At 69.4% G+C, this 55,631-nt stretch carries 55 protein-coding genes and 1 pseudogene (2 of these 56 running past the window's edge); 40 read left to right on the top strand and 16 right to left on the bottom strand.

From position 1 onward, the window contains the following. Nucleotides 1-434, top strand: the 3' portion of a protein-coding gene (locus tag ABT061_RS18155; protein WP_350918576.1) for a lysophospholipid acyltransferase family protein. It extends 538 nt beyond the left edge of the window; only the last 434 of its 972 coding nucleotides appear in the window; its start codon lies off the left edge, out of view; it ends in the stop codon at nucleotides 432-434. 160 nt (nucleotides 435-594) lie between these two features. After that, nucleotides 595-1,620, top strand: coding sequence for an alpha/beta fold hydrolase (locus tag ABT061_RS18150; protein ID WP_350918574.1), 1,026 nt, complete (start codon nucleotides 595-597; stop codon nucleotides 1,618-1,620). Between the two features lie 47 nt (nucleotides 1,621-1,667). On the opposite strand, the gene ABT061_RS18145 is transcribed toward ABT061_RS18150, so the two are convergent. From ABT061_RS18145 to ABT061_RS18135, 3 genes are all read right to left on the bottom strand, one after another. Further along, nucleotides 1,668-2,552, bottom strand: a complete 885-nt coding sequence (locus ABT061_RS18145; protein WP_350918571.1) for an HAD family hydrolase — start codon at nucleotides 2,550-2,552, stop codon at nucleotides 1,668-1,670. Nucleotides 2,553-2,658: 106 nt separating this feature from the next. After that, nucleotides 2,659-3,246: a DUF5667 domain-containing protein gene (locus tag ABT061_RS18140; protein WP_350918568.1), complete on the bottom strand. Its 588-nt coding sequence runs from the start codon at nucleotides 3,244-3,246 to the stop codon at nucleotides 2,659-2,661. 273 nt (nucleotides 3,247-3,519) lie between these two features. Then, nucleotides 3,520-4,164 carry a sigma-70 family RNA polymerase sigma factor gene (locus ABT061_RS18135; RefSeq protein WP_051752836.1) on the bottom strand — a complete coding sequence of 215 codons (645 nt, stop codon included), beginning with the start codon at nucleotides 4,162-4,164 and terminating at the stop codon, nucleotides 3,520-3,522. Nucleotides 4,165-4,368: 204 nt separating this feature from the next. On the opposite strand from ABT061_RS18135, the gene ABT061_RS18130 reads away from it, so the two are divergent. Then, on the top strand, nucleotides 4,369-6,099 hold the full coding sequence (locus ABT061_RS18130) for an antibiotic biosynthesis monooxygenase (protein WP_350918564.1): 1,731 nt from the start codon (nucleotides 4,369-4,371) through the stop codon (nucleotides 6,097-6,099). A gap of 50 nt (nucleotides 6,100-6,149) precedes the next feature. Here the strand turns inward: ABT061_RS18130 and ABT061_RS18125 are convergent, their stop codons facing one another. Beyond that, nucleotides 6,150-6,398 carry a glutaredoxin family protein gene (locus ABT061_RS18125; protein WP_350918561.1) on the bottom strand — a complete coding sequence of 83 codons (249 nt, stop codon included), beginning with the start codon at nucleotides 6,396-6,398 and terminating at the stop codon, nucleotides 6,150-6,152. 284 nt (nucleotides 6,399-6,682) lie between these two features. Between ABT061_RS18125 and ABT061_RS18120 the strand changes: the two genes are divergently transcribed. The 6 genes from ABT061_RS18120 (at nucleotide 6,683) to ABT061_RS18095 (ending at nucleotide 13,442) form a co-directional block, all read left to right on the top strand. Then, entirely contained in the window at nucleotides 6,683-7,390 is a 708-nt protein-coding gene (locus ABT061_RS18120) for a redox-sensing transcriptional repressor Rex (protein ID WP_350918558.1), read from the top strand. Nucleotides 7,391-7,505: 115 nt separating this feature from the next. Continuing rightward, nucleotides 7,506-8,846 carry a glutamyl-tRNA reductase gene (locus tag ABT061_RS18115; RefSeq protein WP_350918555.1) on the top strand — a complete coding sequence of 447 codons (1,341 nt, stop codon included), beginning with the start codon at nucleotides 7,506-7,508 and terminating at the stop codon, nucleotides 8,844-8,846. Between the two features lie 5 nt (nucleotides 8,847-8,851). Beyond that, the gene (gene hemC / locus ABT061_RS18110; protein ID WP_451934946.1) at nucleotides 8,852-9,763 is read left to right on the top strand and encodes a hydroxymethylbilane synthase; all 912 of its coding nucleotides are present in this window, start codon (nucleotides 8,852-8,854) and stop codon (nucleotides 9,761-9,763) included. After that, a complete protein-coding gene (locus tag ABT061_RS18105; protein ID WP_350918549.1) occupies nucleotides 9,760-11,340 on the top strand; it encodes a bifunctional uroporphyrinogen-III C-methyltransferase/uroporphyrinogen-III synthase in 1,581 nt (526 codons plus the stop codon). Before hemC ends, ABT061_RS18105 begins: the two co-directional genes overlap by 4 nt. A 281-nt stretch (nucleotides 11,341-11,621) precedes the next feature. Continuing rightward, the gene (gene hemB, locus ABT061_RS18100) at nucleotides 11,622-12,608 is read left to right on the top strand and encodes a porphobilinogen synthase (RefSeq protein ID WP_350918546.1); all 987 of its coding nucleotides are present in this window, start codon (nucleotides 11,622-11,624) and stop codon (nucleotides 12,606-12,608) included. A gap of 192 nt (nucleotides 12,609-12,800) precedes the next feature. Further along, entirely contained in the window at nucleotides 12,801-13,442 is a 642-nt protein-coding gene (locus ABT061_RS18095; RefSeq protein WP_350918543.1) for a bifunctional DNA primase/polymerase, read from the top strand. Between the two features lie 24 nt (nucleotides 13,443-13,466). Here ABT061_RS18095 and ABT061_RS18090 read toward each other — a convergent pair whose 3' ends face one another. From ABT061_RS18090 to ABT061_RS18080, 3 genes are all read right to left on the bottom strand, one after another. Beyond that, a complete protein-coding gene (locus ABT061_RS18090; RefSeq protein ID WP_350918540.1) occupies nucleotides 13,467-14,108 on the bottom strand; it encodes a response regulator transcription factor in 642 nt (213 codons plus the stop codon). Beyond that, on the bottom strand, nucleotides 14,105-16,096 hold the full coding sequence (locus ABT061_RS18085; RefSeq protein ID WP_350918537.1) for a sensor histidine kinase: 1,992 nt from the start codon (nucleotides 16,094-16,096) through the stop codon (nucleotides 14,105-14,107). The genes ABT061_RS18090 and ABT061_RS18085 overlap by 4 nt, the downstream gene beginning before the upstream one ends. Nucleotides 16,097-16,311: 215 nt before the next feature. Then, nucleotides 16,312-17,586 carry a sensor histidine kinase gene (locus ABT061_RS18080; protein WP_350918534.1) on the bottom strand — a complete coding sequence of 425 codons (1,275 nt, stop codon included), beginning with the start codon at nucleotides 17,584-17,586 and terminating at the stop codon, nucleotides 16,312-16,314. Between the two features lie 209 nt (nucleotides 17,587-17,795). Between ABT061_RS18080 and hemL the strand changes: the two genes are divergently transcribed. After that, a complete protein-coding gene (hemL, locus tag ABT061_RS18075; RefSeq protein ID WP_350918531.1) occupies nucleotides 17,796-19,094 on the top strand; it encodes a glutamate-1-semialdehyde 2,1-aminomutase in 1,299 nt (432 codons plus the stop codon). A 546-nt stretch (nucleotides 19,095-19,640) separates the two neighbouring features. Here the strand turns inward: hemL and ABT061_RS18070 are convergent. Then, the gene (locus ABT061_RS18070) at nucleotides 19,641-20,087 is read right to left on the bottom strand and encodes a Uma2 family endonuclease (RefSeq protein ID WP_350918528.1); all 447 of its coding nucleotides are present in this window, start codon (nucleotides 20,085-20,087) and stop codon (nucleotides 19,641-19,643) included. 519 nt (nucleotides 20,088-20,606) lie between these two features. Here ABT061_RS18070 and ABT061_RS18065 point away from each other — a divergent pair. Further along, a pseudogene (locus ABT061_RS18065) lies at nucleotides 20,607-20,876 on the top strand (hypothetical protein); the annotation flags it as partial. A gap of 20 nt (nucleotides 20,877-20,896) precedes the next feature. Here ABT061_RS18065 and ABT061_RS18060 read toward each other — a convergent pair. Further along, nucleotides 20,897-21,910, bottom strand: coding sequence for an EamA family transporter (locus ABT061_RS18060; protein ID WP_350918525.1), 1,014 nt, complete (start codon nucleotides 21,908-21,910; stop codon nucleotides 20,897-20,899). A 74-nt stretch (nucleotides 21,911-21,984) separates the two neighbouring features. On the opposite strand from ABT061_RS18060, the gene ABT061_RS18055 reads away from it, so the two are divergent. Beyond that, the gene (locus ABT061_RS18055) at nucleotides 21,985-22,953 is read left to right on the top strand and encodes a LysR family transcriptional regulator (RefSeq protein ID WP_350918522.1); all 969 of its coding nucleotides are present in this window, start codon (nucleotides 21,985-21,987) and stop codon (nucleotides 22,951-22,953) included. 258 nt (nucleotides 22,954-23,211) lie between these two features. Here the strand turns inward: ABT061_RS18055 and ABT061_RS18050 are convergent, their stop codons facing one another. Next, nucleotides 23,212-24,078 (bottom strand): EamA family transporter, encoded by an 867-nt coding sequence (locus ABT061_RS18050; protein WP_350918519.1) that lies wholly within the window; start codon nucleotides 24,076-24,078, stop codon nucleotides 23,212-23,214. A gap of 135 nt (nucleotides 24,079-24,213) precedes the next feature. Between ABT061_RS18050 and ABT061_RS18045 the strand changes: the two genes are divergently transcribed. Genes ABT061_RS18045 through ccsB form a run of 5 tightly spaced genes read left to right on the top strand, consistent with a single transcriptional unit; the run spans nucleotide 24,214 to nucleotide 28,859 of the window. Next, a complete protein-coding gene (locus tag ABT061_RS18045; protein WP_350918516.1) occupies nucleotides 24,214-24,852 on the top strand; it encodes a histidine phosphatase family protein in 639 nt (212 codons plus the stop codon). A 56-nt stretch (nucleotides 24,853-24,908) separates the two neighbouring features. Further along, entirely contained in the window at nucleotides 24,909-25,478 is a 570-nt protein-coding gene (locus tag ABT061_RS18040; RefSeq protein WP_350918513.1) for a TlpA family protein disulfide reductase, read from the top strand. A 27-nt stretch (nucleotides 25,479-25,505) separates the two neighbouring features. Continuing rightward, a complete protein-coding gene (locus ABT061_RS18035; protein WP_350918510.1) occupies nucleotides 25,506-26,240 on the top strand; it encodes a cytochrome c biogenesis CcdA family protein in 735 nt (244 codons plus the stop codon). Further along, on the top strand, nucleotides 26,240-27,889 hold the full coding sequence (gene resB / locus ABT061_RS18030; RefSeq protein WP_350918507.1) for a cytochrome c biogenesis protein ResB: 1,650 nt from the start codon (nucleotides 26,240-26,242) through the stop codon (nucleotides 27,887-27,889). The genes ABT061_RS18035 and resB overlap by 1 nt, the downstream gene beginning before the upstream one ends. Next, nucleotides 27,879-28,859: a c-type cytochrome biogenesis protein CcsB gene (gene ccsB / locus ABT061_RS18025; protein ID WP_350918504.1), complete on the top strand. Its 981-nt coding sequence runs from the start codon at nucleotides 27,879-27,881 to the stop codon at nucleotides 28,857-28,859. Before resB ends, ccsB begins: the two co-directional genes overlap by 11 nt. A 59-nt stretch (nucleotides 28,860-28,918) precedes the next feature. Here the strand turns inward: ccsB and ABT061_RS18020 are convergent, their stop codons facing one another. Next, nucleotides 28,919-29,218, bottom strand: coding sequence for a PLDc N-terminal domain-containing protein (locus ABT061_RS18020; RefSeq protein ID WP_350918501.1), 300 nt, complete (start codon nucleotides 29,216-29,218; stop codon nucleotides 28,919-28,921). Nucleotides 29,219-29,409: 191 nt separating this feature from the next. On the opposite strand from ABT061_RS18020, the gene ABT061_RS18015 reads away from it, so the two are divergent. Together ABT061_RS18015 and ABT061_RS18010 are read left to right on the top strand one after the other, a co-directional pair. Next, nucleotides 29,410-30,192, top strand: a complete 783-nt coding sequence (locus tag ABT061_RS18015; RefSeq protein ID WP_350918498.1) for a hypothetical protein — start codon at nucleotides 29,410-29,412, stop codon at nucleotides 30,190-30,192. Between the two features lie 10 nt (nucleotides 30,193-30,202). Further along, nucleotides 30,203-30,442, top strand: coding sequence for a hypothetical protein (locus ABT061_RS18010; protein WP_350918495.1), 240 nt, complete (start codon nucleotides 30,203-30,205; stop codon nucleotides 30,440-30,442). A gap of 122 nt (nucleotides 30,443-30,564) precedes the next feature. On the opposite strand, the gene ABT061_RS18005 is transcribed toward ABT061_RS18010, so the two are convergent. Next, nucleotides 30,565-30,804, bottom strand: coding sequence for a BldC family transcriptional regulator (locus tag ABT061_RS18005; RefSeq protein WP_012887349.1), 240 nt, complete (start codon nucleotides 30,802-30,804; stop codon nucleotides 30,565-30,567). 267 nt (nucleotides 30,805-31,071) lie between these two features. On the opposite strand from ABT061_RS18005, the gene ABT061_RS18000 reads away from it, so the two are divergent. Beyond that, entirely contained in the window at nucleotides 31,072-31,269 is a 198-nt protein-coding gene (locus ABT061_RS18000) for a DUF4229 domain-containing protein (protein WP_350918490.1), read from the top strand. Here the strand turns inward: ABT061_RS18000 and ABT061_RS17995 are convergent. After that, nucleotides 31,253-32,518, bottom strand: a complete 1,266-nt coding sequence (locus ABT061_RS17995; RefSeq protein ID WP_350918487.1) for a delta-60 repeat domain-containing protein — start codon at nucleotides 32,516-32,518, stop codon at nucleotides 31,253-31,255. The genes ABT061_RS18000 and ABT061_RS17995 overlap by 17 nt on opposite strands. Before the next feature lie 78 nt (nucleotides 32,519-32,596). Here ABT061_RS17995 and ABT061_RS17990 point away from each other — a divergent pair, with 78 nt between their 5' ends. From ABT061_RS17990 to ABT061_RS17900, 19 genes are all read left to right on the top strand, one after another. After that, entirely contained in the window at nucleotides 32,597-33,322 is a 726-nt protein-coding gene (locus ABT061_RS17990) for a demethylmenaquinone methyltransferase (protein WP_350918484.1), read from the top strand. 151 nt (nucleotides 33,323-33,473) lie between these two features. Then, a complete protein-coding gene (locus ABT061_RS17985; protein WP_350918481.1) occupies nucleotides 33,474-34,751 on the top strand; it encodes a geranylgeranyl reductase family protein in 1,278 nt (425 codons plus the stop codon). After that, nucleotides 34,748-34,870 (top strand): hypothetical protein, encoded by a 123-nt coding sequence (locus tag ABT061_RS17980; protein ID WP_350918478.1) that lies wholly within the window; start codon nucleotides 34,748-34,750, stop codon nucleotides 34,868-34,870. Before ABT061_RS17985 ends, ABT061_RS17980 begins: the two co-directional genes overlap by 4 nt. Before the next feature lie 2 nt (nucleotides 34,871-34,872). After that, nucleotides 34,873-35,232 carry an NADH-quinone oxidoreductase subunit A gene (locus tag ABT061_RS17975; protein WP_350918475.1) on the top strand — a complete coding sequence of 120 codons (360 nt, stop codon included), beginning with the start codon at nucleotides 34,873-34,875 and terminating at the stop codon, nucleotides 35,230-35,232. A 2-nt stretch (nucleotides 35,233-35,234) separates the two neighbouring features. Further along, complete coding sequence (locus ABT061_RS17970; RefSeq protein ID WP_030916695.1) at nucleotides 35,235-35,786, top strand: NuoB/complex I 20 kDa subunit family protein; 552 nt, start codon at nucleotides 35,235-35,237, stop codon at nucleotides 35,784-35,786. 79 nt (nucleotides 35,787-35,865) lie between these two features. After that, nucleotides 35,866-36,543: an NADH-quinone oxidoreductase subunit C gene (locus ABT061_RS17965; protein WP_350918471.1), complete on the top strand. Its 678-nt coding sequence runs from the start codon at nucleotides 35,866-35,868 to the stop codon at nucleotides 36,541-36,543. 65 nt (nucleotides 36,544-36,608) lie between these two features. After that, a complete protein-coding gene (locus ABT061_RS17960; RefSeq protein ID WP_350918691.1) occupies nucleotides 36,609-37,865 on the top strand; it encodes an NADH-quinone oxidoreductase subunit D in 1,257 nt (418 codons plus the stop codon). After that, nucleotides 37,862-38,614 (top strand): NADH-quinone oxidoreductase subunit NuoE, encoded by a 753-nt coding sequence (gene nuoE, locus ABT061_RS17955; RefSeq protein WP_350918468.1) that lies wholly within the window; start codon nucleotides 37,862-37,864, stop codon nucleotides 38,612-38,614. Before ABT061_RS17960 ends, nuoE begins: the two co-directional genes overlap by 4 nt. Nucleotides 38,615-38,729: 115 nt before the next feature. Beyond that, nucleotides 38,730-40,016, top strand: a complete 1,287-nt coding sequence (nuoF, locus tag ABT061_RS17950) for an NADH-quinone oxidoreductase subunit NuoF (protein ID WP_350918465.1) — start codon at nucleotides 38,730-38,732, stop codon at nucleotides 40,014-40,016. Nucleotides 40,017-40,083: 67 nt separating this feature from the next. Next, entirely contained in the window at nucleotides 40,084-42,567 is a 2,484-nt protein-coding gene (locus ABT061_RS17945; RefSeq protein WP_350918462.1) for an NADH-quinone oxidoreductase subunit G, read from the top strand. Then, entirely contained in the window at nucleotides 42,567-43,916 is a 1,350-nt protein-coding gene (gene nuoH, locus ABT061_RS17940) for an NADH-quinone oxidoreductase subunit NuoH (protein ID WP_350918459.1), read from the top strand. Before ABT061_RS17945 ends, nuoH begins: the two co-directional genes overlap by 1 nt. After that, nucleotides 43,903-44,418, top strand: coding sequence for an NADH-quinone oxidoreductase subunit NuoI (nuoI, locus tag ABT061_RS17935; protein WP_350918456.1), 516 nt, complete (start codon nucleotides 43,903-43,905; stop codon nucleotides 44,416-44,418). The genes nuoH and nuoI overlap by 14 nt, the downstream gene beginning before the upstream one ends. Then, nucleotides 44,411-45,247, top strand: a complete 837-nt coding sequence (locus tag ABT061_RS17930) for an NADH-quinone oxidoreductase subunit J (protein ID WP_350918453.1) — start codon at nucleotides 44,411-44,413, stop codon at nucleotides 45,245-45,247. Before nuoI ends, ABT061_RS17930 begins: the two co-directional genes overlap by 8 nt. Then, complete coding sequence (gene nuoK / locus ABT061_RS17925) at nucleotides 45,244-45,540, top strand: NADH-quinone oxidoreductase subunit NuoK (protein ID WP_350918451.1); 297 nt, start codon at nucleotides 45,244-45,246, stop codon at nucleotides 45,538-45,540. Before ABT061_RS17930 ends, nuoK begins: the two co-directional genes overlap by 4 nt. Nucleotides 45,541-45,606: 66 nt before the next feature. After that, complete coding sequence (gene nuoL / locus ABT061_RS17920) at nucleotides 45,607-47,469, top strand: NADH-quinone oxidoreductase subunit L (protein WP_350918688.1); 1,863 nt, start codon at nucleotides 45,607-45,609, stop codon at nucleotides 47,467-47,469. Next, complete coding sequence (locus tag ABT061_RS17915) at nucleotides 47,469-48,998, top strand: NADH-quinone oxidoreductase subunit M (protein WP_350918448.1); 1,530 nt, start codon at nucleotides 47,469-47,471, stop codon at nucleotides 48,996-48,998. The genes nuoL and ABT061_RS17915 overlap by 1 nt, the downstream gene beginning before the upstream one ends. Then, entirely contained in the window at nucleotides 48,995-50,545 is a 1,551-nt protein-coding gene (gene nuoN / locus ABT061_RS17910; protein ID WP_502991454.1) for an NADH-quinone oxidoreductase subunit NuoN, read from the top strand. Before ABT061_RS17915 ends, nuoN begins: the two co-directional genes overlap by 4 nt. Nucleotides 50,546-50,559: 14 nt before the next feature. Beyond that, on the top strand, nucleotides 50,560-51,555 hold the full coding sequence (locus tag ABT061_RS17905; protein ID WP_350918445.1) for a polyprenyl synthetase family protein: 996 nt from the start codon (nucleotides 50,560-50,562) through the stop codon (nucleotides 51,553-51,555). Nucleotides 51,556-51,705: 150 nt separating this feature from the next. After that, nucleotides 51,706-52,107 carry a MarR family winged helix-turn-helix transcriptional regulator gene (locus ABT061_RS17900; protein WP_350918442.1) on the top strand — a complete coding sequence of 134 codons (402 nt, stop codon included), beginning with the start codon at nucleotides 51,706-51,708 and terminating at the stop codon, nucleotides 52,105-52,107. 3 nt (nucleotides 52,108-52,110) lie between these two features. Here the strand turns inward: ABT061_RS17900 and rarD are convergent, their stop codons facing one another. Continuing rightward, on the bottom strand, nucleotides 52,111-53,028 hold the full coding sequence (gene rarD / locus ABT061_RS17895; RefSeq protein WP_350918439.1) for an EamA family transporter RarD: 918 nt from the start codon (nucleotides 53,026-53,028) through the stop codon (nucleotides 52,111-52,113). 136 nt (nucleotides 53,029-53,164) lie between these two features. On the opposite strand from rarD, the gene msrA reads away from it, so the two are divergent. Further along, the gene (gene msrA / locus ABT061_RS17890) at nucleotides 53,165-53,827 is read left to right on the top strand and encodes a peptide-methionine (S)-S-oxide reductase MsrA (RefSeq protein ID WP_350918436.1); all 663 of its coding nucleotides are present in this window, start codon (nucleotides 53,165-53,167) and stop codon (nucleotides 53,825-53,827) included. A gap of 271 nt (nucleotides 53,828-54,098) precedes the next feature. Here the strand turns inward: msrA and ABT061_RS17885 are convergent, their stop codons facing one another. After that, nucleotides 54,099-54,677 (bottom strand): maltokinase N-terminal cap-like domain-containing protein, encoded by a 579-nt coding sequence (locus ABT061_RS17885; RefSeq protein ID WP_350918433.1) that lies wholly within the window; start codon nucleotides 54,675-54,677, stop codon nucleotides 54,099-54,101. A 385-nt stretch (nucleotides 54,678-55,062) separates the two neighbouring features. Further along, a protein-coding gene (locus ABT061_RS17880) for an FAD-dependent oxidoreductase (protein WP_350918430.1) crosses the window boundary here: on the bottom strand, nucleotides 55,063-55,631 show its final stretch. Its footprint extends 754 nt past the window's final position; only the last 569 of its 1,323 coding nucleotides appear in the window; its start codon lies off the right edge, out of view; it ends in the stop codon at nucleotides 55,063-55,065.

The following is a 55,631-nucleotide window of genomic DNA, read 5'->3' as shown; positions in this document are numbered from 1 at the left end:
GTGTCTTTCCCGAGGGGTTCAAGGGGGTCGGCAAGCCGTTCTCCGATCGCTACCGGTTGCAGCGCTTCGGGCGGGGCGGCTTCGTCGCCTCCGCCATCCGCGCGGGCGTGCCGATCGTTCCCTGCGCCATCGTGGGCGCCGAGGAGATCTACCCCAAGATCGGTGACCTGCGTCTCCTGGCCAGGGTGTTCGGCCTTCCCTACCTGCCGGTCACGCCGCTGTTCCCCTGGTTCGGGCTCCTCGGGCTGGTCCCGCTCCCGTCCAAGTGGATGATCAGCTTCGGTGAGCCGATCCGTACCGACGAGTTCGCCCCGGCCGACGCCGACGACCCGATGCTGGTCCTCAACCTCACGGACCAGGTCCGGGAGACCATCCAGCAGCAGCTGGACGAGCTCCGGCTCCAGCGCGGCCACGCGTTCCCGCCCTTCTTCTGAGGCTCTCCGGCCTCCCGCCGATCCGGATGGAGACCTGTCGCGCGGGCGCGCGCCCGGCGGGCAAACGGGGGTGGTTTTTATTAGTCACGACGTCTAACAACGAGTGCTTTCCGTCGGTATGGTGTGCTCAACATCGGTCTTCCGGATCAAGGGAGTGGTCATGGGCGCAGGCCGTACCGCGACAGGGGCCGCCATCGCCGGGCTGGCCGTGGGGGCGGTACTGGGAGTCGCCGTACGGCGGCGCAGGGCGTACGCGGGCACGGTGCTCGGCGGGCACCGCGGCCGGTCGGCCACCGTCACCACCGATGACGGCGTGCGGCTCGCGGTCGACATCGAGGAGGCCGGGGCGCCCGAGCTGGCTGTGATCTTCACGCACGGCTGGGTGATGAACAGGCACTGCTGGCACTTCCAGCGCGAGGCGCTCGCCGGCCGGGCCACCCTGATCTTCTACGACCAGCGCGGGCACGGCGCCTCCTCGGCGGGTGCCCTCGACGCCTGCACCGTCGATCGGCTTGGTGACGACCTCGCCGCGGTGATCGAGGCCACCGTGCCCGAGGGGTTGCCGGTGCTCCTCGTCGGCCACTCCATGGGCGGTATGACGGTCATGGCGTTCGCCGGGCGGCATCCGGAGACGTTCGCCGCCAGGGTGGCGGGAGTGGCCCTGCTGAGCACGTCGTCCGGGCAGCTGAACGGCAGCACGTTCGGGCTCCCCGGGCCGATCGGGCGGCTCGCCCCGCGCGTCACGCCCCTCATGTTCGAACGCATGCTGGCCAGGGGCACGCTCATCGACCGCGGCGTGGCCCTCAAATCTCGCACCAACCTGCCGGTGACCCGGTACGTCGCCTTCGGGCCCCGCGCCCCGCGCGAGCACGTGCGCTTCGTCAACGACATGGCCGCGGCCACCCCGACGGAGGTCATGGTCGGCTTCTTTCGTGACTTCCTCATCCACGACAAGCTGGCCGCGCTGGCCGCGTTCGGCGGGGTCGAGACGCTTGTCATGGTCGGGGACCGTGACCGTCTCACTCCACCGGCGCACAGCAGGCGCATCGCCGAGGCCGTGCCGGGCGCCAGGCTGGTCGTGTTCCCCGAGGCCGGCCACATGATCGGCCTGGAACGCCCGGAGGCCGTCAACCGGGAACTGTCCGCGCTGCTGGACCGGATCACGGCCGCCGGTACGGCAGGCTGACCGGAGCCGCGCCAGGCCGTCCTGCGGGCGCCGGAGCGGCGGGCGGGTCAGCCGCCGGAACGGTAGTGGCGGCGCAGGGCGATGGCGGCGGCGATGCTCCCCGCGAGGGCCCCGGCGCCCGCCGCGATGGGCAGGCCGATCAAGGTCGCCTTACGCCCCGTGCGGAAGTCCCTTATCTCCCAGCCGTTCTCCCTGGCGAAGTCGCGCAACTCGGCGTCGGGGTTGATCGCGGTGGCGTGGCCGACCAGGGAGAGCAGCGGCAGGTCGTTCGCCGAGTCGCTGTAGGCGGAGCAGCGGGTCAGATCGAGCCCCTCCCTGCGGGCCAGAGCCCTGACGGCCTCCGCCTTGGCCGGGCCGTGGAGCAGGTCGCCGACCAGGCGGCCGGTGTAGACGCCGTTCTCGGTCTCGGCGACGGTGCCGAGGGCACCGGTCAGGCCGAGGCGCTGGGCGATCACGCGGGCCAGCTCCACCGGGGTCGCGGTGACCAGCCAGACTCGCTGGCCGGCGTCGAGGTGTGCCTGCGCGATGGCGCGGGTGCCCGCCCAGATGCGGTCGGCCATCACCTCGTCGTAGATCTCCTCACCGAGCCGGATGATCTCCTCGACCTTGCTGCCCGCCACGAACGCCAGCGCGGTCTCCCTGGCCTCTGCGATGTGGGCCGGGTTCTCGTCGCCGCGGACCCGGAAGACCGCCTGGCCGAGCGCGAACCTGAACAGGTCCTTGCTGGTGAACAGGCCCCGGGAGGCGAGGCCCCGGGCGAAGTGGTAGATGGACGCGCCGCGCATCATGGTGTTGTCGACGTCGAAGAAGGCGGCGGCCACCGGGTCGGGTTCGGCCATCGGCATCGCCACGGCGGCCGCGGCCGCGACCTCCCCGGCCGCCTGCTCCCCGACCGTCGCCGTTTCGCCCCGTCGTCGTAGTAGCCGCCTCATAGCACCTCAGCTTAACCGGGACACGGGGGGTAGATCGGTAGCCGCCGTGTTAGCCAAATGTGACGTCTCGATGTCATACGGCATGGCATGACCTGGACGGAACAGGCTAATCGGGTGGGGCCAGACCGTCGATGTAGTTGAGGTAGACGTGGGCCTTGATCTGATCCTCGGCATCCATCTTGGGGATCATCCCACTGATCTGGGTGCGCTGTTTCTGGACGAAGCGCTTGAGCTCCCTGGCGTTCGCGGCGTCACGGCGCCGGACCTGCCTGAGGGAGGTCACCGCGGAGCGAGTGGTGTCCTCCATCGCCTGGAGGGTCTCCCCGATCATGTCCTCGCGCTCGCCGGAGCCCAGGAGTTCCTCGACCTCGCGGGCGCGGGTCTCCGCGTAGCCGAAGGAGCGGTCGGCCCGCTCGGCCTCGTCGGTGCTCAGGTGGAACAGCGTCCTCTCGGCGGCGCGCTTGAGCGGGTAGAAGGTGTCACCGGGCATCGACCGGGAGGTCCATATACCGGAGGTGACCATCGCGGCCACCAGGACGACGCTCAGCAACTGCGTGAACAGCCCCGTACGAGGTCTGCGCCGGGAGTGGCGCGGGCCGGTCGGCGGCCGCTCCGCGAGGTCCGCTCCGGGAGGGGGCTGGGTGAGCTGCTCGCGGAGCCTGGCGTGGAACTCGGGACGGGGGGTGGCCGCCATGCGGTTACCGAGGCGCGACACGCGGTTTTGGATGTGAGCCTGCGATCTCCGTGAGATTCCGGGCAGCCACTTCCCCATGAACGCTCCCTGCCGCCCCCAGCTCATGATCCATCGGTGTCACTTGCCTAACGACGACTCCGCACGTCAGGTTACGCGCCGCACCGGCATCGGCATGGTGAACAATCCTCTTGCGCCCGGCCGGACGCGGGATTCTTCCCGCAGGCTCCCCCGGGCGGGGTCCTTTGGGGCGGGGTAAGGGGCACGGGCGCGGCGTCAGCCCAGGTCCGAGGGGAGCGCGCGGGCCAGGGAGCGGATCGCGCGGAACTGCAGCGCCTTGATCGCGCCGCTCTTCTTGCCCATGATGAGCGCGGTCTCCGCCAGCGACATGCCGTGCAGGAAGCGCAGCACCACGCACTCCTGCTGCTCGGGGCCCAGGTCGCGGACGGCGCTGAGCACCCGGTCGCTGATCATCGAGATGACGACGGCGTTCTCCGGGATGTGCGGGCCGTCGAGCGGGGTGTCGATCACCTCGGCCGTTGTGACCTCAAGACGGTACCTGCCGGACTTGAAGTGATCGGTGATCAGGTTCCTCGCGATGGTCACGAGCCAGGCCCCGAAATCACGCCCTTGCCACGTGAAGTCAGTGATCCGGCGGAGCGCGCGGAGAAAGGTCTCGCTCGTGAGATCCTCGGCCAGCGGGTGTGAGCCGACCCGGAAATAGACATAGCGGTAGACCAGGGTGAGGTAGCGATCATAGAGCGTGCCAAAAGCATCCGTGTCTCCGGTTTTGGCACGCAAAACGAGCCTCCGGAGTTCTTCGGAGGCGTCCTCACGCAGAGTGAGGTCGTTACTGCGGACGGGCTGGGCCATCCCGACGGTCGTGGGGAGGTGCCCGGCGAGCGGCCACGTTTCAGGCATCCGGTATCCCTGAGGGGAAGGGGGTACGGCGTGCCTGATCACTCTAGGAAACCAAGCGGTAATTCCACAATCCACTTCGAAGCGCCGTGACTGGGGGTAATCACCAGATACGGTGTTGGGTCGGTTGTTTCATGCCGACTCCGGGAGCCGACCGAGGGTTCGGCTACCGGTTAGGGGGTAATGTCCGGCAGCATTGGAGACACCATGGAAGTCCTCGTCGCTGTCATCGCCTTCGCCGGTGCATTGCTCGCCGTCATCGCCACCGGTGCTCTCATCAGCCGTCTTCGCAGTGAGCCCAAGGGCTGGCTGATCGCCTGGAGCATCACGACGGCGTCTCTCTCCGTCTCACTCGGAGTAATCGCCATCGGCTACATAACCGGGTTCGGGGCAGGAACATTTCGTGTTTATCAACTGACCGGATCCATGCTGGCGCCCCTGTGGCTGGCTGTCGGAGCCATCCAGTTGCTGGCCCGTAAGGGCACGGCCAGGTTCGCCTCATGGCTCCTGGGGATCGCACTCACCGTCATCGCGACGGTGATCCTGGCGGTCGACCCGGTCCTGCAGGACAAGGACTTCGCCAAGGTCCTCCCGCTGGGTAGCCACCACTGGGACCTGCCGTCGAAATACCTGCTGCTTGTCGTCCACGTGATCGTCGCGATCGTGCTGCTGGCCGGACTGCTGCTCGCGGTCATGCGCTGGCGCGGCGGCGACGACTACGACGCCGACAACATGCACGCGCTCCTGGTGCTCGGCCCCACCGGTCTCGCGCTGGTGGGAGCCGTCAGCTTCGCGGTGCCCGGAATGTTCACCGCGCTGCTGCTCCTCGTCACCGCCGCCGCCGTCTGGTACGCCTTGCTCCGTCCGCTCGCGCCCTACGAGGACGACGAGGAGGCCGAGGACGACGACTGGGAGAAGCGCCTCCCGACACTCCGGCCCCCCGAGTACCAGCCCCGCGACGTGCAGGTCGCCGGACGCAGGATGTCCCAGGAGGCCCCCGGCGGCCGGACCCTGGCCGAGGAGCCTCCCCGCCGCTCCGGGCTCGGCGACCTCGTCGCCGAGTACCGTGCGGGCGACCAGGAGGTCGACTACGCGGCGCGCATGGGGCAGCAGCCTCCGCCGAGCGACGACAGGTTCGGCGGACCCGCCACCGGGATGTTCATGGCGGGTGAGTACGGCATGCCCTCCCCCGACCAGCCGTTCGGCGGCGACCTCGGCAGACGGGGTGGCGCCCCCGGGGGACAGCCGCCGGTCACCGGTCAGTTCGGCATGCCGTCCGGGGGGCCGGCGACCGGCGAGTACGACATTCCGGCCCACGAGTTCGGCAGGCACGGGGCTCCCGGTCCCGGCAGGCAGTCCGGCCCGGGCACCGGTGAGTTCGGCAGGCCCACCGGGCCCGCCACCGGTGAGTTCGGCAGGCCGGGCAGTCTCCAGCCGATGCCCGCCGACCAGGCGTTCGGCGGCGCGCCCTCCCCGGGCATGGACCAGGGGCGAGGCGGTTTCCCTGGCTATGACCAGGCATTCGGCGCCGCCCCCGCAAGCGGCGCCAGGTACCCGGGTGGACCGGGCGGGGCGGGTGACCTGCCGGGCGGCTCGGGCCGTCCCTCACCGAGCATCTTCGGCATGCTGACCGTCTTCACCCTCCTCGACGGCACCGGCGAGAGGTTCGACCGGCTCGCCGAGGAGACCGTCGAGGCGGTACGCCGATCCGAGCCGGACACGCTCATCTACGCCTGCCACTCGGTGAAGTCGGCGCCGCTCCAGCGCATCGTCTACGAGATCTACCGTGACGAGGTCGCCTACAGCGACCATCAACGCCAGCCGCACACGGAGCGCTTCGTCACCGAGCGCCAGCCGATGGTGCTCGCCACCAACGTCATCGAGCTCACCATGAACGCCGCGAAGGTGATGCCGCTCCCGACGGCCTTCAGGCCGTGACCACGGCGCGCGGGCGGTGGTCGTCCGCGCGCCGGATCAGGTGAGACGTCTCAGGCGCCGAGGGCGGCGCGGAGGCGGTTCTCGTCGACGCGCCAGAAGTCGTGCTGCACGCCGTCGACGAAGGTGACCGGGATCATCTCCCAGTACCGTGCCTGATCCTCCGCTGAGGCCGTGATGTCGCGTTCCTCCCACGGGACGCCGAGTTCGGCGGCGACCCGTTCGATCACCGCCCGCGCGTCGTCGCACAGGTGGCAACCGGGCTTGCCGAGCAGGGTGATGCGGTGGTCTCGGGGTGACATGACCGCCACGGTAGCCGAGTCAGGGCGCCACGCCGGACTGCCCGCCGGCCTGCCCGGTGAGCGGTGGGCGGTCCGGTGACGGCCTCGGGGAACCTGCCGGAGGCGCAGGTCAGGGCCCTGATGAGGGGGGCGGACCGCGAACCGGCGGAGGGGGTGGCCAAGATTGTGAACACTCACTTTGTGCACCGGTTCACAAAAGGACTAACCTGAATGACAGTGGCCTCACCTCGTCATCCGTCGCGTCCGGGCCGCGCCGGTCGCCTGTCCCCCTGGAGCTCCGGCACGTGATCCGCCGTCTGTCCCAAGCCCGCGAACGCGGCATACCCGAGGCGACCGTCGCCCGGCTGCCGCTCTATCTGCGAGCGCTGAACGGCATGGCCGAGCGTGGCCTGGCGACCGTGAGCTCGGAGGACCTGGCCGTCGCGGCCGGCGTCAACTCCGCCAAGCTTCGCAAGGACCTCTCCCACCTCGGGTCGTACGGCACCCGAGGGGTCGGCTACGACGTCGAGTATCTGATCTACCAGATCTCCCGTGAGCTGGGCCTCACCCAGGACTGGGCCGTCGCCATCGTCGGAGTGGGTAACCTCGGTCGTGCGCTCGCCAATTACGGCGGGTTCGTCTCCCGAGGATTCAGGGTCGCGGCGCTGCTCGACGCGGACCCCGAAGTGGTGGGCGACCACATCGCGGGATTGAATGTGGAGCACATCGACGAGCTGGAAGCCGTGATACGACGGCGGGGAGTGTCGATCGTGGTGCTTGCGACACCGGCCGTGGCGGCCCAGCAGGTGGCCGACCGGGTCGTTGCCGCGGGGGTCACCAGCATCCTGAACTTTGCCCCCGTTGTACTTTCTGTTCCAGAAGGCGTTGATATCCGTAAAGTCGACCTATCGATTGAACTACAGATCCTTGCGTTCCACGAGCAACGTAAGACGGATCGGATGAGTGGGGGGCCCGCGATGGCCGAGGAGTGGCCCGAGGCGGTGGACTTGTGAGGAAGCACCGCACACGAACTGACGGGCACGCACTCTTCAGGCCTTCCCGGGCGACCACGAACATGGAGACGACGAGGGCGGACCGTGCCCTCTCGGGGAAGGCGGTGGAGGGTCGATGAGCGTTCTCGTCGTCGGCCTGAGCCACCGCACGGCCCCGGTGGCCCTGCTGGAACGGGTCTCCGTCTCCGGTGACTCGCTGGTGAAGCTGCTCCAGGACGTCCACCGGGATGTCCACGTCGTCGAGGCCATGGTCGTCTCGACCTGCAACCGGGTCGAGGTCTACGTCGAGGCCGACCGGTTCCATGCCGCGGTGACGTCGATCTCCTGGCTGCTCAGCACCCATTCCGGCGTCCCCATGGACGAGCTGGCCGCCCACCTCTACGTGCACTACGAGGATCGCGCGATCGAGCACCTGTTCTCGGTCGGTTCGGGCCTCGACTCGATGGTCCTGGGCGAGGGGCAGATCCTCGGCCAGGTGCGTTCGGCGCTCAGGCTGGCCCAGGAGGAGGGCACGCTCGGCCCGACGCTCAACGAGCTCGTCCAGCAGGCACTGCGGGTGGGCAAGCGCTCGCACACCGAGACCGGCATCGACCGGGCCGGCGCCTCCCTCGTCGGGGTCGGGCTCACGCTCGCCGAGCGGACCCTCGGTCCCCTTGAGGGAGCGCGGGCCCTGGTGGTCGGTGCGGGCTCGATGAGCGCCCTGGCGGCCGCGACCCTGCAGCGGGCGGGCCTCACCGACATCGTGGTGGTCAACCGGACCCACGAGCGCGCGGTGCGGCTGGCGCAGACGGTCGGCGGCCGGGCCGCCGAGTTCGGCGACCTGGAGAGGGAACTGGCCAGGGCCGACCTGGTCATCTCCTGCACCGGCGCCACCGACGTGGTCGTCACCGCCGACATGGTGACTCCGCACCGGATGTTCATACTGGACCTGGCCCTGCCGCACGACGTCGACCTCGCCGTACGGCGGTTGCCCGGCGTGACGCTGGTCGACCTGGAGTCCATGCAGGAGAGCGGGGCCGACGCCGGCACCGACGACGGTGGCCGGGCCGAGGCCGTGGCCTCCGTGCGCGGCATCGTCGCCGAGGAGGTCGCCGCCTACCTGTCGGCCGAGCGCGCCGCGCGCGTCACGCCGACCGTGGTGGCGCTGCGGAGCAAGGCGGCGCAGGTGGTCGAGACGGAGCTCGAACGCCTCGCCGCGCGGCTTCCCGAACTCGACGGACGCGTCAGGGCCGAGGTCACCCAGACCGTCAGGCGGGTGGTCGACAAGCTACTCCACGAGCCCACAGTGCGTGTCAAGCAGCTGGCGGAGTCTCCGGCGGGCGATCATTATGCGGAAGCACTCCGCGAACTGTTCAATCTTGACCCGAAGGTGCCCGAAGCGGTGCGGCGTATCGAGACGATCGACGTCGAGCAGGGTAGGAACACCGAGCCGAGCAAGAAGGAGGCAGGCTTGTGAGCAGCATTTCTCCTCCGCTCCGGCTGGGAACGAGGCGGAGCGTCATGGCGACCACGCAGTCGGGCCTGGTCGCCGACCGCCTCACCGAGCTGACCGGAAGGGCCGTCGAGCTCGTCGGTGTCGTCACCTTCGGCGACGTGACCAAGGGCGATCTCACGCAGCTCGGCGGTACGGGCGTCTTCGTCAGCGCGCTCCGTGACGAGCTGATCGAGGGCTCGATCGACTTCGCGGTGCACTCGCTGAAGGACCTGCCCACCACGCCCGACCCGCGCGTGGTCATCGCGGCGATCCCGCCGCGCGACGACCCCAGGGACGCCCTGGTGAGCGCCGCCAAGCTGGCCGACCTGCCGCCCGGAGCGAAGATCGGCACGGGCTCCCCGCGCAGGATCGCCCAGCTTCGGATGATCCGTCCTGATCTCGACTACGTGCCCATCCGGGGCAACGCCGACACCCGGATCGGCAAGGTGACCTCGGGTGAGCTGCAGGGGGTCGTGCTCGCCGCCGCCGGGCTCGGCAGACTGGGCCGCGAGGCCGAGATCTCCCAGATCTTCGAGGTCGAGGAGATACTCCCCGCCCCCGGTCAGGGAGCGCTGGCCGTGGAGTGCCGCTCCGACAGAGCCGACATGATCGAGCTGCTGAGCGTGCTCGACGACGCGCGTACCCGCGCCGAGGTCACCGCCGAGCGCGCGGTGCTCAACGCCCTGGAGGCGGGGTGCGCCGCCCCGCTGGGCACGTACGCGGCCTCCCGCGGGCACGATCTGGTTTTGACCGCCGCTGCCGTCGCCGTCGACGGCAGGCGGGCGGTGCGCAAGTCCGCCGCCGGGAGCTCTTCTGCGCCCATGGATCTCGGTCGCGACCTCGCGGCCGAGATGATCGCCGAAGGGGCCGGCACGTTGATAGGGGAGCAAGCACATTGAGCTCCGGAAGTACCACCTTCGAGCATCCGTCCGGGTTCGTCGCCTTTGTCGGCGCGGGGCCCGGCGATGAGGGGTTGCTCACGCTACGCGGTGCCGATCTGCTCTCCAGAGCGGACATCGTCATCCTCGACCAGGAGGCGTACGGCTCGTTGCTACGTCACTGCCGCGAGGGCGTCGAGATCGTCGGCACGGCAGAGGAGGGCGCCGTCTCGCTGAAGGCGGTCAAGGCAGCCAAGGGCGGCAGCTGCGTCGTGCGGCTGTGCGCGGGCGACCCGATGTTCTTCTCCTCGATCACCGAGGAGGTCGCGGCCTGCGCCAAGGCGGAGGTGGACTTCGAGATCGTGCCCGGTGTGCCCCCGGCCACGGCGGTGCTCACCTATGCCGGGATCCCGGCCGCGGTGTCGGTGCCCGAGTTCCGGGTGGTGGACGCGACCCAGATCAAGGACTGGTCCGCCTACGCCGCGGGAGCGGGCACTCTGGTGATCTACAACGGCGTCGCCGAGGCCGTTCCGATCGGCAAGGCGCTGATCGCGGCGGGCCGTCCCGACTCGACGCCGGTGGCGATCAGCAGCGCGGGTACCACGACCGAGCAGCACACCGTGGTGACCACGCTGGGCCGGATCGGGCCCGATCTCAAGCACGCCGGGATGGTCGAGCCCGCGCTGATCGTGGTCGGGGAGGCCGTCGGCATGCGCGACCGGCTGTCCTGGTTCGAGACCAAACCGCTGTTCGGCTGGCGGGTGCTGGTGCCCAGGACCAAGGAGCAGTCGGCCGGCCTGGTCGACCAGCTGCGTTCGTACGGCGCGGTGCCCGAGGAGGTCCCCACGATCTCCGTCGAGCCGCCGCGCACCCCGCAGCAGATGGATCGGGCGATCAAGGGCCTGGTCACCGGACGCTACGAGTGGGTGGCCTTCACCAGCGCGAACGCGGTCAAGGCGGTGCGCGAGAAGTTCGAGGAGTACGGCCTGGACGCCCGCGCGTTCGCCGGGCTCAAGGTCGCGGCCGTGGGCGAGAGCACCGCGCGGGCCCTGGTGGAGTTCGGCGTCAGGCCCGATCTGATGCCGTCCGGCGAGCAGTCGTCGGAGGGCCTGCTGGTCGAGTGGCCCCCGTACGACTCGATGCTCGACCCGATCAACCGGGTGCTGCTGCCGCGTGCCGACATCGCGACCGAGACGCTGGTGGCCGGGCTGATCGAGCTCGGCTGGGAATGCGACGACGTGACGGCCTACCGGACCGTCCGCGCCGCGCCGCCGCCCGCCCCCACCCGCGAGGCGATCAAGGGCGGTGGGTTCGACGCGGTGCTGTTCACCTCGTCGAGCACCGTCCGCAACCTGGTCGGCATCGCGGGCAAGCCGCACAACGTCACGGTCATCGCCGTGATCGGCCCGCAGACCGCCAAGACCGCGGAGGAATTCGGGCTCAGGGTCGACGTCATGGCAGACAAACCTTCGACTTCCGCCCTCGCGGCGGCGCTGGCGGAGTACGGTGCCAAGCAGCGGCAGGCCGCGGTCATGGCGGGGGACGCTCCCCGCAGGCCCTCGCAGACCCGAAGAGGGGCCCGGCGCCGCGCCAAGTAACCTTGAACAAGGCGGCTGCCCGCGCGAAAAGGGCGGGCAGGCCGTGCTCGACGGTCCCGCGCGAGCGCGCCGGGCCGTGACCGGCGGCGCCCCGGCAGGCGGTGCGTCGCCACAGGTGGTGGGGCGTGGCGACCGGAGTGCCGCGGAACGCGGTGCGTGATGTGCGGTGCCGGGCGGCGCGCCATGAGACAGCGGCGCGTCGCGGCGAGCGGTGAGCCGGCACACACATCGAGCTTCTCCGGCCCGCAGTCCCCTACCGGCCGGGGGGAGGGGGAGACACCATGACGGCCCAGTTCCCTGTCGCACGCCCGCGAAGGCTCCGCCGCACGGCACCGATGCGCCGGATGGTGGCCGGCACCCGGCTGCACCCGGCGGAACTGGTGCTGCCGATGTTCGTGAAGGAGGACATCGACCAGCCGAACCCGATCGGCTCGATGCCCGGGGTGTTCCAGCACACCCGCGACTCGCTGCGCAAGGCCGCCCACGAGGCGGCCGAGGCAGGGGTGGGCGGGCTGATCCTGTTCGGCATCCCCGCGGTGAAGGACGGCAGGGGGTCGGCGGCCGACGACCCGGAGGGGATCGTCCAGCGAGCCGTCGCCGATCTGGTCTCCGACGTGGGTGACACGATGGTCGTGATGACCGACACCTGCCTGGACGAGTTCACCGACCACGGGCACTGCGGCATCCTGACCGCTGAGGGGGAGGTCGACAACGACGCCACCCTGGAGCGCTACGCGGCCGCGGCGGTGGCCCAGGCACGGGCCGGATCGCAGGTGATCGCACCGAGCGGCATGATGGACGGCCAGGTGGCGGCGATCAGGGCGGCCCTGGACGGCGACGGCTTCGAGCAGGTCCCGATCCTCGCGTACTCGGCCAAGTACGCCTCGGCGTTCTACGGCCCGTTCCGCGAGGCGGCCGAGTGCGCTCCGCAGTTCGGCGACCGCAACGCCTACCAGCAGGACGCGGCGGGGCCGGTCGGGGAGGCGCTGCGCGAGGTGCGGCTGGACCTCGACGAGGGCGCCGACGCCGTCATGGTCAAGCCGGCCCTGGCCTACCTCGACATCCTGCGCCAGGTGCGCGACGCCGTGCACGTGCCGGTGGCGGCGTACCAGGTCAGCGGCGAGTACGCCATGGTCGAGGCCGCCGCCGCGAACGGCTGGATCGACCGGGATCGGGTGATCATGGAGTCGCTGGTCGCCATCCGCAGGGCGGGGGCCGACATGATCCTCACCTACTGGGCGACCGAGGTCGCCGCGAAGCTGAGATGAGATCGGCGGCACGTACCGAGAACTGGAGGTTCGTCGCTTGCTGGAGATACGTGTGCGTTAGAGTGCGATAACCGGTGCGGATGTGTCCCAGGTGGCGTAGACCCTGGGGGGTTTGACGTTCCCACTGACCAGAGTGTGGACAGGTCGTCGCATCCGGGTGGCACGCGGGATGCGCGGACGACGGAGGACACAATGGTCGGGGTACCGATGGTTCGTCGAAACAGACGACATGGCCATCCGAAGCAGATGATCAGTTCTGTGCTGGAGTACGCCGCGCTGGGCTGGGCGAGCTGTCTGGGCGCGCGGCCGCTGAGAGGCGGTTCGCGCTCCTGCTCCTGCGACCGCGTCGGCTGTCCCGACCCGGGATGCCACCCCCTCTCGGTGGCCTGGCAGATGCAGGCCACCACCGACCCCACCCTGCTGACCAACTGGTGGCGGTACGAACCCGAGGCGAATGTGATTCTCCCCACGGGGCGGGTGTTCGACGTGTTCGACGTACCGCTCGCCGCGGGGCGCACCGCCCTCGCGAACATGGACTCCGCCGGCGCAGCCCAGGGCCCGGTCGCCGTCAACGGCGACCGGGCCCTGTTCTATGTGGCCACCCGTAACGTCTCCGACGACGAGGACGAGTGGTGGTCCTGCGCCCTCGACTTCGGCCCGTCCACCATCGACGAGATGCCCGGCCTGCGCTGGCACTGCCGCGACAGCTACGTCCTCGCCCCGCCCTCGCTCCTGCCCGGTGGCCAGCACTGCTCGTGGCTGCGCCCGCCGGACGGCCGCCCGCTGCCCGATCCGCTCCGCGTCCTGGAGTTTCTCGCCGACGTCTGCGAGTGACTCTGGTACGGAGCAGCCGCCCGGTCAGGGAGAGCCCCCCAGGCCGGCCTCGCGGGCGCGGACGATCGCCTGGGCGCGGTCGGCCACCTGGAGCTTCATGAAGATGTTGGAGACGTGGTTGCGCACGGTCTTGCCGGACAGGAAGAGGAGCCCGGCGATCTCGTTGTTGCCCTTGCCCTGGGCGACCAGCCCGAGCACCTCCCGCTCCCGCTCGGTGAGCTCGGGGAAGGCGGTACGTGACGGATCGGGCATGCCGGTGAAGTAGGTCAGGACGCGGCGGGCGATCTCGGGCCCGTAGATGGCCTCGCCGGCGGCGACGGCGTGTACAGCGCGGGCGATCTCCTCGGCACCGGCCTCCTTGAGCAGGTAACCGCGCGCCCCGGCGCGCATCGCGGCGAACACCGAGTCGTCGTCGCGGAACATGGTCAGCACCAGTACCCCGATCCGCGGGCTGGTCCTGATGATCGTCCTGGTCGCCTCGATGCCGTTGCCGCCGGGCATCTGCAGGTCCATCACGACCACGTCGGGCTGGAGCTCGGCGGCCAGCGCCACGGCCTCCTGGCCGCCGGAGGCCTCCCCGACGACCTCGATGTCCATGGCTCCGAGCAGGCCGCGGAGACCCTGCCGGAAGATCGGGTGGTCGTCCACGATCAGTACCGTGATCACTCGGTCTCCTCCACCGGCAACCTGGCGATCACCTCCGTGCCGCCGCCCGGCCCGCGGCCGATCACACATGAGCCTCCCACCTCTGCCGCCCGCTCGCGCATCGAGGTCAGCCCCACGCCCGCGACCGGGTTCTCGGGCAGGCCGATCCCGTCGTCGGCGATCTCCACGCGCAGCTCACCCGGCAGGCGGCGCAGCCGGATGAGGATGGTGGTCGCGCCGGCATGGCGGCGGGCGTTGGTGAGTGCCTCCTGGGCGATGCGGTAGGCGGCGACCTCGACGGCCGCGGGCAGGTCGGCCAGCGGACCGGCCACGGTCACCGCGCTCTCTCCGGCCGTTGCCCGCAGCGCGCCCTCCAGACCCAGGTCGTCCAGCGCGGGCGGGCGCAGGCCGTACACCAGCTCGCGGACCGACGCGATCGTCGCGATCATCTCCTCGCGGACCTGGACCAGCAGCTTCTCGACGGCCCGAGGGTCGGTGTCGAGCCTTCTGCGCGCCTCGTCGAGGGCGAACGTGACGCTGGTCAGCGCCGGGCCGAGCCCGTCGTGCAGCTCCCTGCCCAGCCTGCGGCGCTCCTCGTCGCGGGTGGACCGGATGCGTTCCCGGGAGCGGTGCAGGTCGGCGGTGAGCCGTACGGCGTGCGCCAGCTCGGCGAGGTGTCTGGCGAGCACCTCCATCGGCTCGCGGCCCGGCCGGACCCCCGCCACCATCAGGGTTCCGACCCAGTCCGCGTGCCAGAACAGCGGCGTCTCCGCCACCCCCGGCCGAAGCTCACCGTCGGTGAACACACGCGTCGCGCCCCGCCCGGTGCGGACCTCGACACCGACCCCGGTGGCTCCCAGCGCCCCGCGGATCAGGGCCACGGCCTCGCCGAGGGCCGCCGCCGGGTCCTGCGCCCCCTGCCCGGTACGGCCGAGCAGGCCGACGACCCGGTAGGGGTCGCGCTCGACGGCGAAGGCCCGGTCCACCAACCGCTGCAGGCGTAGCCGTACCGGGTGGAAGAGACCGCCCACGGCCAGTGCGGAGATCAGCCCGGCGCCTTGGCCCAGGTCGCTGGCCAGGGCACCGGCCAGCCAGATCAGCCCGAAGTAGACGCCTCCGGTGACCGCGACGAGGGAGCCGTAGACCAGCGCCCGGTTGAGCACGACGTCGATGCCGTAGAGGCGGTAGCGCAGCACCGACGCGATGATCGACAGGGGCACCCCGGCCATGAAGAGGGTCTCCGTGGCCTTCAGCAGCCAGGATTCGGTCGCCACCCGGAGGATCCAGGAGAGCAGGAGCACCACCAGCGCGCCGACGTACCAGGCGATCTGGCGCCGGAGCTCGGTGTCGCCCGCCCGGTAGCGGAAGACCAGCGAGAGCACGCCGAGCGCGGTGAGCGCCATCATCGGGGCGCCGATGTACGACTCCACGATCGGGGAGATCTCACGCAGCGCCTCGACGCCGAAGGGGTTCGCGATCGGGAGCTGGAGCTCGAACTCGGGATCCGGGGCCAGTCCCAGGAACAGCGAGTGCCCGACCATGAGGACCAGGTTGGCGTACAGGACCGGCCGCCAGCGCCGGGAGGGCAGCCGGCCGTCGGGGAAGAGCAACGGCAGCAGCGAGATGAACACCGGAACGTGCCACAGCCACAGCCACAGTGCCAGCCACCCGAGGTAGGGGGTGATCCCCTCGGGGTCGGTGAGGTAGAGCCAGTGGGCGGCGCTGTAGATCAGGTAGTAGAGGGCGCCGACCACCCCGCTGGCCCAGAGCAGCCAGGGGACGAGCAGCCGGGGCCGGCGGGTGATGAGGAACGCGCCGGCGACCGGGAACAGGATGACCGTCGGATCCAGGGTGATGAAGTCCTCGCGCCAGGTCGAGGCGCTCAGCTCGGCCAGCCAGATCGCCAGGAGGTTGCAGATCGGTGCCAGCACCGCACCGGTCCAGACGAGAACGGCCAACGCCGTCCGCCGCCGGTTCCCCGCGGCGCCTCCGTCTGTCGGTGAGGTCATGGAGTTCTCGTCCCTGGGGAAAGTCACGGCATCTGCGGTCGTGGGGGAGACCGTGGGCTCTCCGTCGGTGGAGGAGGTCGTTCCGCCTCCGTTCCCGGGGAAGGTCGTTCTGTCTTCGTTCCTGGGGACGGTCACGGTGGCTGCGGTCGCGGGGGAGGTCATGCCGGCTCCGTTGTCCGTGAATGAGGTCGTGAGGTCTTCGCCGGTGAAGGAGATCACGGTGCTTCCGTTCCGAGGGGTAGCCGGGCGACGACCTCGGTGCCGCCGCCCGGACGCGGCCCGATCGTGCACGAGCCGCCCGTTTCCGCCGCCCGCTCGCGCATGGAGAGCAGGCCCACGCCACCGCGGACTTTTTCCGGCAGGCCGATCCCGTCGTCGGCGATCGAGAGCCGTAACTCGCCGCCCGCCGTCGCAGCGTCTGTCATGCCGCCGGATCCGCCTCCGGTGACCGTGGGCCCGACGCCTTTGGCCCGTACCACCTCGGCCCGTACCAGGGCGGTGGTGGCCTGGGCATGCCGGCGGACGTTGGTGAGCGCCTCCTGGGCGATCCGGTAGGCCGCCACCTCCACCGCCGGGGGTACGTCCTCCAGCCGACCGGCCAGCGCGACGTCCACCCGCGGCCCCGGCGCGTCGGCCAGCGAGCTCAGCGAGCCGGCCAGGCCGAAGTCCTTCAGCGCGGGCGGGCGCAGACCGTACACCAGGTCCCTGACGTCGACGATCGCGGCGCCCATCTGGTCGCGCACGCGGATCAGCAGCCCCTCCACGGCCTCGGGATCCCGCTCCAGCCGGAGCCTGGCCTCGTCCACGGTCATCGCCAGGCTGGCCAGCGTCGGCCCCAGCCCGTCGTGCAGGTCGCGGCGGAGCCTGCGCCGTTCCTCCTCCCGGGTGGTGAGGATGTGCTCCCTGGACCGCCGGAGGTCCGCGGTGAGCCGTACGGCGTGCGCCAACTCGGCCAGGTGCCGGGCCAGCACGTTCAGCAGGTCCGGCGAGGGGGCGGGACCGCTGCTGAGCAGCCGTCCGACCGGTTCCCCGTGCCAGACCAGCGGAGTCTCGACCGGCCGTTCCCCCAACTCGCCGTCGGCGACGGTTCCGCCGTGGACCTCGACGGCCACGCCGTCGGCGCGCAGCGCCTGGCGGACCAGTACCACGGCGGTGGCCAGCCCCTCGGCGGGGTCGACGGCCTCCTGCAGGGTACGGCTCAGCCGGTCGGCCACCCGGTAGGGGTCGTGCTCGACGCGGAGCAGCCGGTTCACGGCATGCTGCAGGCGCAGCCGTACCGGGCGGAAGACCGCGCCCACGGTCAGTGCCGCGACGAGCCCGGCCACCGGATCCTCGTCGCCGGACAGCGTGCCGGTCAGCCAGGTCAGGCCGGAGTAGATCCCCCCGGCGATCAGCGCCAGCGTGCCGTAGACCAGGACGCCGTTGAGCACGGCGTGGACGCCGGATGGCCGGGCAGCGGGGGGCTGTGCGGGGGGCGTCGTGACTGCCATGAGGGCAGGATCTCCCAGGTGATGTCCCGCTGTCCCGGGGCGGATGTCCCGTTCTGGAATGATTTTTCTGGGTCATAGTGATTCGGGGCGTGGCTGCTCGGGCAGTCCGTCTCTCAGTGGGGGCGAACACACGGTACGGAATCCGGGGCGGCTTCCCTCGGGGAACGCCGCAGGCGGAGGCTCGTCCCGCGGTGACTACCCTGGTGGGCGTGAGCCGTACTGAGAACTCCGAGGACCTGTTCGCCCGCGCACGTGAGATCGTCCCGGGAGGTGTCAACTCCCCGGTCCGCGCCTTCGGAGCCGTCGGCGGCACGCCGCGCTTCATGGCTTCGGGGCAGGGGCCCTACATCACCGACGTGGACGGCAACCGCTACGTCGACCTGGTCTGCTCGTGGGGGCCGATGATCCTCGGCCACCGGCATCCCGCCGTGATCGAGGCCCTTCAGGAGGCGCTGCGCGACGGCACCTCGTTCGGTACGGCGACGGCCGGCGAGGTCGAGCTCGCCGAGGAGATCGTCGCCCGGGTCGACCCGGTGGAGAAGATCCGCCTGGTCAGCTCCGGCACCGAGGCCACCATGTCCGCGGTGCGGCTGGCGCGTGGCTTCACCGGCCGATCCAAGATCATTAAGTTCGCCGGCTGCTACCACGGCCATGTCGACGCCCTGCTCGCCTCGGCCGGTTCCGGCCTGGTGACCTTCGGCCTGCCCGACACCCCCGGCGTGACCGGAGCCTCGGCCGCCGACACCGTGGTGCTGCCGTACAACTCGATCGAGGCGGTCACCGAGGCGTTCCAGGCGTTCGGCGCCGAGATCGCGTGCGTGATCACCGAGGCGTGCCCGGCCAACATGGGCGTCGTCCCGCCGCTGGACGGGTTCAACGCCAGGCTGCGGGAGCTGTGCACCGCGCACGGCGCCCTGCTGATCATCGATGAGGTGCTCACCGGCTTCCGGGTCTCGGAGGCGGGTTGGTACGGGCTCGATCCGGTCGACGCCGACCTGATGACCTTCGGCAAGGTCATGGGCGGTGGCCTGCCCGCCGCCGCGTTCGGCGGTCGCGCCGACGTGATGGCCCACCTCGCTCCCGAGGGGCCGGTCTACCAGGCGGGCACCCTGTCCGGAAACCCGCTGGCCTGTGCCGCCGGCCTGGCCACCCTGCGCGCCTGCGACGAGGGCGTCTACGACCGGGTGGACGCCGCCGCCCTGGTCATCGGCCGCGCCGCCGCCGACGCGCTGGCCGCCGCCGGGGTGCCGCACCGCCTGCAGCGTGCCGGGAGCCTGTTCTCCATCTTCTTCACCGACGAGCGGGTGGTCGACTTCGACACCGCCCAGAGGCAGAACACCGCCGCCTATCGGGCGTTCTTCCACTCGATGCTCGATCAGGGCGTCTACCTGCCGCCGTCGGCGTACGAGGCCTGGTTCCTGTCCGCCGCGCACGACGACGAGGCCCTCTCCCGCATCGCGGACGCCCTTCCCGCCGCGGCCAAGGCAGCGGCTTCCGTTTCCGTTTAGCGGGCGGTCTGTTCGGGTTCTGTGTGTTCCGGGCGGTCAGGGCTCCCTTGTCGGTCGGCTGCTCTGCCGGGTGTGTGTTCGCGCTCCGGTGGGTGGGTGCTCCGGGCGGCCGTCGTTGGTCGCGGTCTTGTGGGTTCAGGCCTTCGGCCTGGCGGGCGCGCTGGTTACGGATTCTTATAAGCCGCCCGGAACACCCACCCACCTCCGCGCCACCCTTCTTCGCCGTACGCCCTGCGGGCCGTAGTCGCTTCCTCGCGGGCCGCCCATCGGGCTCTTCGACGCTGAAGCAATCCGTACGGGGGGCGTTCTGGGGCCATCGCCGTAGCTGAAGCAGCGGTGCGGGAAGGAGCGCAGGGGGGGCTCCCTGTAGTTCATCGGGCCCGTCGTGATTCGCTGGCGCTGGTCGGCTTGTTGCGGTTTGTCGTTGTCGGTCATGGCTTGGCTCGGGGGCGAGTGTGATCGTCTGACAGGGCGCATCGCGACTCGGACCGCCATTGTGACCGGAGGGAGGGGTACGCCTCGAAAGAGGGGCTTCGGTCAGATGGGTCAGCTGGAGAGGGAGCCGGGTCCGTCGGTTCTGTTGGTTTCGTTGGTTGGCAGGTGGAACCAGACGGCGGTGCCCGCTTCGGGGTCGTGGTGGGTGCCCCAGGCGGTGGCCATGGCCTCGACCAGGAGCAGGCCGCGTCCGCCGTCGCTGTCGAAGTCGGTCACGCGGACGAAGGGGACCGGGACGGTCAGGTGGTCGTGGTGGATGCCGGTGAGGCTGTACGCGCGGGTGGCCGGGTCCAGTTCGTAGACGTGGACGACGGGTGAACCGTTGTTGTTCTCCACTCGCCAGAAGTGCGGGATGCCCGCCTCGGCGTAGCGGAACGGTTTGGTCTTGCGGTCGCGGTCCTCGGACTCGGGCGATACCACCTCGATGGCGAGGTGCACCTCGCCGGGGGTGTAGAACGTCCGGTCGTCGTCATCGGCGGCCTCCGCGTCGACGACCACGATGTGTCGGGACAGGGGCGCATTCGGTGGCCGAGCTTGACGTCCATCTGATTCACGGCCGTTAGGTGCTCGGGGGCACAGGCTTTCAGGCCGTTCGCCAGACCGGCGAGGACGCGCTGGTGGAAGCGTGTCTGGGGAGCGGCGAAGACGAGGGCTCCGTCGATCAGTTCGGCACGTTCGAAGAAACCGGGTTCACCGTTGGGGCCCTCGGAAAGGCGGTCGAGGTCATCGGCGTTCCAACCCTCCGGGGGTGGAGCGGGCCAGTGATCGAGTGCGGCACCCATGCGGGGCACTGTAATTCCGGGCCTGTGGTGACCGGACCGTTTCAGGGAGTTTTAACCTCGGCCCGGATGGTGGGCGGGGGCGCGGCGTCCCAATGATCTACAAGTCGTTCTCCACTGTCGGCCTCTAACCTCATCCGCGGTCCTCCTGAGCCGGAGCGACTCGGCGCGGTGCAGGCCCTCGAACGGGACTGCGACAGCGGTCCTTGAACGAGATGAGAAGGAGGCGGTGGTGGACATGAGCATCGTGCCATTGTTTGGAATCGTGCCATTGTTCGGAATCGTGCTCGGAGCGGTGTCCGTCGGGGCCGGCATCCGGGTGATGATTGTCGATCACCGGCTGCGGCGGCACGGGGTGCGGGTGCCGGGCGTCGTCGTGGGACTGCGCAGGTCCAGAGGCGGCAGCGGCAGCCGCCTGTACTATCCCACGCTGCAGTTCCAGACGGTGCAGGGCTCCGTGGTGGAGGCCGCGTCGGATCTGGGCTCCAACCCGCCGCAGGTCCGTCCGGGCCAGCAGGTCATGGTGGTCTACGACCCCGCGCGCCCCCAGCGCGCCCGCCTGGACGGGGTGGGCGGCGGCGTGCTCCTCGGCGTGCTGTTCCTGACCGTCGGAGCGATCATCCTGGTGCTCTCCCTGGTCTTCGCGGTCGGCTTCTGGGTCATCTTCTGGTCGTGAGGGCGGGGGCGGACTCGCGCGGCGGTCGTACGGGCTCGGGTGCTCGCGTAGAGGACGCCGGAGATGATCAGGGTGGCGGCGGTGAGTTTGACGGGGGAGATGGGTTCGCCGGTGAACAGGGCGGCCGAGGACATGCCGAAGACCGGGACGAGCAGGGCGGAGGGCGCGACCACCGAGGCGTCGTAGCGCTGGAGCAGGAAGCCCCAGATGCCGAAACCGCCGAGGGTGGAGATCAGCGCCACGTAGAGCACGGACAGGCTCCCCTCCACCGAGAACTCCAGCCGGGGAACCCCCTCCACCAGCAGGGACAGGGCCAGCATGGGCAGGGCCGCGACCGCGCTGATCCAGACCATGAAGCGGAACGAGCTGGGCGGGGCGGCGCTCCTGACCGCGATGTTGCCCGCGCTCCAGAAGAACGCCGCGCCGACGACCAGCAGGAACGCACCGATGGGACCACCGGTGCCCAGGTCGGCGGCGATCAGCACCAGCCCGGCGAGCGCGACGGCCATGCCGGTGATCCGCCGCGCGGTGAGCCGCTCCCCCAGCAGGACGACGGCCAGGACGGCGGTGAAGACCGCCTGAACCTGGACGACGAGCGAGGTCAGCCCGGCGGGCATGCCCGCCCGCATGCCCATCAGCAGCAGGGTGTACTGGCCGATGCCGAGTGTGGCCCCGGCGACGAGCACCTTCCGCCAGGGCACCCCGGGGCCGCCGACGAACAGCAGCGCGGGGAAGGCGGCCAGGGCGAAGCGCAGCGCCACGTAGAACAGCGGTGGAAAGTGCCGGAGCCCGACCTCCATGACGACGAAGTTGAAGCCCCAGAGGGCGGTGAGGCCGATGGCGAGGAGGAGGTGCCGGGTGCGCATACATCCATCGTCGTTTTCAGCGATATTTCAGCACAAGCGAGAATTTCTGGCTTATGTCGTTTAGAGTTGCTTATGTGTTGGATCTCAATCGGCTCAAGGCACTGCACGCGGTCTCCGTCTACGGATCGGTGGGTGCGGCGGCCGAGGCGCTCATGGTCACCCCCTCCGCGGTCTCCCAGCAGCTCGCCAAGCTGGAACGGGAGACCGGCGCGACCCTGCTGGAGCGCAACGGGCGCGGGGTGCGGCTGACCGACGCGGCGGGGCTGCTCGCCGACCACGCCGGGCGCATCCTCGCGCTGGTCGAGACGGCGGAGGCCGACTTCGAGGCACTGCGCGGGCAGGTCGTGGGGCGGCTCTGCATCGGTGCCTTCCCCACGGCGGCCAGGGGTCTGATGCCCGCCGCGCTGGCCCTGCTGCGCACCCGCCACCCCGACCTGAGGCTCCAGCTCATGGAACGCGAGCCCTCGCGGCAGATCCGCGAGGTGGCCAGGGGAGAGCTCGACCTCGCGGTGATCCAGGACTGGATGAACCGCCCACTGGCGATCTCCGAGGGGCTGTCCCGGGCGACGCTCTTCGACGACATCGCCGACGCGATCCTGCCCGCGACCCACCCACTGGCGGACCGCTCCGAGATCGAGCTGGCCGAGCTGTCCGGGGAGCAGTGGATCAGCTCCTCACCGGGCACGGTCTGCCACGACTGGCTGGTCTACACGCTGCGCTCGGCCGAGGTGGAGCCGGACATCGCCTGCATGGCGGATGAGTACCCCACTCAGATGGCCCTCGTCTCGGCCGGGCAGGGGTGCGCGATCATTCCCCGGCTGGGTCGTGACTTCGTCCCCTCGGGAGTGCGGGTCGTCCCGATCAGGTCGCGCCCGACCCGCAGGCTTTATGCGCTCTGGCGCAGTGACGCGGCCCGCCGCCCGGCGATCCGTGCCGCGGTCGAGGCGTTGAAGGCCGTCTCCGCCGATTTCCACATCCCCATCTCCGAGTCCGTCGAGGCGCCGTCCACCGTCCTGGCCGGGAACGTTCACCCGGTCGAGTGAGGATTCACGGTCACCACGCCGGGTGCGCCGTCCCGTGAGGCCGGGGACGCATCCGGGCGATCGTGGCAGGCAGCGGATCCAAGGACAGCCAGAGGGAGGCCCCAGGCCCTGTCCTGCGGATCTTTTGCCTACCGCGGTCGGTCAGGTGGTGCCTCGCCGCGTTGTCGCCGGTCACCGCAGCACGCTGCGGCTCCCTCCTCCGCCTTGCGAGACACCACCTGACCGATCCTCGCCACGGCAAGATCCACAGGACAGGGTCTAGCTGAGGGCGATCGTCACCACGCCGCCGACGATGACGCAGGCGGCCAGCAGCCGCCTGGTCAGGTCACCCTCGGCCAGCAGCCTGCCGCCGAGCAGCACCGCGACGAGCACGCTGACCTCCCGTACCGGGGCCACCGCGCTGATCGGCGAGAGGGTGAACGCGGTCAGCGCCAGCAGGTAGGAGAGCGGCATCAGCACCGCCGCACCCAGCACCCGCGTCCGGTGTTCGCGCCAGACGGGCAGGACCAGGCTCCGGCGGTGGCCGCCGAGCACCGGTGCGGTCAGCACGAGGGTGCGGCCGAGGTCGCCGAAGTAGTTGAGCAGGATCGGCGCGACCGCGAAGGCGCTCACCACCTGCTTGTCCCAGACGGTGTACGCCGCGATGAACACTCCGGTGGCCAGCCCGAACCCGATGCCGCTCAGATCCCGGCGGCTGGGCCTGCGCGCCATGCTGAGCAGGAAGACACCCACCCCGATCAGGCCGATCCCCGCGATGCCCGCCAGGCCGGGTCGCTCGCCCAGGAACAGGACGGCGACCAGGCTGGCCAGCAGCGGTCCGGTGCCTCGGGCGATCGGGTAGACCATCGACAGGTCGCCGTGCCGGTAGCCACGCTGGAGGAACATGAAGTAGCCCAGGTGCAGCGTGGTGCTCGCGGCGATCACCGCGAGGTCGGCCCACGAGAGGCCGGTGCCGCCGAGGAGGAGATAGCCGAGCGCGACCGGGGTCCAGACCGTCGTGGACGCGGCGGCCACCATCCAGACGAAGACGACGCCGTCGGCGTCGGCCGCCTGCTTGCTCAGCAGGTTCCAGCAGGCGTGGGCGACGGCCGAGGTGAGGATGAGGGCGAGGGCGAACAGGCTCACGGGGGACCTTTCCGGACCGCCGGACCGCGGAACCTTAGCCACAAACGCCCCAGACCCTACTCGTCTTCGCCACGCGCTCCCAGTGGTCCACCTGACCGGCTGTGGGCCGGTAGCTGTGGGTAGGCTTGCGGAACCATGGCTGAGACCACCGTCGTTCACCTCCTGCGCCACGGTGAGGTGCACAATCCCGCTAACGTCCTGTACGGCAGGCTTCCCGACTACCACCTCTCCGACAACGGCGTGCAGATGGCCGAGACGGTGGCCAAGGCGGTCGCCGGCCGCGACGTCGTCGCGCTGTTCTCCTCCCCGCTGGAGCGCGCCCAGGAGACCGCCGCCCCGCTCGCCGCGACCTTCCACCTGGACGTCACGCTCGACGAGCGGCTGATCGAGGCCGAGAACATCTTCGAGGGTCTCTCCGTCGGCGGAGGCGACGGTGTCTTCCGCAACCCGCGCTTCTACCGCTACCTGTGGAACCCGCTCCGTCCCTCCTGGGGAGAGCGCTACATCCACCTGGTCAACCGGATGAGCGGCGCGATCAACGCCGCGCGCAGGGCGGCGCGCGGCCATGAGGCGATCATGGTGAGCCACCAGCTCCCGATCTGGATCATCCGGCTCGCCGCCGAGGGCAGGCGCCTGCCGCATGACCCGCGCCGCAGGCAGTGCGCTCTGGCCAGCCTCACCAGCTTCGCCTTCGAGGGGGACCGTCTGATCAGCGTGGGGTACAGCGAGCCCGCGGCGGCACTCGTCAAACGCCCCACTGTGCCGGGCGCCTGACCCCGCCGGTACAGTGATTGCTCTACCGGTTGTAGTACAGGGAGCCTCCGTCATCCATGCGCGCACAATTCTTTGCCGCCGTCGCGCTGCTCATCGCCGTGGCCGGATGCGCCGGAAACCAGGGGGCGCAGCCGCAGACCGGCGACACCCGGTTCATCGCAGGCGACGGCAAGATCACCCTGTTCCAGGCCGCCGACCGCAAGGTCGCGCCGCCTGTTGAGGGGGAGACCCTCGACGGGGGCACCGCGACGCTCGCCGCACACAAGGGCAAGGTCGTGGTGCTCAACTTCTGGGCCTCCTGGTGCGCGCCCTGCCGGGCTGAGGCGCCGGTGCTCAAGGACATCTCCGCCAAGACGAAGGCGGACGGTGTGGAGTTCCTCGGCATCGACTTCAAGGACCGCAAGGCCGACGCGCTCGCCTTCGAACGGAGCCAAAAGCCCGGCTACCCGAGCATCTTCGACCAGCCGGGCAAGGTCGCGCTCTCCTTCCAGGGCACGGTCCCGCCCGCGGCCATCCCCTCCACGCTGATCATCGACCGCCAGGGCAGGATCGCCGCCAGGGCACTCGGCGCGGTCAAGTACAACGACCTCCTCGACGCCGTGACCAAGGTCGGTAATGAGAGATGACGGCCCCGGGCGATGGCTGGGCCCGCGATGAGCGCTGACCTCGTGAGCACCGTCGCGAGCGGTTCGCTGGCGCTGGCGCTGCCGATAGCGGTCGCGGCCGGGCTGGTGTCGTTCCTGTCGCCGTGCGTGCTGCCGCTCGTGCCCGGCTACCTGTCGTACGTGACCGGCATGAGCGCCGACCCCAGGCGGGGGCGCATGGTCGCGGGCATCGTGCTGTTCGTCCTCGGGTTCGCCGCCGTGTTCGTGGCCGGAGGGGCGCTCTTCGGCGGGCTCGGCGCGATGCTGTTCGGCAACGCCGGGATCATCACGCGGGTGCTGGGCGTCCTCACGATCGTGCTCGGCCTGGCCTTCATGGGAGTCATCCCCGGCCTGCAGCGCGACTTCCGCATCCACCGGCTCCCGGCCGCGGGCCTGGCGGGGGCGCCCCTGCTCGGCCTGGTGTTCGGCCTGGGCTGGACCCCCTGCATCGGCCCCACCCTCGGGGTCGTGCTCACCCTCGGTCTGAACGAGGGCAGCGCCGGCCGCGGCGCGATACTCGCCTTCGCGTACGCGCTCGGTCTCGGCCTGCCGTTCGTGGCGGCCGGGCTGGCGTACAGCAGGGCCCTGAGGACCTTCAAGGCGGTACGCCGGCACTCACAGCTGATCACGCGGGTGGGCGGCGTCATGCTGGTCGTCGTCGGCGTCCTGCTCGTCACCGGGCTCTGGGAGCAGCTCGTCGCGATGATCCAGGGCTGGGTCGGCGGATTCGAGCCGGTGATCTGATGGGGCACATCGACCCTGGGACGGGAGAGCGAGCGGTGGCCGAGCCGCAGACGGAGACGGTGGCCGCGAGCAGTCCCGAGGCCAACGGGAGGAACGAGGAACGGCGGCCCGTGGGAATCGGGTTCGTGGGCTGGGCGCGCTGGTTCTGGCGGACGCTCACCTCGATGCGGATCGCGCTGATCCTGCTGTTCCTGTTCGCCCTGGCGTCCATTCCCGGCTCGATCTGGCCGCAGCGCGGTGTCTCCGACGCCAAGGTCTTCCAGTACTTCGAGGACAGCCCCCAGCTCGCCGAGTGGCTGGACAGGTTCTGGCTGTTCGACGTGTTCAGGGCGCCCTGGTTCGCCGCGATCTACCTTCTGCTCTTCCTGTCCCTGATCGGCTGCGTGCTCCCCCGCACCATGACCCACCTGCGGGAGCTGCGCAGGAAGCCGCCCGCGGCGCCGCGCAACCTGGGCAGGCTGCCGCAGCACGCCTCCTTCGAGGCCCCGCTGACCGTCGAGGAGGCCGCCGCCACGCTGCGTGCCAAGCGGTTCCGGGTGATCACGGGGCCCGGCTGGGTCGCCGGGGAGAAGGGCTACCTGCGCGAGACCGGCAACCTGCTGTTCCACGTGTCCCTGCTCGGCCTGCTGCTCGCGGTCGGGATCGGCACGCTCTACGGTTACCGGGGCAACGTGCTGGTCGTGGAGGGCGAGGGGTTCGCCAACACGGTCGCGGCCTACGACCGCTACATGCCGGGGCAGCAGGTGAACGCCGAGTCGCTGGAGCCGTTCTCCTTCACGGTCGAGGACTTCCAGGCGAGCTACATCGCGAAGGGCGAGAAGACCGGGCAGCCCATCGACTTCGAGGCCAGGCTCAAGGTCGAGGACGCCCCCGGCGCCCCCGCGCGCGACTACGTCCTCAAGGTCAACGAGCCGCTGAACGTCAACGGCACGCAGAGCTACCTGATCGACCACGGGTACGCGCCGACCTTCAGGATCACCGACGGCAAGGGCCAGGTCGCCTTCGACGGGCCGGTGCCCTGCCTGGTCGTCCAGCCCGCCAACTTCACCTCCGAGTGCGTGATCAAGGTCCCGGACGCGCAGCCGGAGCAGCTCGGCCTCCTGATCGGCTTCCTGCCGACGACGGTCCCGGTGGGCTCGGAGTGGGTGTCGGTCTTCCCCGGCGCCGCCAACCCCACGGCCCAGGTCTACGGTGCCTTCGCCGGTGATCTGGGCCTGAAGGACGGCCGGCCGCAGTCGGTCTACGAGCTCGACCCGGAGAGCCTGAAGAAGATGAAGCCGCTGGTCATGAAGGCGGACCCGCTGGCGGTCAACGAGAAGCTCACGCTCCCGGACGGTATGGGCTCCATCGAGTTCACCGGCGTCAGGGAGTGGATCGCCCTGCAGATCACCTACGATCCCGGCCGGATGCCGGCGTTCGTCGCCTCGGTCCTCGCCGTGGTCGGCCTCGTGCTGGCCCTGACCGTCCGCCGCCGCAGGGTGTGGGTACGGGTCCGCGACGAGGCCGGTCGGCCCGAGGGCGAGAGCCGGCGGGTCGAGGTGGGCGGCCTCACGCGTACCGAGGGGGGCGATTTCGACGAGGAGTTCACCGAGATCGTCTCCGCTTTGAACCCAGGAATTCCCAACCCAGGAGTTAAGGATGCCCGTTGAGGTCGATGCCGGCCTCGCCACCCTGAGCGATCAGCTCATCTTGGCGACGGTGCTGCTCTACGTCTTCGCAATGATCGCCTACGCCCTCGACCTGGCCTTCAGCCGGTCCGCGGGGGTGGCGGCCCGTGCCGCGGAGCGGCCCGCGCTCGCCACCGTCGGTGCCACCGTCGGCGTCGGCGCCGCCCCGGCCGCACCGGAATCCGCCCCGGCGCAGGCCGAGGGGCCCGAGGACAGGACGCCCCCCGCCTGGGTGGTGCGGGTGGGGATGGTGGCCGTCGGGCTGAGCTGGCTCGGCTGGGCCGCGAACCTCGGGGCCCTCCTCACCCGGGGCCTGGCCGTGGACCGGTGGCCGTGGGGCAACATGTACGAGTTCGTGGTCGCGATGTGTTTCGCGGCGGTGAGCGCGTTCCTGTTCATGAACCTCCGCTACCGGGTCCGCTTCCTCGGCGCGTTCGTCATGGTCACGGCGGCTCTCGGGCTCGGCTTCGCGGTCCGGTACCTGGAGGTGCAGGCCGGCCCGGTGGTGCCCGCGCTCAACAGCTACTGGGTCCTGATCCACGTGTCGGCGGCGATCGTCGCCAGCGGCCTGTTCCTGATGGCCGGGATCGCCGGCATCCTCTACCTGGTCAGGAAGGACACCGCGGTCCTGCTGCCGTCCCGGCTGCAGTTGGAGCGGGTCGCGCACCGGGCCATCGTGATCGGCTTCCCGATCTGGACCTTCGCCGTCATCGCCGGGGCGCTCTGGGCGGACAAGGCCTGGGGCCGCTACTGGGGCTGGGACCCCAAGGAGGTCTGGGCGTTCATCACCTGGGTCGTCTACGCCGCCTACCTGCACGCCAGGGCCACCGCGGGCTGGAAGGGCAAGGCCGCCACGATCGTGCAGCTCGTCGCCTGCGCCTGCCTGCTGTTCAACCTGGTCGGGGTGAACATCTTCTTCGGGGGTCTGCACTCCTACGCCGAGGTTCCCTGAGCCCGGCGCCGAGCCCCGGCTGACCGGCCGCATCGGCCGGTCAGTCGTCGTCCGTCCGGTCAGTCCTCGTCGCGCAGGCGGCGGTCGAGGTCCTTGAGGAAGTCGGGGTCGTCGTCGGGGCCCTTCGGGGCCTCGGGGCGCTGTGGCATGTCCTCCACCAGGAGCGAGCGGGGCGCCCTGGGGCCGTACGGTCGGCCGAGCAGCAGCCAGAAGAGCCCTCCGACGGCCAGCAGCAGCACCACGATGAGCACCCAGAGGAGCTTGGGCAGGTTTCTGGACTCCTCGTCCGGCGTGGTGATGACGTCGAACAGGCAGTAGAGCCAGAAGGCGAATATCGCCAGACCGACAAGCAGGGGCATGCCCGAACTGTAAGCCATTGTGAGCCCTGTTGCGGTCAGCCCTCCGGTACGGATGACCGGCGAGGGCTCACCCGGTTAACGTAGAACCCGTTGACACTTCCCCAGGGGGTGTGATGGCACAATCGGGCGATAAGGGCCGCCATCGACGGCGGTGGTGGCAGCGAGGTCCGGCCGCGCGTGCGGAGAGTGCTGTGCGGGAAGCTCCGCGTGAGGTTTCCCGCGAGGCTCCCCGGGAGGTTCCCCGCGAAGCGGAGCGCCGGGTCGGGGCGGTCACGGCCCCGGTGGTCGACCGCCCGCAGTACACCTGGAAGGACTTCGAGCTCGACGACGAGCGTCCCCGGGCACAGCCCAACTCTCCGGACACCCCGGATCTGGGTGACGGCCTGCGCCACTGCGGGCGCCTGGAGCGCATTCTGCACCGTCAGTGGGACTCGCGGTGGGAGATCCCGCCCCCGGAGGTCGTGCGGGCGGTGGAGAGCCTGGCCAGGTTGCCCGACCTGCTGAAGGACAAGCTGGCCGACGGTCTCGACGGCATCTACGTCGGCGCGGGCGGGGTGCCCGACCTGGACGACATGGGATACCTGCGCGGTGCGCCGCTGCCCTCGGGCCGGGCGACCTGGGACGTCTGCGCGGGAGCGTACGGCGACCGCAAGATCGTGGTGGGAGATCGGCCCTCGCCCACCCCCGACGTGATGATGCACGAGGTCGGACATGCCCTGGACGATGTGGACGCCCCCCACGGCGACTGGGTCTCCGACTGCCCGGAGTTCGCCGCCCTCTACGCCCAGTGCGTTCCCGTGCTGGCCTCGGGGTTCCATCTCCAGCCGGGCGACCTGGGCCGCAAGGAGTTCTTCGCCGATGCCTTCGCCGCGATCGTCTCCCGGCAGCGCCCCGCGCTGGTCGACATGCTGGGCGGCGACACGCGAATGGCGCTCAACGTCATGTTGTTCTTCAACCGGCGCTACGGAATCTAGGTGATCTGGGATGTACGTCGTCAGGCTCGCTGACGGTACTCTGCGCGTTCCGCAGACCCTGACCGGCGATGACGGGCGTCTGATCGGCAACGCCTATGTCGAGGTGTCTCCGGGGGATCCCGACTATGACCGCTGGCTGGCCGAGTCGCTCACCGAGGAGGAGTGGGCCGAGCGGCGGCGGCGCTGGTTGGCGGAGAACGACGATCTGGAGCGGGAGTTCCTGGCTTTCAAGGCCGAGCAGGAGACCTAGGCCGGTTCAGGTACGGGTGTGGTCACCGTCCGTGTCGTGTGGCATTTCACACGACTCCACGGTGACCCTGCGGCTTCCGGGTAAGGCGCGCAGGATCACCGATGGTGTGACGTCCTAAGTCGTCAGACGCGCGGGGACTCGCCTGCAGGCCGTTCGGCCGTCAAGACGTCCTCTCCACGCAGAAGGGCGTGCACTTCCGATTCACGGAAACGCCGGTGCCCTCCGGGGGTACGGATGCTGCTGATACGGCCTGCCGCGGCCCAGCGTGTAACCGTCTTTGGGTCGACCCGGAAGAGGGCGGCAACCTCTCCGGGCGTCAGCAGACGCTCGCTGCTACTCTCCACAATCTCTCCCCCTCGCATCCCGCTTCCTGCCAGCGGGCGGACAGGTAACCAGTGTGCCGAGCGAAGCCTGATTTATCCGTGGTTTTCAACAAAGATCACGGGTTGTTATCTACTGCCTGCCCGATTGTTAGATGATAGAGCCTCTTTGGGACTCTCGTGGGTGTTTCTTTACGAAACTGGTCTGTTGTGAACACTAGCAGCGCTCGCAGTCAACGCGAAGGGCGCTCCCGCAGTCAGCACGGGGTCATGCCTGGGCGATGAGCGGAGTGACGTAGCCTCGACGTTGTGCATCCCGTCATCGTTTACACCGCGTCCCGGGTCGGTCTACTCGCCGTGAGCCTCGGAGTGCTCTATATCCTCGGCCTGCGCCAGCCCCTGATCCTGCTTGTCGCCGCATTCCTGGTCAGCGGCGTGGCCAGCTACGTCCTGCTGTCAAAGCAGCGGGACGCGGTAAGCGAGCGAATCACTAAGAATCGGGAGTGAGCGGCGAGGGGAACATGCCGACTCGGGCATGGTACTCGTGACCAAGCCGGGTTGTGTCACTACCTACGAGTAATCCGCCAGGATGTGCCAGGAATGCCTTGACTCCGATTCCGCGTTCCCGGGTGGGGTTCCATGTCAGGGCCTTGCCGGTGCTGGGGTGGATCGCTCCGATTCCCGGACGCGCCACCGCTCCGGGTCCCGCCGAGTCGTGGCCGAGCGGGTTGTCCAGCCAGCGCTGGTGTCCGCCGACGTAGACCGCCGCCCCCGTCGCCGCCACCGCGTACAACGAGTCGCCCCCGGTGTGGTTCACCCAGGTGGGTCGTACCTCGCCGCGGGCGCGGGTCTCGAAGCGCGCGGCCGTGTCGCACATCCTGTCCCGCCCCCCGGGGCCGCCGGTCGTGACGACGGCGAGATAGCTCCCGTCGGGGGCGAAGTCCAGGCCCCGCACATAGCTGGGAAAGTCGGCCATGCACCTGCCCCGGTAGGCGCCGGTCCGCCAGGTCGCGACCTTGGCCGGTGACGCGGCGACGTCGATCAGGCCGAGCTGCGGACGCGACAGGCCGTCGAGGGTGGCGAAGTCGCCGCCGACCGCCAATCTGCCGTGGCTCAGGGAGAGCGCGTGGACCCTGGTCCTGCCGCCCCTGGGCTCGTCCGGCCTGATCGCGAAGGTCGGGTCGACCGAGCCGGTGACGGCGTCCAGCCTGGCCAGTGCGGTAAGGGCGACGGGGCCGACACGGGTGAAGTCGCCGCCGACGTAGAGGTGGCGGCCCAGTCTGGCCAGGCTGGTGACCGTTCCGCCGCGGACCTGGGCGCCGAAGCGGGCCACCGGGGACCCGTCGGACAGCCGGAGCAGGGCCAGACCCCGCGTCTGCGTCCCGTCGGTCGTCGTGAACCGGCCGCCCGCGTAGACGGTGTCGTGCACCCCCGCCGCCAGGGCCTGGACCGGGCGGTCGAGGCGTGGTGCGAAACCGGGCAGCACCCGCCCGGTGGCCAGGTCGTAGGCGAAGAGGTTGTCACGCGACAGCACCCTCGTGCCCCGGGCCTCGCGTACCTCGCTGAACGAGCCTCCGACCACCACCGTGCCGCCCACCAGCGCGATGGCGTTGACGATCCCGTCGAGCACGTGGGGAGTGGTGTTCACCGGATCGGTCAGGACGACCCTGCTGTGCTCCGTGGTGCCGGCGGCGGCGGTCCCGGGGAGCATCAGGATCAGGGCCGCGGCCGGCAGGTAAGCGGTTCTGGCAAACATTTGACAATTTTTAGCATGCTCCGGGTAATCGAATGACTACTTTCCGTGGATTGTCGGGGCGGGCCTAGGCTTGGTGTCATGACGCGCGCTTCTCTGGACAAGCAGCCGCATGAGGTCGCCGCGATGTTCGATCGCACGGCCCGGCGGTACGACCTTGTCAACGACGTTATCTCCCTGGGCCAGGTCCGGCTGTGGCGTAAGGCGACCGCCGCTGCCGTCGACGCGGGCCCCGGTGAGCTGGTCCTCGACCTCGGTGCGGGCACCGGCACGTCCACCGACTCGTTCACCTCGCTGGGTGCCCGCGCGATCGCCTCGGACTTCTCGCTCGGCATGCTGAGCACCGGGGTCAGGCGCAGGGGCGGCTCGGGCGTTTCCGGAGGGGGAGTGCGGGGTGTCAGCTTCATCGCGGGCGACGCGCTGCGGCTGCCCTTCGCCGACAACGTGTTCGATGCGGTGACGATCTCCACGGCGCTGCGCAACGTGCAGGACACCGGCCAGGCGCTGCGCGAGATGTATCGGGTGGCCAAGCCGGGTGCGCGCCTGGTGATCCTGGAGTTCTCGCACCCGACGCCGAGGTCCTTCGACCTCGTATACTCGCAGTACCTGATGAAGCTGATGCCGCAGGCGGCCAAGCTCTTCGGTTCCAACGACGACTCCTACGAGTATCTGGCGGAGTCGATCAGAGCCTGGCCGGACCAGGCGGGGCTGGCGAAGATCATTCAGGAAGCGGGCTGGGAACGGGTCGCCTGGCGCAATCTCACGCTGGGCATCGTGGCCCTCCACCGCGGATATAAGCCCGCATAGAAGATTGGCAGGCGATAGCAGTACCCACCTGACACTTTGCCCCGCAAAGGCGTTAGACTTCGGGCCGACAAGTTTGTGAAGACCTTCACAAAGGATCGAAAGGCCCCTTACCCCGAGGCCCCCAAAGATTTTGTAGGACAGGACAGGTCCCGTGACCGTGCCAGCCGCCAGACAGCGGAATGTCGCTGAGGCTGACGCCGACGTCATCGTCGTCGGCGCCGGGCCCGCCGGTTCGACAACCGCTTTTCATCTCGCGCAGGCCGGACTTGACGTCCTGCTGCTCGAGAAGACCACCTTCCCCCGCGAGAAAGTCTGCGGCGACGGGCTGACGCCCCGAGCGGTCAAGCAGCTCATCGCCATGGGGATCGACATCGACGCCCCCGGCTGGGTCCGTAACAAGGGCCTGCGCGTGGTCGGCGGCGGGATGCGCTTCGAGCTCGACTGGCCTGAGCTGGCGAGCTACCCCGACTTCGGCCTGGTCCGCACCCGCCAGGACTTCGACGAGATCCTGGCCGGCAACGCGGTCAGGGCGGGCGTCCGCCTGCTGCAGGGGGTCAACGTCACGGCCCCGGTCCTGGACGACCGTAGCGGGCACATCGTCGGCGTCCTCGCCAGGCAGAACGGCGAGGAGGTCACCTACCGTTCCCGGCTGGTGGTCGCCGCCGACGGGAACTCCACCCGGATCTCCCTGGCCATGGGGCTGCACAAGCGCGAGGACCGCCCGATGGGCGTCGCGGTGCGGACGTACTTCGAGAGCCCCCGCCATGACGACGACTACCTGGAGACCTGGCTGGAGCTGTGGGACGGCGACACCCTGCTGCCCGGCTACGGCTGGATCTTCGGCGTCGGCGACGGCACGTCCAACGTGGGCCTCGGGCTGCTGAACACCAGCGAGTCCTTCAAGGGCATGGACTACCGCGACCTGCTCAAGCGCTGGGTGAAGGGCATGCCCGCCGAGTGGGGCTACGTCGAGGAGAACATGACGGCCCCGATCAGGGGCGCCGCGCTGCCGATGGCCTTCAACCGCCAGCCGCACTACACCCGGGGTCTGGTGCTGGTGGGCGACGCCGGCGGGATGATCAACCCGTTCAACGGCGAGGGCATCGCGTACGCGATGGAGAGCGGCCACGTCGCGGCCGAGATGATCGTCCAGGCACTGGGCAGGGTCACCCCCGCCCAGCGGGAACGTGTGCTGCGGGCCTACCCGCAGACGCTGAAGGACGCCTATGGTGGTTACTTCACGCTCGGCCGGGGCTTCGTCGAGCTCATCGGGCACCGCGGTGTGATGAACTTCGCCACGCGTCACGCGCTGCCGCACCCCCGCCTGATGAGGTTCGCTCTCAAACTCCTTGCTAATCTCACCGACCGGCGGGGTGATGCGTCGGATCGCATCATCAACGCCCTGTCGAAGGTGGCGCCACCGGCATGAGCTCAACGAACGCCGAACACCTGGGACTCGGGGCGATGATCGTCCTGCCTAGACTTTCGAAATACACCAACATGCAGAGCTACGCGCCGGCGCGCGTGGAGATGGGAGAGGAGGCGTAGCGATGGAGCTGTACGCACCCATCCTGGTGCTCGCCGTTCTCGCGGCGGGATTTGCGGTCTTCTCGGTGACGATCGCCCCCTTCACCGGTCCCAAGCGCTGGAACCGCGCGAAACTCGACGCCTACGAATGCGGTATCGAGCCGACGCCCCAGCCCGTGGGCGGAGGTCGTTTCCCGCTGAAGTACATGGTCACCGCGATGCTGTTCATCGTGTTCGACATCGAGATCATCTTCCTCTATCCGTGGGCTGTCGCGTTCGACCAGCTCGGGATGTTCGGGCTGGTCGAGATGGTGCTGTTCATCGTCACCGTGCTCGTGGCCTACGCGTACGTGTGGCGCCGCAAGGGTCTGGACTGGGACTAGATATGGGACTTGAAGAGAAACTTCCGAGCGGGTTCATGCTCAGCACGGTCGAGCAGGTCGCCGGCTGGGCACGTAAGAACTCCGTCTGGCCGGCCACCTTCGGTCTTGCCTGTTGCGCCATCGAGCTGATGTCCACCGGTGGTCCCAAGCACGACCTGGCGCGCTTCGGCATGGAGCGCGCTTCGGCGTCTCCGCGCCAGGCCGACCTGATGATCGTGGCGGGCCGGCTGTCGCAGAAGATGGCCCCGGTGCTGCGCCAGATCTACGACCAGATGGCCGAGCCCAAGTGGGTCATCGCCATGGGCGTCTGCGCCTCCAGCGGCGGCATGTTCAACAACTACGCGATCGTGCAGGGCGTCGACCACGTCGTCCCCGTCGACATCTACCTGCCCGGTTGCCCGCCGAGGCCCGAGATGCTCATCGACGCGATCGTCAAGCTACACGACAAGATCCAGAACACGAAGTTCGGCGCGCATCGCGCCAAGCAGATCGACGAGCTCGAACTGCAGGCACTGCGGACGTTGCCGCTGATCGACCAGGGAACCGCCAAATGAGAAGCGGTGAGCGACCGATGGCGCGAAGCGGATGCACAGCGGCCCGCGCGGCGAACGAGGAGCGGTAGGCGACCGAGACATGAGCACTGAAAACCTCCCGGAGGTCCCGGAGGAGCCCATCGCCCGCCTGGGCATGTTCGGCACCTCGGGTACCGGAGACACCTCGGGCTACGGCCGCCTCGTCGTGCGGCGCAAGCCCGAGCTCTCCACCCCCCGCCCGTACGGCGGGTACTTCGACACCGTCGCCGACGAGCTGGAGCGCGCCCTCGGCGGCGACTTCGCCGACGCCGTCGAGCGCGTGGTCGTCGACCGCGGCGAGCTGACCTTCCACGTCAGGCGCGAGCGCCTGCTCGACGTGGTCAGGGCACTGCGCGACGACGCCGCCCTGCGCTTCGAGCTCTCGCTCGGTGTCTCCGGCGTGCACTACCCCCATCTGACGGGCCAGGAACTGCACGCGGTGATCCACCTGTGCTCGATCACGCACAACCGCCGCCTGCGCGTCGAGGTCTCCTGCCCCGACGACGACCGGCACATTCCCTCCACGGTCTCTGTCTACCCGACGCACGACTGGCACGAGCGCGAGACCTGGGACTTCTTCGGCATCGTCTTCGACGGACACCCGGCGCTGACCCGCATCATGATGCCCGACGACTGGGACGGCCACCCCCAGCGCAAGGACTACCCGCTCGGCGGCATCCCGGTCGAGTACCGCGGCGCCGAGATTCCCGCGCCGGACCAGAGGAGGTCTTACACGTGAGCACCTTTGACGACGAGGCCACCGAGGGCACGGTCTACACCGTCTCCGGCAACGACTGGTCGGAACTGCTCGAGACCCTCACCGGCCAGCAGGACGAGCAGCTCGTCATCAACATGGGTCCCCAGCACCCGTCCACGCACGGCGTGCTCCGCCTGATCCTGAACCTGGACGGCGAGACGGTCACCGAGGCCCGCACGGTCATCGGCTACCTGCACACCGGCATCGAGAAGAACCTCGAATTCCGGACGTGGACCCAGGGGACGACGTTCGTCACCCGGATGGACTACCTGGCGCCGATCTTCAACGAGACCGCCTACTGCATGGGCGTCGAGAAGCTGCTCGGCATCACCGACCGGGTCCCCGAGCGGGCCCAGGCCATCCGCGTGATGATGATGGAGCTCACCCGGATCTCCTCGCACATGGTGGCCATCGGCACCTTCGGCATGGAGCTGGGCGCGACCACGCCGTTCCTCTTCGGGTCCCGCGAGCGCGAGATGGTGCTCGACGTGATGGAGTACATCACCGGCCTGCGGATGAACATGGCCTACGTCCGGCCCGGCGGTGTCTCCGTCGACCTGCCGGCCGGCGCCGTCGACAAGGTCGGCGAGCTGCTCAAGGTCATGCCGGGGCGCATCAAGGACATGCGCAAGATGCTCGACGCGAACCCGGTCTACCTGGCCCGCACCAAGGACGTCGCCTACCTCGACCTCACCGGCTGCATGGCGCTGGGCGTCACCGGTCCGATGCTGCGGGCCGCGGGCCTGCCGTGGGACCTGCGCAAGTCGCAGCCCTACTGCGGCTACGAGACCTACGAGTTCGACGTCCCGACGGCGAAGAGCGCCGACGTCTACGGCCGCTACCTGGTACGGGTGGCCGAGATGGAGGAGTCACTCAAGATCATTGAGCAGGCTCTGGACCGCCTCTCGGGGCCGCTCAAGGGCGGCCGGGTGATGGTCGACGACAAGAAGATCGGCTGGCCCGCGCAGCTCGCGCTCGGCCCCGACGGCCTGGGCAACTCGCCCGACCACATCGCGCACATCATGAGCGGCTCGATGGAGGCGCTGATCCACCACTTCAAGCTGGTGACCGAGGGCTTCAGGGTCCCGGCGGGGCAGGCGTACGCCTCGGTCGAGTCGCCCCGCGGCGAGCTCGGCGCCCACGTGGTCAGCGACGGTGGCACCCGCCCCTACCGCGTACACTTCCGCGATCCGTCCTTCACGAACCTGCAGGCCATGCCCGCGACGTGCGAGGGCGGCATGGTCGCCGACGTCATCTCGGCGGTGGCCTCGATCGACCCGGTGATGGGGGGTGTCGACCGATGAGCGCGCCCGACGAGAGAGCGGTTGCCGGCGGTGAGCCGGTGGGTGGGCAGAGCACCCCGTCGAGCAACGAGGAGGTGAGCACGACCATGACCAAGGGGTACGCGCCGGAAGTGCGCGAGCGCCTGGAGCGCGACGCCAAGGAGATCATCGGCCGCTACCCCAGGCCGCGGTCGGCGCTGCTTCCCCTGCTGCACCTGGTGCAGTCCGAGGACGGCTACGTCTCCGACGACGGCCACGAGTTCTGCGCCGAGATGCTCGGGCTGAGCAAGGCCGAGGTCGTGGGCGTCTCCACCTTCTACACGATGTACAAGCGCAGGCCGATGGGCCAGTACCACGTGGGCGTGTGCATCAACACGCTCTGCGCGGTCATGGGCGGCGACCAGATCTGGGACGAGCTCTCCGAGCACGTCGGTGTCGGTCACGACGAGGCGACCCCGGACGGGAAGATCTCGCTGGAGCGGCTGGAGTGCAACGCCGCCTGCGACTTCGCCCCGGTGATGATGGTCAACTGGGAGTTCTTCGACAACCAGACCCCGGACTCGGCCAAGCAGCTCGTCGACGACCTCAGGGACGGCAAGGAGCCCTCGCCGACTCGCGGCCCGAAGAAGCTCTGCACGTTCAAGGAGGCCTCGCGGGTGCTCTCGGGCCTGCCCGACGGCCTGGCCGGTGACGGCCCCTCGGCGGTGGGTCCCTCCCTGGAGGGCCTGAAGATCGCTAAGGCCAACGGATGGAAGGCTCCCGAGGCGTGAACGGGCGCGAGGTCAACATGATCGGGCGAGCCGGCGCGTGCGGGCGCGGCGGGCGAGCAGGCAGGCACGGCGCGGTCTCGTCACGGAGCGACGGGCTGCCAGGCGAGGAGACGAAGTGACCACTCTCACCCCGGTTCTCACCGCGAACTGGGACCAGCCGAACTCCTTCACGCTGGAGGGCTACGGCGACTACTCGGCGGCCAAGAAGGCGCTGGGCATGGACCCCGACGCGGTCATCCAGGTCGTCAAGGACTCCGGGCTGCGCGGCCGAGGCGGCGCGGGCTTCCCCACCGGCATGAAGTGGGGCTTCATCCCCCAGGGGGACGGCAAGCCGCACTACCTGGTGGTCAACGCCGACGAGTCCGAGCCCGGCACGTGCAAGGACATCCCGACGATGATGGCCAACCCGCACGCGCTGGTCGAGGGCATCATCATCACCGCGTACGCGATCCGGGCCAACCACGCCTTCATCTACGTGCGCGGCGAGGTGCTGCACGTCATCCGCCGCCTGCAGGCGGCGGTGGCCGAGGCGTACGCCAAGGGCTACCTCGGCACCGACCTCTTCGGCACCGGCTTCAACCTGGAGCTCGTCGTGCACAGCGGGGCGGGCGCCTACATTTGTGGCGAGGAGACGGCGCTGCTCGACTCGCTGGAGGGTCATCGCGGCCAACCTCGGCTCAAGCCCCCCTTCCCCGCCGTGGCGGGTCTCTACGCCTCGCCCACCGTGGTCAACAACGTCGAGTCGGTCGCGAGTGTTCCCTCGATCATCGCCAACGGCGCCGAGTGGTTCGCCGGGATGGGCACCGAGAAGTCCAAGGGCTTCGGCATCTTCTCGCTGAGCGGCCACGTGACCCGGCCCGGCCAGTACGAGGCCCCGCTCGGCATCACGCTGCGCGAGCTGCTGGAGATGTCCGGCGGGATCAGGGAGGGCCACCGGCTCAAGTTCTGGACCCCGGGCGGGTCGAGCACTCCGATCTTCACGGACGAGCACCTGGACGTCCCGCTGGACTTCGAGTCCGTGGGCGCCAAGGGCTCGATGCTCGGCACCCGGGCCCTGCAGATCTTCGACGAGACCACCTGCGTGGTGCGCGCCGTGCTCCGCTGGACCGAGTTCTACGCGCACGAGTCCTGCGGCAAGTGCACCCCCTGCCGGGAGGGCACCTACTGGCTCAAGCAGGTGCTCAAGCGGCTGGAGAAGGGGCAGGGCACCGAAGAGGACCTGACCACGATCACCGACATCGCCGACAACATCCTGGGCCGCTCCTTCTGCGCCCTGGGTGACGGTGCCACCAGCCCCATCCACTCGTCGGTGAAGTACTTCCGCGACGAATACCTCAAGCACTTCGAGATCGGCGGCTGCCCGTTCGATCACGCCCCGTCCACGGTGTGGGGGGCGAAGTGAGCGCGCGCAGGAAGGCCACCGGCAAGCACAGCACCGTCTCGGTCGCCAGGCCGACGGAGGAGACGCCATGACCGTCGAAGCCACCACCCCGGCGCAGGCGCCGGTGAACCTGGTCACCGTCACCATCGACGGCTTCCAGGTGAGCGTCCCGAAGGGCACGCTGATCATCCGGGCGGCCGAGTTGCTCGGCATCCAGATCCCCCGGTTCTGCGACCACCCGCTGCTGGACCCGGCCGCCAACTGCCGCCAGTGTCTGGTGGACATCCCCGACGCGGGCAACGGCCGGGGGTTCCCCAAGCCGCAGCCCTCCTGCGCGATCGAGGTCGCCGAGGGCATGGTCGTCCAGACCCAGCTCACCTCGCCGGTCGCGGAGAAGGCGCAGCGCGGCGTCATGGAGCTGCTGCTCCTGAACCACCCGCTGGACTGCCCGGTCTGCGACAAGGGCGGCGAGTGCCCCCTGCAGAACCAGGCCATGTCCAACGGCCAGGGCGAGAGCCGCTTCGTGGAGAAGAAGCGGACCTTCGAAAAGCCGGTCGCGCTCTCCTCGGAGGTGCTGCTCGACCGCGAGCGCTGCGTCCAGTGCGCGCGCTGCATCCGCTTCTCCGACGAGATCGCCGGCGACCCGCTCATCGACTTCTTCGAGCGCGGGGCCAAGGAGCAGGTCGGAGCCGCGGACGGCCGCCCGTTCGAGTCCTACTTCTCCGGCAACACGGTGCAGATCTGTCCGGTGGGCGCGCTGACCGGTGCCGCCTACCGCTTCCAGGCCCGCCCGTTCGACCTGGTCTCCACGCCCAGCGCCTGTGAGCACTGCGCCAGCGGCTGCTCCCTGCGCGCCGACCACCGGCGCGGCAAGATCACCCGCCGCCTGGCCGGGGACGACCCCGAGGTCAACGAGGAGTGGAACTGCGACAAGGGTCGCTGGGCCTTCACCTACGCGACCCAGCCCGACCGGCTGAAGACCCCCCTCGTCCGTGACGAGGAGGGTCGCCTGGTGCCGGCCTCCTGGCCGGAGGCGTTCGCCGCCGCCGCCAAGGGCCTGTCCGCGGCGCGCGGGCGCGCGGGCGTGCTCGTCGGCGGTCGCGTCACCGTCGAGGAGGCGTACGCGTACTCGAAGTTCGCCCGGATCGCGCTCGGGACGAACGACATCGACTTCCGCGCCAGGCCGCACTCCGAGGAGGAGGCGCGCTTCCTGGCGCACGCCGTCGCCGGCAAGGGCATCGAGGTCCGCTACGCCGACCTGGAGAAGGCGCCGGCGGTGCTCCTGGCGGGCTTCGAGCCCGACGAGGAGTCGCCGATCGTCTTCCTGCGCCTGCGCAAGGCATGGCGCAAGAAGGGCCTGAAGGTCTTCTCCGTCGCGCCGTTCGCCGGCCCCGGGCTGGCCAAGATGGGCGGCACGCTGATCCCGGCGGTGCCGGGCACCGAGACCGCCGTCCTGGACGACCTGGCCGCCGCCGACGTGACGGCCGCCGAGGCGATCAGGCAGCCGGGAGCGATCATCCTGGCCGGTGAGCGACTCGCCACCGTGCCGGGCGCGCTGTCGGCGCTGCTGCGCCTCGCCGACTCCAGCGGTGCCCGCCTGGCCTGGATCCCGCGCCGCGCCGGTGAGCGCGGGGCCGTCGAGGCCGGGGCGCTGCCGAACCTGCTGCCCATCGGCCGCCCGGTCGCGGACGAGACCGCCCGCGCCGAGGTGGCCAGGGCCTGGGACGTCACCTCGCTGCCCGAGGGCGAGGGCCGCGACACCACCGCCATGCTGGCGGCGGCGCTCGACGGAGAACTCGACGCCCTGGTCGTCGCGGGTGTCGACCCCTACGACCTGGCCGCGCCGCAGGCGGCCCTGCTGGCCCTGGAGAACACCCCGTTCATCGTGAGCCTGGAGCAGCGCGCCAGCGCGGTCACCGACCGCGCCGACGTGGTGTTCCCCGTCGCCGTGGTGGCCGAGAAGTCGGGCACCTTCGTCGACTGGGAGGGGCGCGGGCGCTCCTTCGAGGAGGCGCTCGGGGTTCCGGGGATCATGAGTGACCTGCGGGTCGTCTCCGCGATCGCCGACGCCATGGACGTGCACCTCGGCCTGCCCGACCCCGCCGCCGCCCGCCGCGAGATCGGCTCGATCGGCGCGTGGCGTGGCCCCAGGGCCGCGGCCCCCCAGGCGAGCGGCTCTCTCGCCGCCGGGCCGCGGGCGGGGGAGGCCGTCCTGGCCAGCTGGCACCTGCTGCTCGACGACGGCCGCCTGCAGGCGGGCGAGCCGTACCTGGCGGGCACCGCCCGCCCCGGCGTGGCGCTGGTGTCCGAGGCCACCGCCGCCGAGTGCGGCCTGGTCGACGGCGGCGAGGTGGTCGTCGGCACCGAGCACGGCTCACTGAGCCTGCCCGTGCGGATCGCGGACCTGCCCGACCGGGTGGTGTGGCTGCCGGCCAACTCCGAAGGTCGCTCGGTCACCCGTGACCTGCACGCCGTCGCCGGCGATGTGGTCAGGGTCGGCGCGGTGAACACCGCCGAGAGCACCACGGCCGGCGAGGTAAGCGCCGCCGGCGAAGCTAACGAGGAGCGGTAATGAATGCCCGGACTCTTCTAGCGGCCGATCCGACCCTTGCCGACTTCGGCAAGGACCCGCTCTGGATCAGCATCATCAAGGCCGTCGTCATCTTCATAGTCCTGATGCTGGGCGTGCTGTTCGGCGTGTGGTTCGAGCGCAAGCTCATCTCCCGCATGCAGAACCGGTACGGTCCCAACCGGGCGGGCAAGTTCGGGCTGCTCCAGTCGGTGGCCGACGGCCTGAAGATGGGGCTCAAGGAAGACCTGATGCCCCGGACCGTCGACAAGGCGATCTACTTCATCGCCCCGGTCGTCCTGGCGGTACCGGCCTTCCTGGCCTTCTCCGTCATCCCGATGGGCCCGATGGTGTCGATGTTCGGTGTCCAGACGCCGCTGCAGCTCACCGACCTCCCGGTCGCGGTGCTGCTGGTGCTGGCGATGGCCTCGATCGGCGTGTACGGCATCGTGCTGGCGGGCTGGGGCTCACGCTCCCCGTACTCGATCCTCGGCGGCCTGCGGGCCAGCGCCCAGGTGGTCTCGTACGAGATCGCGATGGGCCTGTCGTTCGTGGGCGTGTTCCTGTTCGCCGGGACGCTCTCCACCTCGGAGATCGTCGCGGCACAGGCCAAGGGCGGGGTGTTCACGCTGGGCGGCCTGGAGATCCCGATGCCCTCCTGGTACATGATCCTGCTGATCCCGTCCTTCCTGATCTACATCGTCACGATGCTGGGCGAGACCAACCGGGTCCCCTTCGACCTGCCCGAGGGTGAGGGCGAGCTGGTCGGCGGCTTCCAGACCGAGTACTCCAACTCGCTGAAGTTCGCGGTCATCATGCTCGCGGAGTACGTCAACGTCTTCGTGGTCTCCGCGGTGTCCATCACCCTGTTCATGGGCGGCTGGCGTGCCCCGTGGCCGATCTCCATGTGGGACGGCGCGAACACCGGCTGGTGGCCGCTGCTCTGGTTCTTCGCCAAGATGGTGCTGGTCTTCGGCTTCTTCGTCTGGTGCCGCGCCTCGCTGCCGCGCGTCAGGTACGACCAGCTCATGGCCCTCGGCTGGAAGGTCCTCATCCCGATCAACCTGGCCTGGATCCTGCTCGTGGCCACGGTCAGGGCCCTGCAGCTCGAAAACGTCAACCGGTCGCTCGTGCTCATCCTGGCCGCGATCGTGATGATCGGCTGCCTCGGGATCTGGTGGCGCTTCGACAGCGTGCTGCAGAAGCGCAAGGAGGCCAAGGCCGCACTGGTCGAAGCCGAGTTCGAGCAACTCCAAGCCGAGCCGACCGCGGGTGGCTTCCCTGTGCCGCCGCTCGACCTGCCGCACTACCACGGGGTAGAGCGCAAGGAGGTTCCCAGTGGGAGCAACTGATTGGCTGAATCCCATCAAGGGATTCGGCGTGACCTTCCACACGATGTTCAAGAAGGTCGAGACGGTCAACTACCCCGAGGAGAAGCGGCCCACGGCGCCGCGCTTCCACGGCCGACACCAGCTCAACCGCTGGCCCGACGGCCTGGAGAAGTGCGTCGGCTGCGAGCTGTGCGCCTGGGCCTGCCCGGCCGACGCGATCTTCGTCGAGGGGGCCGACAACCCCGATGAGGCACGGTTCTCACCCGGTGAGCGCTACGGGCGCACCTACCAGATCAACTATCTGCGGTGCATCCTGTGCGGCCTGTGCATCGAAGCCTGCCCGACACGGGCGCTGACGATGACCAACGAGTACGAGCTCGCCGACACCAGCCGTGAGAGCCTGATCTACACCAAGGAAATGCTGCTCGCACCGCTCGGTCCCGGCATGGAGGTCCCGCCGCACCCCATGCGTCTCGGCGAGACCGAAGAGGACTACTACCGGCTGGGACGCAACAATGGGTGAGACCATCACGTTCTGGATCCTGGCGGTCGTCTCGGTGTCGGCCGCCCTCGGGCTCGTCTTCAGCCGCAAGGCCGTCTACTCGGCCCTGATGCTGGGCGTCGTCATGCTCTCCCTGGCCGTGCTCTACGCGGTACAGGACGCCCCCTTCCTCGCCGCGGTGCAGATCATCGTCTACACCGGCGCGGTCATGATGCTCTTCCTGTTCGTCCTGATGCTCGTCGGCGTCGACTCCGCCGACTCGCTGGTCGAGACGATCAAGGGGCAGCGCGTCTGGGCGGCGATCGCGGGCCTGGGCTTCGCCTTCCTGCTCGCCCTGGGGGTCGGCAACGCCACCTTCGCCGCGCCCACCGGCCTGGCCGAGGCCACGAAGGTCGCGGGCGGCAACGTGCCCTCCCTGGCACAGCTGATCTTCACGCGGTACGTCTTCGCCTTCGAGGTCACCTCGGCGCTGCTGATCACCGCCGCGCTCGGCGCGATGGTGCTGGCGCACCGCGAGCGCATCCGGCCCAAGGCCACCCAGCGTGACCTGGCCCGCGCCCGGTTCAACGGCCCGCAGCCTTCGCCGCTGCCGGGACCCGGCACCTACGCGCTGCACAACGCGATCGACATGCCGGCCCTGCTGCCCGACGGCACGGTCGCCGACAAGTCCATCAACCGGGTGCTCGCCAGGCACGAGATGGAGGGCGGCTTCGCGCCGACCGACCCGGTGAAGGCGGCGCTCATCAAGCAGGTCCTGGAGCGGGACGCGGCGCAGGATCGCGATTCCGACTCAGGCGACAAGCCCGTCCAGGCGGAGGACGCGGCGCCCCAGCAGGAGGACGGCAAGTGACCACTCACTACCTGGTGCTCTCCGCGCTGCTGTTCGCGATCGGCGCCATCGGCGTGCTGGTACGGCGCAACGCGATCGTGGTGTTCATGTGCGTGGAGCTCATGCTCAACGCCTGCAACCTCGCGTTCGTCGCCTTCGCCAGGCAGCAGGGCAACCTGGACGGCCAGATCATCGCGTTCTTCGTGATGGTGGTGGCCGCGGCCGAGGTCGTCGTCGGCCTCGCCATCATCGTGATGATCTTCCGAACCCGCAGGTCCGCGTCGGTGGACGACGCGAACCTGCTGAAGTACTAAGAGGTGGCCGTGGAACCCGCTGAGATCATCCAGCATTCCGGGGGTGTGATCGGAGTCTCCTGGCTCATGGTCGCGCTCCCGCTGCTCGGTGCCGCGATCCTGCTGCTGTTCGGGCGCCGCACCGACCGCTGGGGTCACCTCCTCGGTGTCGCGATGTCCCTGGGCGCGTTCGCGGTGGCGGTCGCCGCCTTCGTCCAGCTGCTCGGGCTGCCCGATGCCCAGCGTCGCCAGGGGGTCAGGCTCTACGAGTTCATCCCCGGCCTCGCCGACATGGGGCTGCTGATCGACCCGCTGTCGATCAGCTTCGCCCTGCTGATCACCGGTGTGGGATCGCTGATCCACATCTACTCGATCGGCTACATGTCGCACGACCCGGGCCGGCGCCGGTTCTTCGCGTACCTGAACCTGTTCGTCGCCGCGATGCTCCTGCTGGTGCTGGCCGACAACTACGTCGTGCTGTTCGTCGGCTGGGAGGGTGTGGGCCTCGCCTCGTACCTGCTGATCGGTTTCTGGCAGTTCAAGCCCACGGCGGCGGCCGCGGCCAAGAAGGCGTTCATCGTCAACCGCGTCGGCGACTTCGGCCTGCTGATCGCGATCTTCACGATCTGGACGACGTTCGGCTCGGTCGCCTTCAACGAGCTCACCGGAGGGGCGGTCGGCGGAGCGATCTCCTCCGGCGCGGCCTCCCAGGGCACGATCACCGCGGTCGGCCTGCTGCTGCTCCTCGGTGCCTGCGGCAAGTCGGCCCAGCTGCCGCTGCAGTCGTGGCTGCTGGACGCGATGGAGGGCCCGACCCCGGTCTCGGCACTCATCCACGCCGCGACCATGGTCACCGCGGGCGTCTACCTGGTCGTCCGCTCCGGCGCGTTCTTCGAGGCCGCCCCGACCGCGCAGCTCGTCGTGACGATCGTCGGTGTGGCCACCCTGCTCGCCGGTGCGATCATCGGTTGCGCCAAGGACGACATCAAGAAGGGCCTCGCCGGTTCGACGATGTCGCAGATCGGCTACATGATGCTCGGCGCGGGCCTCGGCCCGGTGGGCTACGCCTTCGCCATCGCGCACCTGATCGCGCACGGCTTCTTCAAGGCCAACATGTTCCTCGGGGCGGGCTCGGTCATGCACGCCATGAACGACGAGGTCGACATGCGCAAGTACGGTGGCCTGTTCTCGGTGATGAAGGTCACCGCGGCCACCTTCATGATCGGCTATCTCGCGATCATCGGGTTCCCGCTGCTGTCCGGTTACTTCACCAAGGACGGCATCATCGAGACGGCCATGCACCACAACCAGATCCTCGGCTGGCTCGCGGTCGTCGGTGCCGGCATCACCGGCTTCTACATGTCGCGGATGGTCTTCATGACCTTCTTCGGCAAGCGGCGCTGGGCCGACGACGCGCACCCGCACGAGTCGCCCTCCGTGATGACCGTGCCGCTGATCCTGCTGTCGATCGGTTCGGTCTTCCTGGGCGCCTTCCTGATCCTGGACAACCGGCTCATGAGATTCCTCGCCCCGGCGGTCGGCCTGCCCGAGCACCTGCCCGTGTTCGACCCCTTCACTTCTGCCGGCCTGGCCACGCTCGCGCTGGTCGCCGTCGGCGTCGTCTACGCCTGGTTCCGCTACGGTGCCGCCGAGGTGCCCCGGCTCGCCCCGCGCGGCTCGTTCCTCACCACCTTCGCCCGCCGTGACCTGTACGGCGACGCCCTGAACGAGGCGCTGTTCATGCGCCCCGGCCAGTGGCTGGCCCGGTTCGCGGTGTTCTTCGACAACCGCGGCATCGACGGCCTGGTCAACGGCCTGGCGGCGGGGATCGGCGGGACCTCCGGGCGGCTGCGCCGCATCCAGACCGGCTACGTACGGTCCTACGCGTTGTCCATCCTCTTCGGTGCCGCCGTGGTCGTTGGCGCGCTGCTCTACGTAGGGAACATGTGATGCCCTGGCTCTCGACCCTGATTGCCGTGCCCGTTCTGGGCGCGGTGGGTGTCTCCCTTGTCAAGAGTGACAAGCTCGCGAAGCAGCTGGCGCTGGCGGTCTCACTGGTCGTGCTGGCGCTCACCGGCGCCCTCGCGTACCTGTTCGAACCGGCCTCCGAGACGCGCTTCCAGTTCGCCGAGGTCTACGAGTGGATCCCGCGGTTCGGCGTCCACTACGGCGTCGGCGTGGACGGCATCGCCCTGGTGCTGATCGCGCTGTCGGCGGTGCTCGTGCCGATCGTGATCCTCGCCTCCTGGCACGACGCCGACGGAACCGGGGCCGCGGCTCCGCCCAAGCGCTCGGTGAAGACCTACTTCGCGCTGCTGCTGGTGCTGGAAGCGATGATGATCGGCGTCTTCGCGGCGACCGACGTCTTCCTCTTCTACGTCTTCTTCGAAGCCATGCTCATCCCGATGTACTTCATGATCGGGTCGTACGGCGGAGCCCAGCGGTCCTACGCGGCCGTGAAGTTCCTGCTGTACTCGCTCTTCGGCGGCCTGCTCATGCTGGTCGCGGTGATCGCGCTCTACGTGATCGCCGACAAGGGCACCTTCATGTTCCCCGAGCTGATCGGCGTCATCCAGGACCCGACCACGCAGAAGTGGCTCTTCGCGGGCTTCTTCATCGCGTTCGCGGTCAAGGCGCCGCTCTGGCCGTTCCACACCTGGCTGCCCGACGCCGCCGCGCAGGCCCCGGCCGGCGCCGCGGTGCTGCTGGTGGGCGTGCTGGACAAGGTCGGCACGTACGGCATGCTCCGCTTCTGCCTGGAGCTCTTCCCGGACGCGTCGAAGTTCTTCACCCCGCTGGTGATCGTGCTGGCGGTGGTGGGCATCGTCTACGGCGCGATCGTGGCCATCGGCCAGACCGACATGAAGCGCCTGATCGCCTACACCTCGATCTCGCACTTCGGCTTCATCGCGCTGGGCGTCTTCGCGATGACCAGGGACGCGGGCGCGGGCGCCACCCTCTACATGGTCAACCACGGCTTCTCGACCGGTGCGCTCTTCCTGGTCGCCGGTTTCCTGATCTACCGCCGGGGTTCCAGCCAGATCGCCGACTACGGAGGCGTGCAGAAGGTCGCCCCGCTGCTGGCCGGCACCTTCCTGATCGCCGGCCTGTCCGGGCTCTCCCTGCCGGGACTGTCCACGTTCGTCAGCGAGTTCATGGTCCTGATCGGCACCTTCGAGCGCTACCCGGTCGCGGCGATCATCGCGACGAGCGGCGTCGTCCTGGCGGCCGTCTACATCCTGTGGATGTACCAGCGCACGATGACCGGCCCCTCGAAGGAGTCGGCCCACGTCATGCCCGACCTCAACTGGCGCGAGATCTGGGTGATGGGCCCGCTGATCGCGGTGATCATCGCCATGGGCTTCTTCCCCAAGCCGGTGCTTGACGTGATCAATCCCGCGGTCGACAAGACGATCTCCAGCGTCCACATCGAACCGTTCACGCCCGCCGTGGCAGAGAAGAAGGGGGCCGGCCAGTGAACGGCACCATCCAAGCCCCGACAATCGAGTACGCGCTGCTCTCGCCGATGCTGCTGGTGTTCGGTGCGGCGATCATCGGGGTGCTGGTCGAGGCGTTCGCGCCCCGCTACCTGCGCAAGTCGATCCAGATGCCGCTCACGCTGCTCGCCCTGCTCGGCGGGTTCGTCATGACCGTCCTGTCCGCCCTCAACGGCCTGCCGGACGCGCCGGCGGCCATGGGTTCGATCGCGGTGGACGGCCCCTCCCTGTTCATCTGGGGCATCATCCTCGTCCTGGCGCTGGTCAGCACGCTCCTGATCAACGACGAGGACCAGTTCGTCGCGCAGGCGGCGGCGGTACCGGGAAGCCCGGACGAGGAGGAGGCGATCCTCAGCGGACACGCCCAGACCGAGGTCTACCCGCTGCTGCTGTTCTCGGTCGGCGGCATGCTGCTCTTCGCCTCCGCCAACGACCTGCTGGCCATGTTCGTCGGCCTTGAGGTCATGTCCCTGCCGCTGTATCTGCTCTGCGGTCTGGCCCGCCACCGCCGCCTGCTCTCGCAGGAGGCCTCGGTCAAGTACTTCCTGCTCGGCGCGTTCTCCTCGGCCTTCTTCCTGTACGGCATGGCCCTGGTCTACGGCTACGCCGGGTCGGTGGACCTGAAGGGCATCAGCGCCGCGCTCACCAAGGTCAGCGGCCAGGAGACGCTGCTGCTGCTCGGCCTCGCGCTGCTCGGCGTCGGCCTGCTCTTCAAGGTCGGAGCCGCGCCGTTCCAGGCGTGGAAGCCCGACGTCTACCAGGGAGCGCCCACCGCGGTCACCGCTCTGATGGCCTCCACGGTGCTCGTGGCGGCCTTCGGCGCGGTGCTGAGGGTCTTCTGGGTCGCCCTGGGCGGCCTGGAGTGGGACTGGAAGCCGGTCATGTGGGGCATCGCGATCCTGACGATGATCGTCGGTGCGATCCTGGCCATCACCCAGACCGAGATCAAGCGGATGCTCGCCTACTCCTCGATCGCGCACGCGGGCTTCCTGCTCACCGGCGTCGTCGCGATCGGCGCCGCCGAGCAGAACAAGCACGCCCTGTCGGCCATCCTGTTCTACCTGGCCGCGTACGGCTTCACCACGGTCGGCGCCTTCGCGGTCGTCACCATGGTCCGTGACGCGGGAGGCGAGGCCGGGCATCTGTCCCGCTGGGCCGGTCTGGGCAAGCGTTCTCCCGTTCTCGCGGGTATTTTCGCCTTCTTCCTGCTGGCCTTCGCCGGCATTCCGCTCACGAGCGGCTTCTTCGGCAAGTACGCCGTTTTCTCGGCGGCGGTCGCCGGAGACGCGCTGCCGCTGGTCATCGTGGGTGTGGTCAGCTCGGCGATCGCCGCGTTCTTCTACGTCCGGGTGATCGTGCTGATGTTCTTCAACGAGCCCGCCGTCGACGGACCGTCCATCGCGACGCCCACCGTGGGCACCTCGGCTGTGGTCGCCCTCGCGGCAGCGGCTACGGTAGTGCTAGGGGTTTTCCCGCAGCCGGTGCTCGATCTCGCGGATCAGGCTGCGTCCGCGCTGTTCATTCGCTAGAGGAGTAACGGTTCATGGCTGCGCCACCGGTTGTTGATCTTCCGTTCGTCGACGAACGGTTGGCGCAGGACCTCGCTACCGGATTGGCCGAGGTCGAGAAACTGCTGCGATCCTCGGTGGAGAGTGAGGACGCCTTCGTCACGGAGGCGTCCAAGCACCTCATCGAGGCGGGCGGCAAGAGGTTCCGGGCCATGCTGGTCCTGCTCGCCGCCCAGTTCGGCTCACCCGCGGCGGCGGGAGTGGTGCCCGGGGCCGTGGTGATCGAGCTGACCCACCTGGCGACGCTCTACCACGACGACGTGATGGACGAGGCCCCGGTCCGCCGGGGCTCTCCGTCGGCCAACGCCCGCTGGGACAACACCGTGGCCATCCTGACCGGCGACTACCTGTTCGCCCAGGCCTCGGAGATCCTCGCCGACCTTGGCTCCGACGTCATCAGGATCCAGGCGCAGACGTTCTCCCGGCTGGTCCGCGGCCAGATCCGCGAGACCATCGGCCCCCGCTCCGGCGAGGACCCGGTGGCCCACTACATCGGGGTGCTGGCCGACAAGACCGGCTCGCTGATCGCCACCTCCGGCCGGTTCGGCGCCATGCTCAGCGGTGCCACGCCCGAGGTGGTCGAGCGGCTGACCCGGGCCTGCGAGGCCATCGGGGTCGCCTGGCAGCTCGGCGACGACCTGCTGGACGTCGCCTCGGAGACGGCCGAGTCGGGCAAGACGCCGGGCACCGACCTGCGCGAGGGCATCCGGACCCTGCCCGTGCTCTACGTCCTGGCGTCGGACAACCCCGAGAACGTCCGGCTGCGCGAGTTGCTGGCCGGTCCGGTGGCCGAGGAGGACATCGAGGAGGCCCTGCGTCTGCTCCGCGCCGACCCCGCCATGGGACATGCCCGCGCCGAGCTGCTCGACTGGGTCGACCGTGCCCGCGAGGACCTCGCGGGCCTTCCCGACATCCCGGCCCGCGCCGCCTACCTGGCCCTCTGCGACTACGTCGTCGAGCGCTCCGGCTGAGCGCCGGTCCAGGACAGGACCCAGCCCGGCCCGGCGACAGCGCCGGGCCGGGTTTTTCGTGTTTCTTCCACGATATTATTTGCAGGTCAAAGCAAATAATGTATGTGCATGTAGACTCCTGCCGGATAGCACACTCCAGGAGGAATCACCATGTCGTGGGACCGTTTCGCTCTCTTGCACGCACGCGTGGAGGCGGAGTTGGCCAAGGCACTCCAGCGCGGTCACGGCCTGGGGTTGTCGGAGTACCGCGCACTGATCCAGCTCGCCGCCGTCCCCGACGGCTCCATGCGTATGCAGGAACTCGCCGAGGCGGTGGGGCTCAACCAGAGCTCGGTGACCCGCCTTGTCGCCCGTCTCGAAGAGGCCGGGATGACCCGGCGTAACCTCTGCTCGGACGATCGGCGCGGCGTCTACTCGGTGATCACCGACGAGGGGCGCATTCGCCTGGCCGGTGCCAGGCCCACCTACGAGCGCTCCCTGAGCGCCGCGCTGGAGCAGGCGGGCGTCGATCCGGTCTTCACCCCCCTGGTCCTCGCCGTACGCGGCTCCTGAGGCTTATGAGGCGTTCTGTACGGCTACCTGCTTGGGCGCGCGGCGGGCCTGAGTGGCCGTCCTGAGGCTGTCCCAGGTGAAGACCGACAGCGCCAGCCAGATGATGGCGAACCCCACCCAGCGGCTGGGCGGCATGACCTCGCGTATGACGACCACCCCGCACAGGAACTGCAGGATCGGGGCGATGTACTGCAGCAGGCCGATCGTGGTGAGAGGTACCCGAAGCGTGGCGGCGGTGAAGCAGAGCATCGGAACGGCGGTGACCACACCCGCTCCGGCCAGCAGGAGCGCGTGGCCCGCCCCCCAGTTGCCGAACGTGCTCGTCCCCTGCTGCCCCAGGTAGGTCAGGTAACCCAGCGCGGGGAGCAGCAACACCAGCGTCTCGACCGTCATGCTCTCCGCCGCACCCACCCCGGCGATCTTCTTGACCAGGCCGTAGGTGCCGAAACTGGCGGCCAGCGCCAGCGCGATCCACGGCGGCCGCCCGTAGTCGACGGCCAGGACGATCACGGCCACCGCCCCCAGCCCTACCGCGGCCCACTGCCACGGCCGCAGCCGCTCCTTCAGCAGCAGGACGCCGAAGAGCACGCTGACCAGGGGGTTGATGAAGTAGCCGAACGAGCTCTCGACCACGTGCCCGGTGTTGACGGCGTAGATGTAGACGCCCCAGTTGATCGTGATGAGCACCGCGGCCAGGACGAGAAGACCGACCTTTCTCGGGGTGCGCAGCAGCTCGCGGAACCAGGACCAGTGACGTCGCACCGCCAGGATGGCGACGACGGCGACCAGGGACCAGGCCATGCGGTGGGCCAGGATTTCCAGGGCGCCGGAGGGCTTCAGGAGCGGCCAGTAGAGCGGGAACAGGCCCCACATTGCGTAGGCGGCGATCCCGTAGAGAACTCCACGGCGTGTTTCAGGCATGACCCCTATCTTTACTCCTTACTTGATTTAACACAATTTAGCTGTGCTTTTCGATCAGTTAAGAAACGCTTGTGGGAACACGGGGGAGGCGCCCTCGGTTGCTTCCTGGTGAGAACGTGTCAGGAGGAGGTTCGCAATGGGCTGGCTGTTCGGCAAGGACAAGACTTCCATGGTGTCCCCGGAGAACGCGCTGCCGGGCCGTGCCACCAGGATGGCGGTGCCCGGGCGTCATGAGGTTCTCGACGCCCCGATGGCTCCGCCGTACCCCGAGGGGAGTGAGATCGCGGACTTCGGCCTCGGCTGTTTCTGGGGCGCCGAGCGCATTTTCTGGCAGACCCCGGGTGTGGTCTCCACCTCCGTCGGCTACGGGGGCGGCTACACCCCGAACCCGACCTACGAGGAGGTCTGCACCGGCCAGACCGGTCACACCGAACTCGTCCGCGTCGTCTTCGACCCGGCCCGGGTGTCCTACGAGGAACTGCTGCGCGTCTTCTGGGAGTCGCACAACCCCACCCAGGGCATGCGTCAGGGCAACGACGTCGGCACGCAGTACCGCTCGGCGATCTACTTCCACTCACCCGAGCAGGAGAAGGCCGCCCTGACCTCGCGTGACGCCTACCAGAAGGTCCTCACCGACTCCGGCTACGGCGCCATCACCACCGAGATCGCCCCCGCCGGCGACTACCACTTCGCCGAGCAATATCACCAGCAGTACCTCTACAAGAACCCCGGCGGCTACTGCGGCATCGGCGGCACCGGGGTCGCATGCCCGGTCGGCCTCACCTCCGGTGAGGCGTAGACCTGCGGTAACCGATCGATTCTGGCCCTTGGTCGCCCGGCCTGCCCGGTGACGATCAAGGGCCAGAGCTGTTTTCGGCGAGGACTTTCACCACAGGGTCAATGGGAGTGATCGGCATGCGCTCTTCGGTGTCCAGGTGAGCGCCATTGCCCGATGTGGCGCGTGCGGTGAAGTTCTCTTCTCCAAGTCGGTTGGGCGGGCGCCGACGTGGCACGCCTGCCCGTCCGATCCTCCCAGCCGTTGGGACCGGCGTCTCGCCTGCGTCGAGGACTTACCGCCGCGCGACGGCCGCGAATACGCCCCGCGCGGCCGTTCCGTTTGGCCAGGTCCATCCGGCGACGACGTGTCCGGACGACCCCTCCGCGGCCTCGGCCGGCCGCAGGACGCGGTTGACCTGCACGTCGAGCCCGTCGTCAGGGCCAATTCCGTGCACGGTGACGGTCGGGTCCGGGGTGTGGCTCTTGCTCTGGTGCTGCGGCATCGCCTCGCCGCGCAGGAGCGCGCGCAACTGTGCTGTCACCACCGGGTCGTGGACACCGTCATAGATCCACCGGGGGCCGAGCACTCCATGCTCAGGGGTGCCGATCAACGCCTCGCCGGGGACGCCCTCCAGAGCCGCACCGCGGTAGCTCATCGGCACCAGGTACGCCACCGGCTCTTGCGCGGTGGTGTCCGCCACGACCATGAAATCGATCCCGACCTCGCCCTCCGGATCGTCCAACCGGAATCCGCCGGCCTTGACCAGTTCGGGCGTTCCCGCGTGACCCACGTACCAGCTCTGCTTCGGCAGCCACTCGGTGAGCAGCTCCAGCTTGGTCGGCGTCAGCGTGGTGCGGTGGATATGGGCCATGCGAGCTCCCGTACTCGTGGGTCTGGGGCCGTCTGCCAATGGGCTGTGATCAAACCTAGGGGATCGACGGCCACTTTTCCTCGGCTGGACCTCAAGGGCCGCCACGTCGACCTCGCCGATTTCCGCGGTAGCTGTCAAAACGGTCAAACACCACGCCTGATCCGTCTGACCGGCCGAGGCCGGCGAGGGTCTACGGTCCCTGGGGGGTGAACACGGGCAGCGATCCACTCGGTCGCGTCTCCCACGCCAAGGCCGTCGGCCACAGCTACGACATCAAGCGCTGACCTGAACGCCTGCCCCGCCCTCGCAAAAGGCAGGGCACTACTTTCTCCCACCCCTGGTTCCCCGCAGGCCGGCGACGATGCTTGAGGGCGGGCTCATCCCCTCACCGTTCTCCGAACACCATCCGGCCCAGGGGCGGGATGATTCCGCAGGTCCGGAAGAACCATCGAGCCGTTGATCGTTTCACTGCGCTTCTGGTGATCGCGGCTTCGGTGTTCCGTACGACCTCGCGGACCGTGTCGAACCCGTGGCGCAGCATGTCTTCCTCGTAGGCGCGCAGCGCCTGCGCGAGCGGCTGCTCACCGCGGGCGGCCGCGGTGAGCGCGGTGCAGAGGCGGTGCGCGTCGCGCAGCGCCGTGTTGCCGCCGAGCCCCCCGACCGGTGGCATGTGGTGGACGGCGTCACCGAGCCCGGTGACGTTGCCGGTCTCCCAGGGCTCGAGCGGTTGTGCGGCGCTGAAGCCGGTGCGGTAGAGGCTGTCGGGAGTGGATTCGGCGAGCAGGCGACGCAGGTCGGGATGCCACCCGGCCGTCCGCTCGGTGAGCAGTTCCCGGACGGCGACCGGATCGTCGTCGGCGTTCGAGGTGTAGCCCGCCGGGAGGGAGTCGCGGTGCGTGATGAACGCCCACAGGACATAGTCGTTGTCATGCGAGTCCGCCAGCAGGTGCTCCG

This window comes from Streptosporangium sp. NPDC002544 (assembly GCF_040295965.1).
Taxonomy (GTDB): domain Bacteria; phylum Actinomycetota; class Actinomycetes; order Streptosporangiales; family Streptosporangiaceae; genus Streptosporangium.
The sequence above is the reverse complement of the archived record's forward strand: the minus strand, read 5'-3'. Positions and strand labels throughout refer to the sequence as shown.

What these genes read in the sequence shown, in the direction of transcription:
- ABT061_RS18150 (WP_350918574.1), top strand. Translation starts at nt 595, where the DNA reads ATGGGCGCAGGCCGTACCGCGACAGGGGCCGCCATCGCCGGGCTGGCC.
- ABT061_RS18145 (WP_350918571.1), bottom strand. Translation starts at nt 2,552, where the DNA reads ATGAGGCGGCTACTACGACGACGGGGCGAAACGGCGACGGTCGGGGAG.
- ABT061_RS18140 (WP_350918568.1), bottom strand. Translation starts at nt 3,246, where the DNA reads ATGGCGGCCACCCCCCGTCCCGAGTTCCACGCCAGGCTCCGCGAGCAG.
- ABT061_RS18135 (WP_051752836.1), bottom strand. Translation starts at nt 4,164, where the DNA reads ATGCCTGAAACGTGGCCGCTCGCCGGGCACCTCCCCACGACCGTCGGG.
- ABT061_RS18130 (WP_350918564.1), top strand. Translation starts at nt 4,369, where the DNA reads ATGGAAGTCCTCGTCGCTGTCATCGCCTTCGCCGGTGCATTGCTCGCC.
- ABT061_RS18125 (WP_350918561.1), bottom strand. Translation starts at nt 6,398, where the DNA reads ATGTCACCCCGAGACCACCGCATCACCCTGCTCGGCAAGCCCGGTTGC.
- ABT061_RS18115 (WP_350918555.1), top strand. Translation starts at nt 7,506, where the DNA reads ATGAGCGTTCTCGTCGTCGGCCTGAGCCACCGCACGGCCCCGGTGGCC.
- hemB (WP_350918546.1), top strand. Translation starts at nt 11,622, where the DNA reads ATGACGGCCCAGTTCCCTGTCGCACGCCCGCGAAGGCTCCGCCGCACG.
- ABT061_RS18095 (WP_350918543.1), top strand. Translation starts at nt 12,801, where the DNA reads ATGGTCGGGGTACCGATGGTTCGTCGAAACAGACGACATGGCCATCCG.
- ABT061_RS18085 (WP_350918537.1), bottom strand. Translation starts at nt 16,096, where the DNA reads ATGACCTCACCGACAGACGGAGGCGCCGCGGGGAACCGGCGGCGGACG.
- ABT061_RS18080 (WP_350918534.1), bottom strand. Translation starts at nt 17,586, where the DNA reads ATGGCAGTCACGACGCCCCCCGCACAGCCCCCCGCTGCCCGGCCATCC.
- ABT061_RS18060 (WP_350918525.1), bottom strand. Translation starts at nt 21,910, where the DNA reads ATGCGCACCCGGCACCTCCTCCTCGCCATCGGCCTCACCGCCCTCTGG.
- ABT061_RS18045 (WP_350918516.1), top strand. Translation starts at nt 24,214, where the DNA reads ATGGCTGAGACCACCGTCGTTCACCTCCTGCGCCACGGTGAGGTGCAC.
- ABT061_RS18040 (WP_350918513.1), top strand. Translation starts at nt 24,909, where the DNA reads ATGCGCGCACAATTCTTTGCCGCCGTCGCGCTGCTCATCGCCGTGGCC.
- ABT061_RS18035 (WP_350918510.1), top strand. Translation starts at nt 25,506, where the DNA reads ATGAGCGCTGACCTCGTGAGCACCGTCGCGAGCGGTTCGCTGGCGCTG.
- resB (WP_350918507.1), top strand. Translation starts at nt 26,240, where the DNA reads ATGGGGCACATCGACCCTGGGACGGGAGAGCGAGCGGTGGCCGAGCCG.
- ccsB (WP_350918504.1), top strand. Translation starts at nt 27,879, where the DNA reads ATGCCCGTTGAGGTCGATGCCGGCCTCGCCACCCTGAGCGATCAGCTC.
- ABT061_RS18020 (WP_350918501.1), bottom strand. Translation starts at nt 29,218, where the DNA reads ATGCCCCTGCTTGTCGGTCTGGCGATATTCGCCTTCTGGCTCTACTGC.
- ABT061_RS18010 (WP_350918495.1), top strand. Translation starts at nt 30,203, where the DNA reads ATGTACGTCGTCAGGCTCGCTGACGGTACTCTGCGCGTTCCGCAGACC.
- ABT061_RS18005 (WP_012887349.1), bottom strand. Translation starts at nt 30,804, where the DNA reads ATGCGAGGGGGAGAGATTGTGGAGAGTAGCAGCGAGCGTCTGCTGACG.
- ABT061_RS17995 (WP_350918487.1), bottom strand. Translation starts at nt 32,518, where the DNA reads ATGTTTGCCAGAACCGCTTACCTGCCGGCCGCGGCCCTGATCCTGATG.
- ABT061_RS17990 (WP_350918484.1), top strand. Translation starts at nt 32,597, where the DNA reads ATGACGCGCGCTTCTCTGGACAAGCAGCCGCATGAGGTCGCCGCGATG.
- ABT061_RS17980 (WP_350918478.1), top strand. Translation starts at nt 34,748, where the DNA reads ATGAGCTCAACGAACGCCGAACACCTGGGACTCGGGGCGATGATCGTC.
- ABT061_RS17975 (WP_350918475.1), top strand. Translation starts at nt 34,873, where the DNA reads ATGGAGCTGTACGCACCCATCCTGGTGCTCGCCGTTCTCGCGGCGGGA.
- ABT061_RS17970 (WP_030916695.1), top strand. Translation starts at nt 35,235, where the DNA reads ATGGGACTTGAAGAGAAACTTCCGAGCGGGTTCATGCTCAGCACGGTC.
- ABT061_RS17965 (WP_350918471.1), top strand. Translation starts at nt 35,866, where the DNA reads ATGAGCACTGAAAACCTCCCGGAGGTCCCGGAGGAGCCCATCGCCCGC.
- nuoE (WP_350918468.1), top strand. Translation starts at nt 37,862, where the DNA reads ATGAGCGCGCCCGACGAGAGAGCGGTTGCCGGCGGTGAGCCGGTGGGT.
- ABT061_RS17945 (WP_350918462.1), top strand. Translation starts at nt 40,084, where the DNA reads ATGACCGTCGAAGCCACCACCCCGGCGCAGGCGCCGGTGAACCTGGTC.
- nuoH (WP_350918459.1), top strand. Translation starts at nt 42,567, where the DNA reads ATGAATGCCCGGACTCTTCTAGCGGCCGATCCGACCCTTGCCGACTTC.
- ABT061_RS17930 (WP_350918453.1), top strand. Translation starts at nt 44,411, where the DNA reads ATGGGTGAGACCATCACGTTCTGGATCCTGGCGGTCGTCTCGGTGTCG.
- nuoL (WP_350918688.1), top strand. Translation starts at nt 45,607, where the DNA reads ATGGTCGCGCTCCCGCTGCTCGGTGCCGCGATCCTGCTGCTGTTCGGG.
- ABT061_RS17915 (WP_350918448.1), top strand. Translation starts at nt 47,469, where the DNA reads ATGCCCTGGCTCTCGACCCTGATTGCCGTGCCCGTTCTGGGCGCGGTG.
- ABT061_RS17905 (WP_350918445.1), top strand. Translation starts at nt 50,560, where the DNA reads ATGGCTGCGCCACCGGTTGTTGATCTTCCGTTCGTCGACGAACGGTTG.
- ABT061_RS17900 (WP_350918442.1), top strand. Translation starts at nt 51,706, where the DNA reads ATGTCGTGGGACCGTTTCGCTCTCTTGCACGCACGCGTGGAGGCGGAG.
- rarD (WP_350918439.1), bottom strand. Translation starts at nt 53,028, where the DNA reads ATGCCTGAAACACGCCGTGGAGTTCTCTACGGGATCGCCGCCTACGCA.
- msrA (WP_350918436.1), top strand. Translation starts at nt 53,165, where the DNA reads ATGGGCTGGCTGTTCGGCAAGGACAAGACTTCCATGGTGTCCCCGGAG.
- ABT061_RS17885 (WP_350918433.1), bottom strand. Translation starts at nt 54,677, where the DNA reads ATGGCCCATATCCACCGCACCACGCTGACGCCGACCAAGCTGGAGCTG.